The organism is Actinospineispora spinosispora DSM 44797 (assembly GCF_000429025.1).
GTDB classification, from domain to species: domain Bacteria; phylum Actinomycetota; class Actinomycetes; order Mycobacteriales; family Pseudonocardiaceae; genus Pseudonocardia; species Pseudonocardia spinosispora.
The window spans coordinates 56291-113961 of record NZ_AUBB01000017.1; the positions used below are offsets into that span (position 1 = coordinate 56291).

48 protein-coding genes (2 of these 48 running past the window's edge) are annotated in these 57671 nt (G+C 69.5%); 22 read left to right on the forward strand and 26 right to left on the reverse strand.

From position 1 onward, the window contains the following. From gltB to G406_RS0106430, 4 genes are all read right to left on the reverse strand, one after another. Positions 1-4371 carry the 5' portion of a glutamate synthase large subunit gene (gltB, locus tag G406_RS0106415; protein ID WP_028933204.1) on the reverse strand. Its footprint begins 156 nt before the window's first position, so 4371 of the gene's 4527 nt are visible here — the first part of the coding sequence; the start codon lies at positions 4369-4371; its stop codon lies off the left edge, out of view. Between the two features lie 723 nt (positions 4372-5094). Next, a complete protein-coding gene (locus G406_RS0106420; protein WP_028933205.1) occupies positions 5095-5865 on the reverse strand; it encodes a FadR/GntR family transcriptional regulator in 771 nt (256 codons plus the stop codon). A 47-nt stretch (positions 5866-5912) separates the two neighbouring features. Further along, positions 5913-6692 carry an SDR family NAD(P)-dependent oxidoreductase gene (locus tag G406_RS0106425; protein ID WP_156934705.1) on the reverse strand — a complete coding sequence of 260 codons (780 nt, stop codon included), beginning with the start codon at positions 6690-6692 and terminating at the stop codon, positions 5913-5915. A gap of 8 nt (positions 6693-6700) precedes the next feature. Beyond that, positions 6701-8152 (reverse strand): aldehyde dehydrogenase family protein, encoded by a 1452-nt coding sequence (locus tag G406_RS0106430; protein ID WP_084215813.1) that lies wholly within the window; start codon positions 8150-8152, stop codon positions 6701-6703. Between the two features lie 179 nt (positions 8153-8331). On the opposite strand from G406_RS0106430, the gene G406_RS44955 reads away from it, so the two are divergent. Next, positions 8332-9051: a GntR family transcriptional regulator gene (locus tag G406_RS44955; RefSeq protein ID WP_281172401.1), complete on the forward strand. Its 720-nt coding sequence runs from the start codon at positions 8332-8334 to the stop codon at positions 9049-9051. A gap of 8 nt (positions 9052-9059) precedes the next feature. Here G406_RS44955 and G406_RS59505 read toward each other — a convergent pair whose 3' ends face one another. The 3 genes from G406_RS59505 to G406_RS44960 form a co-directional block, all read right to left on the reverse strand. Beyond that, complete coding sequence (locus G406_RS59505) at positions 9060-10394, reverse strand: GNAT family N-acetyltransferase (protein WP_084215840.1); 1335 nt, start codon at positions 10392-10394, stop codon at positions 9060-9062. Between the two features lie 409 nt (positions 10395-10803). After that, positions 10804-11814 carry a glutathione S-transferase family protein gene (locus G406_RS0106445; protein ID WP_028933209.1) on the reverse strand — a complete coding sequence of 337 codons (1011 nt, stop codon included), beginning with the start codon at positions 11812-11814 and terminating at the stop codon, positions 10804-10806. A gap of 77 nt (positions 11815-11891) precedes the next feature. After that, on the reverse strand, positions 11892-13217 hold the full coding sequence (locus G406_RS44960) for an MFS transporter (protein ID WP_037075424.1): 1326 nt from the start codon (positions 13215-13217) through the stop codon (positions 11892-11894). 134 nt (positions 13218-13351) lie between these two features. Here G406_RS44960 and G406_RS0106455 point away from each other — a divergent pair, with 134 nt between their 5' ends. Continuing rightward, positions 13352-14029 carry a GntR family transcriptional regulator gene (locus tag G406_RS0106455; protein ID WP_028933210.1) on the forward strand — a complete coding sequence of 226 codons (678 nt, stop codon included), beginning with the start codon at positions 13352-13354 and terminating at the stop codon, positions 14027-14029. A gap of 23 nt (positions 14030-14052) precedes the next feature. Then, positions 14053-14898 (forward strand): urea carboxylase-associated family protein, encoded by an 846-nt coding sequence (locus tag G406_RS0106460; protein ID WP_028933211.1) that lies wholly within the window; start codon positions 14053-14055, stop codon positions 14896-14898. Here G406_RS0106460 and G406_RS44965 read toward each other — a convergent pair. From G406_RS44965 to G406_RS44970, 3 genes are all read right to left on the reverse strand, one after another. Next, positions 14815-16422: an MDR family MFS transporter gene (locus tag G406_RS44965; protein ID WP_051341725.1), complete on the reverse strand. Its 1608-nt coding sequence runs from the start codon at positions 16420-16422 to the stop codon at positions 14815-14817. The two genes, G406_RS0106460 and G406_RS44965, sit on opposite strands and share 84 nt — an antisense overlap. 68 nt (positions 16423-16490) lie before the next feature. Then, positions 16491-17219, reverse strand: a complete 729-nt coding sequence (locus tag G406_RS0106470; protein WP_028933212.1) for a GntR family transcriptional regulator — start codon at positions 17217-17219, stop codon at positions 16491-16493. Positions 17220-17239: 20 nt separating this feature from the next. Beyond that, complete coding sequence (locus G406_RS44970; RefSeq protein ID WP_245607027.1) at positions 17240-18706, reverse strand: MFS transporter; 1467 nt, start codon at positions 18704-18706, stop codon at positions 17240-17242. A 252-nt stretch (positions 18707-18958) separates the two neighbouring features. Between G406_RS44970 and G406_RS59655 the strand changes: the two genes are divergently transcribed. From G406_RS59655 to G406_RS0106490, 4 genes are all read left to right on the forward strand, one after another. After that, positions 18959-19177, forward strand: coding sequence for an FDXHR family putative zinc-binding protein (locus tag G406_RS59655; protein WP_084215816.1), 219 nt, complete (start codon positions 18959-18961; stop codon positions 19175-19177). Between the two features lie 235 nt (positions 19178-19412). Beyond that, positions 19413-19760: a histone-like nucleoid-structuring protein Lsr2 gene (locus tag G406_RS0106480; protein WP_028933213.1), complete on the forward strand. Its 348-nt coding sequence runs from the start codon at positions 19413-19415 to the stop codon at positions 19758-19760. A 74-nt stretch (positions 19761-19834) separates the two neighbouring features. After that, a complete protein-coding gene (mihF, locus tag G406_RS0106485) occupies positions 19835-20146 on the forward strand; it encodes an integration host factor, actinobacterial type (RefSeq protein ID WP_028933214.1) in 312 nt (103 codons plus the stop codon). A gap of 289 nt (positions 20147-20435) precedes the next feature. After that, on the forward strand, positions 20436-21557 hold the full coding sequence (locus G406_RS0106490) for an MFS transporter (RefSeq protein WP_245607028.1): 1122 nt from the start codon (positions 20436-20438) through the stop codon (positions 21555-21557). On the opposite strand, the gene G406_RS0106495 is transcribed toward G406_RS0106490, so the two are convergent. Continuing rightward, positions 21544-22011 carry an NUDIX hydrolase gene (locus G406_RS0106495; protein WP_028933216.1) on the reverse strand — a complete coding sequence of 156 codons (468 nt, stop codon included), beginning with the start codon at positions 22009-22011 and terminating at the stop codon, positions 21544-21546. The genes G406_RS0106490 and G406_RS0106495 overlap by 14 nt on opposite strands. Positions 22012-22184: 173 nt before the next feature. Between G406_RS0106495 and G406_RS0106500 the strand changes: the two genes are divergently transcribed. After that, positions 22185-22874 (forward strand): ABC transporter ATP-binding protein, encoded by a 690-nt coding sequence (locus G406_RS0106500; protein WP_028933217.1) that lies wholly within the window; start codon positions 22185-22187, stop codon positions 22872-22874. 540 nt (positions 22875-23414) lie between these two features. Here the strand turns inward: G406_RS0106500 and G406_RS0106505 are convergent. Genes G406_RS0106505 through G406_RS44975 form a run of 6 tightly spaced genes read right to left on the reverse strand, consistent with a single transcriptional unit; the run spans position 23415 to position 29805 of the window. Then, positions 23415-24521 (reverse strand): ABC transporter ATP-binding protein, encoded by a 1107-nt coding sequence (locus G406_RS0106505; RefSeq protein ID WP_028933218.1) that lies wholly within the window; start codon positions 24519-24521, stop codon positions 23415-23417. Further along, positions 24518-25651 (reverse strand): ABC transporter ATP-binding protein, encoded by a 1134-nt coding sequence (locus G406_RS0106510; RefSeq protein ID WP_028933219.1) that lies wholly within the window; start codon positions 25649-25651, stop codon positions 24518-24520. The genes G406_RS0106505 and G406_RS0106510 overlap by 4 nt, the downstream gene beginning before the upstream one ends. Beyond that, a complete protein-coding gene (locus G406_RS0106515) occupies positions 25651-26517 on the reverse strand; it encodes a carbohydrate ABC transporter permease (protein WP_028933220.1) in 867 nt (288 codons plus the stop codon). Before G406_RS0106515 ends, G406_RS0106510 begins: the two co-directional genes overlap by 1 nt. A gap of 6 nt (positions 26518-26523) precedes the next feature. Beyond that, positions 26524-27471: a carbohydrate ABC transporter permease gene (locus G406_RS0106520; RefSeq protein WP_028933221.1), complete on the reverse strand. Its 948-nt coding sequence runs from the start codon at positions 27469-27471 to the stop codon at positions 26524-26526. 8 nt (positions 27472-27479) lie between these two features. Continuing rightward, positions 27480-28946 carry an extracellular solute-binding protein gene (locus G406_RS0106525; protein WP_245607029.1) on the reverse strand — a complete coding sequence of 489 codons (1467 nt, stop codon included), beginning with the start codon at positions 28944-28946 and terminating at the stop codon, positions 27480-27482. A gap of 40 nt (positions 28947-28986) precedes the next feature. Next, the gene (locus G406_RS44975; protein ID WP_245607030.1) at positions 28987-29805 is read right to left on the reverse strand and encodes a histidine phosphatase family protein; all 819 of its coding nucleotides are present in this window, start codon (positions 29803-29805) and stop codon (positions 28987-28989) included. 340 nt (positions 29806-30145) lie between these two features. Between G406_RS44975 and G406_RS0106535 the strand changes: the two genes are divergently transcribed. The 5 genes from G406_RS0106535 (at position 30146) to G406_RS0106555 (ending at position 36116) form a co-directional block, all read left to right on the forward strand. Next, positions 30146-30988, forward strand: coding sequence for a DeoR/GlpR family DNA-binding transcription regulator (locus G406_RS0106535; RefSeq protein ID WP_084215841.1), 843 nt, complete (start codon positions 30146-30148; stop codon positions 30986-30988). A gap of 49 nt (positions 30989-31037) precedes the next feature. Beyond that, a complete protein-coding gene (locus tag G406_RS0106540) occupies positions 31038-31685 on the forward strand; it encodes a class II aldolase/adducin family protein (protein ID WP_028933224.1) in 648 nt (215 codons plus the stop codon). A 16-nt stretch (positions 31686-31701) separates the two neighbouring features. After that, positions 31702-33171: an FGGY family carbohydrate kinase gene (locus G406_RS0106545; protein ID WP_028933225.1), complete on the forward strand. Its 1470-nt coding sequence runs from the start codon at positions 31702-31704 to the stop codon at positions 33169-33171. Beyond that, positions 33168-34838, forward strand: coding sequence for a glycerol-3-phosphate dehydrogenase/oxidase (locus tag G406_RS44980; protein WP_037075427.1), 1671 nt, complete (start codon positions 33168-33170; stop codon positions 34836-34838). The genes G406_RS0106545 and G406_RS44980 overlap by 4 nt, the downstream gene beginning before the upstream one ends. A 126-nt stretch (positions 34839-34964) precedes the next feature. After that, positions 34965-36116, forward strand: coding sequence for an acyl-CoA dehydrogenase family protein (locus tag G406_RS0106555; RefSeq protein WP_028933226.1), 1152 nt, complete (start codon positions 34965-34967; stop codon positions 36114-36116). An 87-nt stretch (positions 36117-36203) separates the two neighbouring features. On the opposite strand, the gene G406_RS0106560 is transcribed toward G406_RS0106555, so the two are convergent. After that, on the reverse strand, positions 36204-37493 hold the full coding sequence (locus G406_RS0106560; protein ID WP_084215819.1) for an aspartate aminotransferase type Ic: 1290 nt from the start codon (positions 37491-37493) through the stop codon (positions 36204-36206). 265 nt (positions 37494-37758) lie between these two features. On the opposite strand from G406_RS0106560, the gene trpC reads away from it, so the two are divergent. Further along, positions 37759-38556 carry an indole-3-glycerol phosphate synthase TrpC gene (gene trpC / locus G406_RS0106565; protein ID WP_028933228.1) on the forward strand — a complete coding sequence of 266 codons (798 nt, stop codon included), beginning with the start codon at positions 37759-37761 and terminating at the stop codon, positions 38554-38556. Here the strand turns inward: trpC and G406_RS0106570 are convergent, their stop codons facing one another. From G406_RS0106570 to G406_RS0106595, 6 genes are all read right to left on the reverse strand, one after another. Then, positions 38557-39039 (reverse strand): RrF2 family transcriptional regulator, encoded by a 483-nt coding sequence (locus tag G406_RS0106570; RefSeq protein WP_028933229.1) that lies wholly within the window; start codon positions 39037-39039, stop codon positions 38557-38559. A 126-nt stretch (positions 39040-39165) separates the two neighbouring features. Continuing rightward, positions 39166-40431: a dihydrolipoamide acetyltransferase family protein gene (locus tag G406_RS0106575; protein WP_028933230.1), complete on the reverse strand. Its 1266-nt coding sequence runs from the start codon at positions 40429-40431 to the stop codon at positions 39166-39168. A gap of 36 nt (positions 40432-40467) precedes the next feature. After that, positions 40468-41460 (reverse strand): alpha-ketoacid dehydrogenase subunit beta, encoded by a 993-nt coding sequence (locus G406_RS0106580; RefSeq protein WP_028933231.1) that lies wholly within the window; start codon positions 41458-41460, stop codon positions 40468-40470. A gap of 13 nt (positions 41461-41473) precedes the next feature. Then, entirely contained in the window at positions 41474-42622 is a 1149-nt protein-coding gene (gene pdhA / locus G406_RS0106585) for a pyruvate dehydrogenase (acetyl-transferring) E1 component subunit alpha (RefSeq protein ID WP_084215820.1), read from the reverse strand. 762 nt (positions 42623-43384) lie between these two features. Beyond that, positions 43385-44569: a PucR family transcriptional regulator gene (locus tag G406_RS0106590; RefSeq protein WP_245607031.1), complete on the reverse strand. Its 1185-nt coding sequence runs from the start codon at positions 44567-44569 to the stop codon at positions 43385-43387. Positions 44570-44574: 5 nt separating this feature from the next. Next, positions 44575-44784, reverse strand: a complete 210-nt coding sequence (locus G406_RS0106595) for a DUF397 domain-containing protein (protein WP_028933234.1) — start codon at positions 44782-44784, stop codon at positions 44575-44577. 166 nt (positions 44785-44950) lie between these two features. Here G406_RS0106595 and G406_RS0106600 point away from each other — a divergent pair, with 166 nt between their 5' ends. The 5 genes from G406_RS0106600 (at position 44951) to G406_RS0106620 (ending at position 53092) form a co-directional block, all read left to right on the forward strand. Further along, positions 44951-46417 carry a hypothetical protein gene (locus G406_RS0106600; RefSeq protein WP_037075517.1) on the forward strand — a complete coding sequence of 489 codons (1467 nt, stop codon included), beginning with the start codon at positions 44951-44953 and terminating at the stop codon, positions 46415-46417. Further along, positions 46414-47208 carry a hypothetical protein gene (locus G406_RS0106605; RefSeq protein ID WP_028933236.1) on the forward strand — a complete coding sequence of 265 codons (795 nt, stop codon included), beginning with the start codon at positions 46414-46416 and terminating at the stop codon, positions 47206-47208. The genes G406_RS0106600 and G406_RS0106605 overlap by 4 nt, the downstream gene beginning before the upstream one ends. Positions 47209-47235: 27 nt before the next feature. Beyond that, positions 47236-51690 carry a coiled-coil domain-containing protein gene (locus G406_RS0106610; protein WP_028933237.1) on the forward strand — a complete coding sequence of 1485 codons (4455 nt, stop codon included), beginning with the start codon at positions 47236-47238 and terminating at the stop codon, positions 51688-51690. Positions 51691-51766: 76 nt separating this feature from the next. Next, a complete protein-coding gene (locus G406_RS0106615) occupies positions 51767-52219 on the forward strand; it encodes a MarR family winged helix-turn-helix transcriptional regulator (RefSeq protein ID WP_211241053.1) in 453 nt (150 codons plus the stop codon). Between the two features lie 15 nt (positions 52220-52234). After that, the gene (locus G406_RS0106620; RefSeq protein WP_028933239.1) at positions 52235-53092 is read left to right on the forward strand and encodes a haloalkane dehalogenase; all 858 of its coding nucleotides are present in this window, start codon (positions 52235-52237) and stop codon (positions 53090-53092) included. Between the two features lie 23 nt (positions 53093-53115). Here G406_RS0106620 and G406_RS0106625 read toward each other — a convergent pair whose 3' ends face one another. After that, positions 53116-54066 (reverse strand): NAD(P)H-dependent flavin oxidoreductase, encoded by a 951-nt coding sequence (locus G406_RS0106625; RefSeq protein ID WP_028933240.1) that lies wholly within the window; start codon positions 54064-54066, stop codon positions 53116-53118. Between the two features lie 177 nt (positions 54067-54243). Here G406_RS0106625 and G406_RS0106630 point away from each other — a divergent pair, with 177 nt between their 5' ends. Both G406_RS0106630 and G406_RS44985 read left to right on the forward strand, forming a co-directional pair. Further along, positions 54244-55491 carry a TIGR03618 family F420-dependent PPOX class oxidoreductase gene (locus G406_RS0106630; RefSeq protein WP_028933241.1) on the forward strand — a complete coding sequence of 416 codons (1248 nt, stop codon included), beginning with the start codon at positions 54244-54246 and terminating at the stop codon, positions 55489-55491. A 96-nt stretch (positions 55492-55587) separates the two neighbouring features. Then, positions 55588-56421, forward strand: a complete 834-nt coding sequence (locus tag G406_RS44985; protein ID WP_084215822.1) for a metal-dependent hydrolase — start codon at positions 55588-55590, stop codon at positions 56419-56421. A gap of 44 nt (positions 56422-56465) precedes the next feature. On the opposite strand, the gene G406_RS0106640 is transcribed toward G406_RS44985, so the two are convergent. Further along, positions 56466-57014: a DinB family protein gene (locus tag G406_RS0106640; RefSeq protein WP_028933242.1), complete on the reverse strand. Its 549-nt coding sequence runs from the start codon at positions 57012-57014 to the stop codon at positions 56466-56468. Between the two features lie 86 nt (positions 57015-57100). On the opposite strand from G406_RS0106640, the gene G406_RS0106645 reads away from it, so the two are divergent. Beyond that, on the forward strand, positions 57101-57671 hold the 5' portion of the coding sequence (locus G406_RS0106645; protein ID WP_028933243.1) for a helix-turn-helix transcriptional regulator. 398 nt of this gene lie beyond the right edge of the window; only the first 571 of its 969 coding nucleotides appear in the window; it begins with the start codon at positions 57101-57103; its stop codon lies beyond the right edge, outside the window.

Sequence of the window (57671 nt, forward strand, 5' to 3'; positions counted from 1 at the left end):
CGCCGATCCGGTCTCGGCGTAGTGCTTGGACACCGTCTCGGCGAGGAACTCGCGGTCCTCGTCGTCCAGCGGGTCGATGTCCACCATCTCGGGGTTGACCCGGCCCTCGGCCAGGTCGAGCACGTAGGCCACCCCGCCCGACATGCCGGCCGCGAAGTTGCGCCCGATCGGTCCGAGCACGACGACCCGGCCACCGGTCATGTACTCGCAGCCGTGGTCGCCGACACCTTCGGCAACGGCGACCGCTCCGGAGTTACGGACGCAGAACCGCTCGCCGACGACGCCGCGCAGGAACATCTCACCGGACGTGGCCCCGTACAGGATCACGTTGCCGGCGATGATGTTGTTCTCGGCGGTGAACTGCGCGTCCGGGTGCGGTCGGACCGTGATCCGGCCGCCGGACAGGCCCTTGCCGACATAGTCGTTGCCGTCGCCGACCAGCCGCAGCGTGATACCGCTGGGCAGGAAGGCACCGAAGGACTGGCCAGCCGTGCCGGTCAGCGTGATGTCGATCGTGTTGTCCGGCAGGCCCTCGCCACCCCAGCGCTTGGTCAGCTCGTAACCGAGCATCGTGCCGACCGTGCGGTTGACGTTGCGCACCGGCAGGTCCAGGCGCACCGGCGAGCCACTGTCCAGCGCACCCTCGGAGAGCTGGATGAGGGTGTTGTCCAGTGCCTTGTCCAGACCGTGGTCCTGCTTGGTCGTGCACTGGCGGGGCGCGTCCGGCGCCATGTCGGACGGCAGGTGCAGGATCGGCGACAGGTCGAGACCGGACGCCTTCCAGTGCTCGATCGCCGGCTGGGTGTCCAGCAGCTCGGTCTGCCCGATGGCCTCACCGAGGCTGCGGAAGCCCAACGCGGCCAGGTGCTCGCGTACTTCCTCCGCGATGTACTCGAAGAAGTTCACCACGAACTCGGCCTTGCCGGAGAACTTCTCCCGCAGTACCGGGTTCTGGGTGGCCACACCGACCGGACACGTGTCGAGGTGACACACCCGCATCATGATGCAACCCGAGACCACCAGCGGAGCGGTCGCGAAACCGAACTCCTCGGCACCGAGCAGCGCCGCGATGATGACGTCACGGCCGGTCTTGAGCTGGCCGTCGGTCTGCACCACGATCCGGTCGCGCAGCTTGTTCGCGATGAGCGTCTGCTGGGTCTCGGCGAGGCCCAGCTCCCACGGCGTGCCCGCGTGCTTGAGCGACGACAGCGGCGACGCTCCGGTGCCGCCGTCGTGCCCGGAGATCAGGACGACGTCCGAGTAGGCCTTGGCCACACCGGCCGCGACGGTCCCGACGCCGACCTCGGACACCAGCTTCACGTGGACCCGCGCCCTGGGATTGGCGTTCTTCAGGTCGTGGATGAGCTGTTTGATGTCTTCGATCGAGTAGATGTCGTGGTGCGGAGGCGGTGAGATGAGACCGACACCGGGGGTGGAGCCACGGGTCTTGGCGATCCACGGGTACACCTTGGTGCCGGGCAGCTGGCCGCCCTCACCGGGCTTGGCGCCCTGCGAGATCTTGATCTGCAGGTCGTCGGCGTTGACCAGGTACTCACTCGTCACGCCGAACCGGCCCGAGGCCACCTGCTTGATCGCGGAGCGGCGCAGGTCACCGTTCTCGTCACGGGTGAAGCGATCGGCGTCCTCACCACCCTCACCGGTGTTCGACTTGCCGCCAAGCCGGTTCATCGCGATGGCGAGCGTCTCGTGCATCTCCTGAGAGATGGAGCCGTAGGAGATCGCGCCGGTCGCGAACCGCTTGACGATCGACGACACCGGTTCGACCTCGTCGATCGGAACCGGCGGCCGCACACCCTCGCGCAGACCGAACAGGCCGCGCAGCGTCAGGAGTCGCTTCGACTGGTCGTCGATGAGCTTCGTGTACTCCTTGAACACGTCGTAGCGACCGGCGCGCGTAGAGTGCTGCAACTTGAACACGGTCGCGGGGGAGAAGAGGTGACCCTCGCCCTCACGCCGCCACTGGTAGTCGCCGCCGACCGCGAGGTCGCGGTGCGAGGCGTGCACACCGTCGATCGGGAAGGCACGACGGTGCCACTTGGAGACCTCGTCCGCCAGGGTGTCGAACCCGACGCCGCCCAGCCGGGACGTCGTCCCGGTGAAGCAGGAGTCGATGACCTCCGCGCCGAGCCCGATCGCCTCGAAGATCTGGGCGCCGGTGTAGGAGGCGACCGTCGAGACACCCATCTTGGACATCGTCTTACGGACGCCCTTGCCCAGTGCCTTGATCAGGTTGCGCGTCGCGGTCTGTGCGTCGATCCCGTTGAGCAGGCCTCGCTCGGCCATGTCCTCGACCGTGGCCATCGCCAGGTAGGGGTTGACCGCCGCGGCGCCGTAGCCGATCAGCAGCGCGATGTGGTGCACCTCGCGGGCGTCGGCCGCCTCGACGATCAGACCGACCTGGGTACGGGTCTTCTCCCGGACCAGTCGATGGTGGACGGCGCCGGTGAGCAGCAGCGACGGGATCGCCGCGTGCTCCGCGTCGACACCTCGGTTGGACAGCACGATCAGTCGCGCGCCGTCCTCGACCGCCTCGGCGACCTCGACACAGATCTCGTCCAGCCGGTGACGCAGGGCGTCACCGCCACCGTGCACCTTGTAGACGCCGCGCACAGTGACGGACTGGTAGTCCGGCTGCGAGCCGTCGTCGTCGATGTGCACGATCTTGGCGAGCTGGGTGTTGTCCAGCACGGGGAACGGCAGCACGATGCGGTGGCACGAGTCGGCCTCGCCGACCAGGAGGTTCGGCTCCGCGCCGACCTGCGCCTGAAGCGAGGTGACCAGCTCCTCCCGGATCGCGTCCAGCGGAGGGTTGGTGACCTGGGCGAACAGCTGGCTGAAGTAGTCGAACAGGGGACGTGGCCCCTGGGAGAACGGCGCCAGCGGGGCGTCGTTGCCCATCGACCCGATCGGCTCGGCACCGGTGGAGGCCATCGGCGCCAGCAGCACCTCGAGCTCCTCCTGCGTGTAGCCGTTCGCCTGTTGGCGACGGACCAGCGTGGAGTGGGTGAAGACCTCCCGCTCCCGGTCCGGCAGGTCCTCCAGCTGGGTCAGACCGGCCGCGAGCCACTCCTCGTAGGGGTGCTCGGCCGCCAGCTGGCCCTTGATCTCGTCGTCGCTGACGATCCGGCCCGCCTTCAGGTCCGCCAGGAACATGCGGCCGGGTTCGAGACGACCCTTGCGCACGATGGTCGCCGGGTCGATGTCCAGCACGCCGACCTCACTGGCCAGGACGACCAGACCGTCCTCGGTGACCCAGTACCTCGCCGGACGGAGGCCGTTGCGGTCGAGCACGGCGCCGATGAGGTCGCCGTCGGTGAACGCGACGAGCGCGGGGCCGTCCCACGGCTCCATCTGGGTGGAATGGAACTCGTAGAACGCCCGGCGAGCCGGGTCCATCTCGGTGTGGTTCTCCCACGCCTCGGGGATCATCATCAGCACCGAGTGCGGCATCGACCGTCCGCCGAGGTGGAGCAGCTCGAGCACCTCGTCGAAGGAGGCGGAGTCGCTCGCCTCCTCGGTGATGATCGGGAAGATCCGGTTGAGATCACCGGGGATCAGCTCCGTGGCGAGCTGGCTCTCCCTCGCGCGCATCCAGTTCCGGTTGCCGCGCACCGTGTTGATCTCTCCGTTGTGCGCGACGATGCGGAACGGGTGCGCCAGTGGCCACGACGGGAAGGTGTTCGTGGAGAACCGGGAGTGCACGAGACCCAGGGAGCTGGTGACCCGCTCGTCGCTGAGGTCCAGGTAGAACGTGCCGAGCTGCTCCTCGGTGAGCATGCCCTTGTAGACGATGGTGCGTCCGGACAGGCTGGGGAAGTACACCGAGAGATCACGCTCGGCGCGCCTGCGCACGCAGAAGGCCAGCCGCTCGAGATCGAGACCTGTCTCGTCGGCGTTGCCGGCCAGGAAGAGCTGACGGAATCGGGGCATGACCGACAGCGCGGTCTTGCCGACCGCGTCGGAGTTGATGGGCAGGTCCCGCCAACCCAGCACGCGGACGTTCTCCTCCGCCGCGATCGACTCGATGGTCGCCATCGCGGCGGCCTCGTCGGAGTCGTCGTCGGGCAGGAAAGCGGTACCGACCGCGTAGTGACCCGCCTCGGGCAGGTCGAAATCGACGACTTCCCGGAAGAAGCCGTCCGGCACCTGGATCAGGATTCCGGCGCCGTCACCGGCGTCGGGCTCGGCGCCACGGGCGCCTCGGTGTTCCAGGTTACGCAGCGCGGTGAGGGCTTTGCGTACGATTCCGTGATCACGATGGCCGGCGAGGTCTGCCACGAAGGCCACACCACAAGCGTCGTGTTCGTTGGCCGGGTCGTAGAGCCCCTCCGCCGGGCGTCCGCGGCGCATAGAGCTCGGTCCCGCGGGCAGGCGATTAGTCGTCACGAGCACCTCTCGTCGTCTCCGATCCATCCGGGGCGCTGTTCGTTCCCGAGGCGGCCCGGTAGGCCACCATGGCGTCGCAGTCGGCGGCGGTATGCGTCTGGCCTTGTGGGCCAGCGGTCGGCCGGCGCTCCCAGACCATGCAGCAGTCGATAGAGTAACTGCTGTTGACCCCGTGCGTAGGGTCGAAGTGAGTCCGACTGCGCCATCGGCGCCGACGGGCACCGATCCTGGCTGCCCGAAAACAGGTAATCGACCTGGTGGAAGCCCATATGACCATGCCGAATGTGATGTTCACGGCCTGAGGCGAAACGGCCGCTGTCGCGGCCCGGCGGCGGTAGGACGTCACCACCGGGGGAGCCGGCCGGGACGGCTACCTCATCCCCCGTCACGAGGTAGCGATCCCGGCCGGCATCCCATTCGACCCAACGAGGTGTACGGTCAGAGGTGACGCAGATCACTAGAATGTCACCACACTGGTCGGAGGCGTCCCGGAGCCCGCGCACACGACCGGACCGTGCGCACACGAAAGCAGTCCCGGCATAGTCGGCCCTTTCTTCCCTGTGCATGGCCGACCGCCGGCCCGCTGGGTATACAGCGCAGTCTTGGGTACCCGGTCGGTGCCGGATTTACACATGCCGCGCGGAAAAAGCCCTGATCGCCTCAGCGACGGTGGCCGTTTCACGGTGATCAGCGAGGTAGGCGGCCGCCTACCTCCAGTACGAGCGCCTCGAGCACCGTGCGCGCCTCGTCGTCGACGTGGTCGGCGTAGTGGTCGTAGAGACCCTCACGCGCGAGCCTCGATGCCCGGTGCCCGTCCCGGTCCGCGATGGCGGTGAACACCGCGCCGTGGTGGCGCAATGACCGCAACATGAGCGCGGTGTGGTCCTCGGCGTCGACGATCCTCCGGGTGATCAGCTCGAGAATCGCTTCTCGCGCTACGTCGCCGCACACCTGGATGAACTTGTTCCCCGCCGCTTCGGCGATCAGTTCGTGGAACTCGAGGTCCGCGCGGCCGAACACCTCGTACCCGATCGTCATGGACTCCCGCATCCTGGCGATGTTGCGTTCCATCGCGATCAGCTGCGCACCGGTTCGCCGCGCGGCGGCCATCAGGTTCGTCGAGGCGTCGACGACCATCCGGAACTGGATCAGTTCCGGAAGGGTCAGTGTCCGGGTCGAGGTGAGCATGGCCATCGAACGCCGCATCGGCTCGAGGGAGAACGGCAGGACCAACGGGCCGCGAGGGTCGCCGGGACGCGAGCGCACCAGCTCCTTGCTCTCCAGCACACGCAGAGCCTCGCGGACCGAGGACCGCGCGACCCCGAACTTCGCCACGAGCTCCCGCTCGCTCGGGAGCCGATCGCCCGGACTGAGCTCCCCTGCCGCGACCGCCGCCTCGACGTGGTCGACTATCCGCTGGTAGGCGCGGGGAGCCTGGTCCTTGGTCGAGCGGGTCACCGGAGGAAGTCTAGAGCCGCCGGACACCGAGGAGCCTCCGATGTGATTCAGGCCGGCGGGTCGAACCTGCCGTCGATGGCCGTCCACCCGCCGTCCACGGCCAGCACCGACCCGGTGACGAACGAGGCCGCGTCGCTGGCCAGGTAGACGACGGCGCCGGCCATCTCGGACGGGCGGGACCAGCGCCCGAACGCGCCCTTCGTCGCGTACGCCTGGTACCAGTCGGGGTCGTTCTTGATCTGGGCGGTCAACGCCGTCTCCACCACACCGGGCGCGATCGCGTTGACCCGCACGCCGGCCGGGCCGAACTCCGCCGCCGCGGTACGCAGCATCTGCACCAGGCCGGCCTTGGTGGCGGCGTAGACGGACTGGCCCGGTTCGACGACATGGCCCCGGATCGAGGAGAAGGCGATGATGCTACCCCTGCCCCGCTCCACCATCCCGCGCCCGAACGCGCGGAGCACATGGAAGCTCCCGGTCAGGTTCAGCCCGACCACCCGGTCGAACTCGTCGGGGCTGTAGTCCAGGATCCGTTTGCGCACGTTCATCGCGGCGGTCAGTACGACGATGTCGAGATCGCCGATGCCGACGGCGAGGGAGTCGACCGCCGCCGCGTCGGTGATGTCCAGCTCCACCGACGACGCCGCGTCGCCGGCGTCCCGCGCGACAGCCTCCGCCGTGGCGGGGTCGCGGTCCGCGCACACGACCGTCGCGCCGTGGGCGGCCAGTGCGAGCGCGGCCTCGCGGCCGATGCCGCCCGCGCCGATCACCAGGGCGCGCCTGCCGTCGAGCCTGAACAGGGACTGGTAGTCGCTCACGCTGGTCATGGGTCGCCTCATTCCGGCCGGATGACGGCCATCCTGGTCACGGTCAGTTCTTCGATGGCAAAACGCGGGCCTTCCCGTCCGACACCGGAGTCCTTGACCCCGCCGTAGGGCATGATGTCGGACCGGAACCCGGGGACCTCGTTGATCACGACGCCGCCGACGTCGAGCTGGTCGATCGCGCGGAACGCACTGGCCAGCGAGCGGGTGTAGACGCTGGCGTGCAGGCCGTAGCGGGAGCGGTTGACCGATTCCAGCGCGGCGCCCAGATCGGGCACCCTCCGCAGGCACACCACGGGCCCGAAGATCTCCTCGCACCAGGCGTCCGTCGACTCGGGCACGTCCACCAGCACGGTCGGCTCGATCGCCCGATCCCGACGCCCGCCGCCGCACAACCGCTTCGCGCCCGCTCGTTCCGCCGCCTCGATCCAGTCGAGCACCCGCCGGGTGGAACGGTCGTCGATCAATGCCGCGACCCTGGTCTCCGGCGATCGCGGGTCGCCGACGGTCAGCTCGCCGATGCGCCCGACCAGCCGGGACGTCACCTCGTCCGCCACGTCCTCGTGCACGAGGACGCGCTGAACGGAGATGCAGGCCTGGCCGTTTCCGTAGAAGCCGCCACGCAGAACCGCGTCGACCGCCCTGTCCAGGTCCGCGTCCGAGTCGATGACGAGCGCGGCGTTGGAACCCAGCTCGAGCAACGTCTTACGGGGCGCGGCATCGCGCGCGATCTGATGCCCGACCGACGCGGAGCCGGTGAACGACACCGCGCCGATCCGCGGATCGGTGACCAGCGCGTGCCCTACCTCGGCGTCGCCGGTCACCACCTGGGCGATCTCCGCCGGGGCGCCGTGGCGCAGCGCGGCGGTGCGCACGATGTCGACGAGCCACAGGGTGGCCAGCGGTGTCGCCGGAGCGGGCTTGCAGATGACCGGACAACCGGCCGCGATGCTCGGCGCGATCTTGTGACTGGCGAGCAGCAACGGGTAGTTGAACCCGGCGATGCCCACCACCAGGCCGATCGGCCTCCTGGTCCAGAACCCGATCATGCCTTCGCCCGAGGGCTGCAGGTCCAGCGGGACCGTCTCGCCGTGCAGGTGCGCGACCTCCTCAGCGGTCGCGGTCCAGGTGAACAGTGCCCTGGCCACCTCGACGGTGCAGTCGATCCTGGTCTTCCCGGTCTCCGCGATCAGCAGATCGACGAAGTGCTCGCGGTGCTCGGCGAGGACCCGTTCGACGGTCAGCAGGATGTCGCGCCGGACGGCGGAGGTCAGCGCCCCGACCTGGCGGACCGCGCCGACTCCGGCGTCGAGGGCAGCGATGGCGTGATCGACCGTCCCGACCGGGGCCTGGGCGACCTTCGTGCCGTCGAACGGGAAGAACACCGGTTCCGTCGACACGTCGGTACGCCACGTCGGGCCGATCGGCAGCCCAGCGGGGTGGTCCGGCAACGCGACACCCATCGACACTCCTTACTGGTCCGACCAGTGGCTCGTTCGAGGATGCATTGCCGTTGTCGTCGAGTCAATGGGTCGCTAGTCTGGCCCCAGAACGTGCAGGTAGAACGCCCGGTGACGGTTGGCATCGGGTATGTACGGCTAGGGTTCGGCACACGTATCCAGGTCGAGAGGGGTCTGGCGGGTTGAGGGCACACGACTCGTCCGGGGTCCATGAAACGTCACGTGTCGCCCTGGTCGACGAACTCGCTTCCGTGCTGCGGGAACGTATCTACACCGGTCGTTATCCGGCCGGCGCGCGGCTGCCGCAGCAACAGCTGTCCACCGAGCTGGGGGTGAGCCGGACGCCGCTGCGTGAGGCGCTGCGCGCCCTGGAACAGGACGGGCTCGTCCGTCTGGACTCCGGTCAGGGCGCGAGGGTGGTGACGGGTGACGTCCCCACGCTGCTGGCCGCCTACGAGCTGCGCGCGGTCGTCGACGGCCTCGCCGCGCGTCTGGCGGCCCGACGTCCGGCGGCTGCCCGTGCCGCACGGCTCGACCGGCTGATCGCCGAGCAGCGCGCGGCCCTCGATCCGTGGGCGCCGGGCCTGTACACCCGGGCGAACGTCGAGTTTCACGAGCAGATCGTCCACCTGACCGGCAACGAGTTCGTCATCGCACAGGCCCCGATCCTGCGCATGACCGCGCAGGTGTTCGCCCCTGTCGCCCTGATCGAACGGGCCGGCGCGTCACGTGCGGTCGGGGAACACGAGGCGATCCACGACGCGATCGTCTCGGGTGCGACAGTCGATGCCGAACGTCTGGCGAGAGCACACATCGACTCGACGATCGAGCAGCTCCGACGAAAACCGGCCCTCGGCACGGAGGTGGGAAGACCTCTGTCGAGGCCCTCCCACCGTGAGTGACCGGTCGATCAGACTCCGAACGGGGCCGGGTACCGGATCGTGCCGCTCGGGACCGGCACCGACTCGTCGAGTGGCAGTGCCATCAACGTCTCGTCGGGGACGTCGAACGTCACCGAGATACCGTGGCCGGACGCCCGGGTGAACCCGAACCTCGGGTAGTACTCGGCGTGACCGAGCACGACGATCAGCCGCTCACCCCGGGTGCGTGCCTCGTCGATCAGTGCTCGGATCACCGCACCTCCGGCCCCGAGCTTCTGGTACTCGGGGAGCACCGCGACCGGGCCCAGGGTGAGGGCGTTCTCGCCGCCGACCCAGGACCGGGTGAGCAGCGCGTAGCCCGCGACCCGGCCGTCCGGGGCCTGCGCGACCCAGGACAGACCCGGCAGCCATGCTGGGTCCTGGCGAAGTGCCTCGATGAGGTCGGCCTCTCCCGCGGTGTCGAACGCGGCCAGGTTCACCGCGCGGATGGCCTCGATGTCCCCGGGCGTTTCCGGACGGGTCGCCCAGCTGATCCTGGTGGTCGTGTCGGACATGGTGGTTTCCTCACCGTCTTCGTGGTCCGGGCGCGGCGTCAGCACGTAGCCCGTATAGCTGTAGTCGGTACCGTGCTCGCACCGCATGTCGATCTCTCGCCGGGTCACCGCGACCGCCTTCGCCATGCTGTCGGTCACGGTGGTGAGCTGGGCGATGCGCTGGTCCAACGGGGTGTAGTACTCGTCGAACCAGTCCCGGTCGGGCAACCGGTAGGTCGCGGCGACCGTGTAGCCGGCGGCGTCAGCGGCCCCGACGTTCTCCGCCGTGGTGCGTAGCGGATACGCCTCGGCCCAGAACTCGCGCGCTTCGGTGCTCGGATGCGAGTGACTCCACTCGCATTCGGTGATCACGAGCGTGCCGCCCGGTGCCAGCAGGCGTCTCCACTCCCGCAGTGCGGCGTCGAAGCCCATGATGTACGCCGATCCCTCGGCCCAGATCAGGTCGAAGGACCCGGCGTCGAACGGCAGTTCGGTCATGGACAGTGCCGCGGCGTTCACCCTGGAACTCAGCCCGGAGCGCTCTGCCGCACGGCGCAGTTCGTCCAGGATCGGCTCATGGGTGTCGACGGCGGTGACGTTCGCGGTGAGTGCCTCGGCAAGGACCAACGACGCCCTGCCGGAGCCGCAGCCGATGTCGAGCACCCTCGGGTCGGCCGGTAGCCCGCCGACCAGGGACAGCAACGTCCCTGTGGTGGCGTCCGAACCGGGAGCCTGCCGGGGCAGGCCGTCGTGCAGCGAGAAGAAGGCGTCGAGGACATCGGAAACGTCCGGTGCCGACGACGTCGAACATGATGGTGTGTCGGATGACAACAGAACCCCTTGGTTCACATGTGGGGCCCCGGCGACATCAACGAACTCGCGGGCGGCGAGTCGATCGGATCAGGTCAGCCGAGCGCCCAGGACAGGACAGGGAGGCGGGCGCCACACGCAGCGGCAGCCATCACGACAGCCATACCTCAACTCCTGGACATCTCAGTAACCACACGGTGCACCGGCACACTAGCAAACCCGATCACCAAGCTCGCCCGATTTCCCGCCCCCAACGCACGCCAGCCGCTCCGCCACATCCGTCCGGCCACACCGCGCAGCCCTGCCCCAACGGCACGAATGTGGCTTTAGGGACGTTGAACGTCCCTAAAGCCACATTCGTGTCAGTTGCAGGTGGTGGCTGAAGCGGATGCGGCGGGAGGGGATGCGGCGGGAGTCGGGGTCGGCGGGGTCAGGGCGTTAAAGGTGGGACGCGTTCGGACTGCGGGGGAGGGCCCGGTGGGGTTCCGGTGCCGAAGGGGGTGCCGGGGAGCTGCTCACGGCCGTGGGCGGTGAGCCAGCCCGACGGATCGGGGCCCAGTGGTACGACGCCGGTCGGGTTGATCATCCGGTGCACGCCGTAGTAGTGCTGCTTGATCTGCTCGAAGTCGATCGTGTCGCCGAAACCCGGGGTCTGGAACAGGTCACGGGCGTACGCCCACAGGACCGGCATCGCGCTCAGTGTGCTGCGGTTGCACTTGAAATGACCGTGGTAGACGGAGTCGAAGCGCACCAGCGTGACCCACAGCCGGATGTCCGCCTCGGTGATCGAGTCGCCGACCAGGTAGCGCCGCGTGGCCAGACGCTCGGTGAGCACATCGAGGCGAGCGAACAGCGCGCGGTAGCTCTCCTCGTACGGTTCCTGGCTCCCGGCGAATCCGCACTTGTACACGCCGTTGTTGACGTCGTGGTAGACGGCCTCGTTGATCTCGTCGATCTCGGCCCGGTGCCGCTCGGGGTACAGATCGGGCGCACCGTCGCGGTGGAACTCACGCCACTCGGTGGCGAAGTCGAGCGTCAGCTGCGCGAAACCGTTGGTGACGACCTTGCCGTCGGTCCCGTCGACGAGGGCGGGCACCGTGATGCCGGCCGAGAAGTCCGGGTCAGCGGCCCGGTAGGCCTCGCCCAGGTACTCGATGCCCAGAACCGGGTCACGGTCGCCGGGGTCGAGGTGGAACCGCCAGCTGCGATCGTCGTGCAGGGGACCGGCGATGCCCATCGACAGGACCGGTTCGAGACCGAGCAGCCTGCGCGAGATCGCGGCGCGGTTCGCCCACGGGCATGCCCGCGCGATCACCAGGCGGTACCGGTTCGGCTCGACCCGGATGCCGGACGCCCCGTCGGCCGTGACCCGCCGGTCCAGCGCCACCGGCTTGCGGACGAAGGCCCGCTTCGTGTCGCCCTGCGCCTGATCGTCCACCATGTGTCCGTCCCCTGGTTGCCGTGTGACGCGGTACCGCGTGGATCTCAGTCTGGCGCGGCCGACAGCGGGCCGCGCGGTCAGCCGGTGGCCGCGTCGGTGAGTGGTCTGCCGTGGGTCTCCGGTGCCATGATCGCCGACGCCACCGCGCCGACCGCGCTGAACACCCCGACGATGATCATCGTAGCCGCGATGCCGGCTCCGCTGATCAGCAAGGGAACGACGAACGTGCCCAGCACCGCACCGATACGGCTGATCGCTACGCCGATGCCCATCGCGGTCGCCCGGACCTCGGTCGGGAAGAGCTCGTTCGGGTAGATCCACTGCAGGATCGTCGGGCCTCCGATGACCAGCGCGTAGACGCCGAGCAGCACCGTCACGAGCACCGCGGAACTCCGGGTGAGTCCCAGCACGACGAGTACCGCGCTGGCGACGAAGAACGGCACGACGAGCATCGTGCGTCGGCGGACGCGACCGGCCAGCGCCGTCGCGACGAGGGTTCCGACGAGGAACAACACGCCGATCAGGATCGAGCCCGCGTTCGCGTCCCCGGCGTCGATACCGAGCGCTTGCAGCAGTTGCGGGGCGAACGCGTAGATCGCGTACACCGGAGTGATCGAACACATCCAGAAGATCGCGACGAACAGCATGCGCCTGCCGTACGGGGCGGTGAACACCAGGCCGAGCCGGGTCTCGGCCGGTCCGGCCTCGATGCCGTCCAAGGTGGCCGAGGGCCCGTAGACCCGGCGCAGAACCGCGAGCGCCTCATCGGATCGTCCCTTGTTGAGCAACCACCGGGGTGACTCCGGCGTGCCGACCCGGAGAACCGCGAGCGCGAGCGCCGGTACCGAGGGTGACAGCAGGATCCAACGCCACGCATCCGGACCGAGCTGCAGCAGCAGACCGCCTACCAGGTAGGACGCCGCACTGCCCGCCGACCACATGGCGGTCTGCATGCCGATCAGGATCGCCCGGGACCGTCGAGGCGCGAACTCGGCGAGCAGTGACGTGGCGATCGGGTAGTCGGCGCCGATCGCGATGCCCAGCAGCACCCGCAGCACCAGCAGCTGCTCCGGTCCGGTGACGAAGAACTGGGCGGCGGCGAACAGAGCGATCGCGCCGAGGTCGACCGAGTACATCAGGCGGCGGCCGATCCGGTCGGTCACGTACCCGAACACCAGACCGCCGAGGAACAGCCCGGCGAGGGCGGATGCCGCCAGGCCGCCCTCCCAGGCCCCACCCAGGTGCCACTGCTTCGTGATGCCGGGCAGTGCGAGGCCGATGACCCCGAGTGCGTATCCGTCGAGGAACGGGCCGCCCGAGCAGAACACCGCGAGCCGGCGGTGGAATCCGCTCATCGGCGCATCGTCGATCACGTTGCCGCTGACGTCCGGGGAGGCAGCCATCGCTGTTCCTCTCTGCAATCCTCTAGTTGTTGAACAATCAGATCCGGCTGGATGCCGAGATTAGGCGAACCGCGGCGAGAGATCCAGGGTTCGACGCTTGGATTGTTGAACAGTTCTTGGCTAGTCTGCGGACCGTGACCGCTGACCCCGCCCGCGACGAGAGTGCAACCGACCGCGCGGCCGAAGCGCTGCGCACGCGCATTCTCGAAGGCGCGCTGCTGCCTGGTACCGCGCTGCGAGAGGTGGCGATGGCCGCCGAGCTCGCGGTATCCCGCAACACCTTGCGTGAGGCACTGCGGATGCTGCGCGGAGAAGGCCTGGTGCTTCAGGAGCCGCATTCCGGCGCGGTGGTCCGCACGCTCGACTCGGCGCAGGTACGCGACATCTACCGGGCCCGACGCGTCCTCGAGATCCAGGCTGCGCAGGACAGCGCACTGATCGAGGAGAGCGCGCTCGGCCCGTTGGAGAACGCCGTCCTCGCCGGTGAGGCGGCGCACCGGGAGGGGCGCTGGCGTGCCGTCGGCACCGCGAGCGTGCGGTTCCACCAGGCCCTGGTTGCGACGCTGGACAGCCCGAAGCTGGACGAGTTCTTCCGCGCGCTCCTGACCCAGCTGCGACTGGCCTGGTCCGCCGAGCTCGACGAGGAGTCGTTCCAGAGCCCGTGGGCCGCACGGGACCGTGAGCTCTACGAACTACTCGCGAGGGGCTCCCGGACGACCGGGGTCGGTGCCCTGCTGATCTATCTGGACGACTCCGAGCGACAGGTACTGGACGTCGTGCGGCGCACCGGCGCGACACGACGCACGAGATGACGAACGACAGCGAAGGACGGACGATGGTTTCTCCACCGGCGGCGTACCAGCCGCGACCCGGCAGCGTGCTCGACGTCGACGCGGCCTTCTACGACCGGCTCGCCGAGCACGTCGAACAGCGTGAGCTGGTCGACGAGTTCGTCATCCCGATCAGGTCGGGACGCGCCTGGGAGGTGCCGGAGGGGTACCTGTGCCGGCTGCGCACCGTCGACGGCCCCCAGGTCGGTGACCTCAACATCTGGAACCGGCACAACCCGCGCGAGCGGCTGTGGGCCTCCCGGACGCGCCAGCTCCAGGCCGCGCACGTGACCAGGCACGACCGGCTGTGGTCGACGCTGCCGTACCTGCGACCGATGGTCACGATCACCGCCGACACACTCGAGTCGTACGGCGTGGACAGCGAAGGGGGGCGCGTCCACGACCTGCTCGGCACCCGCTGCGACCCGTACGTCAACCGCATCCTCAGCGACGAGGACTTCGATCTGCACTGCCATTCGAACCTGGTCCGCGCCGTTCTGCCCTGGGGGCTGACCGAGTTCGACGTGCACGACGTGCTCAACGTCTTCCAGTGCACCGGCCTCAACGACGAGGACAAGTACTTCATGAAGGCCTCACCCGCGCGGCCGGGCGACTTCTTCGAGTTCTTCGCCGAGCAGGACCTGCTGTGTGCGCTGTCCACCTGTCCCGCCGGTGATCTGTCGATCCCGCTGTGGGGCCCGGACGCGCGCGATCCGCTGGAGGTCTGCCGCCCGATCGGTGTGCAGGTGTTCAGACCGCCGGCCCGGCTACTGGACGGCTGGACGGCTCCGCAGCCCTCCCGGTACGCGGGGCGCCACGGCCTGCTGGCGCCCGACGGGCCGCGAGGCTGAGCCGGGAGTGCTCGTGGCCGCCGCCGGTGCGGCGCGCTTGGACGCGCGTCTGAGCATGAGCGCCAGGCCCGCGCACACGGCGGTGGCGGCGGCCGCCGCCATGAACATGTCGGCGTCGGCCGTGGCCTGGACATGTGCCTGGGTCTGTTGGTAGAGCCCCAACAGGGTCAGCTGGTCGGCGTGCTGGAACTGAGGCAGGGCCGACGTCGTCTGCAGCGATCCGGCGCTCGCCGACAGCTGGGCTCCCTCCCTGGTGAGCAGGATGCCCATGGCCGCGACCCCGAGTGCCGAGGACATCCGTTGCATGATGTTGTTCATCGCGCCGCCGTACCCGACGAGATGGGGCGGTAGCCAGTTGAGCCCGTTCGTCATGATCGGCATGAACGCCAGTCCGGTACCCAGTCCCCGGACGACCGTCCAGACGATGGTCTCCTCCCGGGTCATGTCCACGTTGATACCGGTCAGCAGGTAGCTCGCCAGAGCGACCAGCACCAGGCCGGAGAAGGCCAGCCACCGTGCACCGAACCGGTCGTAGAGCCGGCCGACGACCGGCACGAGCACGACACCGACGAGCGACTGCGGCAACAGCAGCATTCCGGTGTGTCCCGCGGTGTAGCCCTGGACGTTCTCCAGGAACTCCGGCAGGTAGTAGGACATGGCGAACAGCCCGATCATCAGTGCACCGATCATCAGCAGCGAGTTGACGAACGGCCATGACCTGAGCACACGCAGGTCGATCAGCGGGTGGTCGATCTCGTTCTCGATGACCGCGAACAGCGCCAGTGACAGCAGCGCGCTGACGATCAGGATCATCACCGGGTAGGAGTCCCAGTGCCATTTCTGGCCCTTGGAGGAGACCACGACGAGCGCGGCGAGCCCGTAGCCGATGGTGAGGAACCCCCACCAGTCGAACCGGTGGACGGTGGCGCCCCGCGCGAGCTTCGGCAGGACGAACAGGCCCGCGATGACCGCGAGGACACCGAGCGGCACCTTGAAGTAGAACACCCAGCGCCAGCTGAGGTCCTCGACCAGTAGTCCACCGATCGTCGGACCCAGTCCCGGCGCGACGACGACGCCGAGGCCGTAGATGCCCATGGCGGCGCCGATGCGGTTCTTGGGCACGATCCGGTAGATCATCGTGATCGTGATGACCGGCAGGATGCTGCCGGGGACCGCTTCGAGCACCCGGAACACGACGAGGCTGTCGAGGTCCCAGGCCAGGCCGCAGAGCGTCGTGCCGACCAGGAACCCGATCATGCTCATTCGGTGCAGCAGCGTGAGACCGAAGCGGTTGGCGAGCCAGTTGCTGGTGGGGACGAACACCGCGAGCCCGAGTGAGTACGCGGTGCTCACCCAGGCGACGTCGTCGGCTCCACCGCCGAGGTCCTTCTGGATGTAGGAGATCGCCACGTTGACGATGCTGCTGTCCATCGGGGGCAGGAAGCTGCCGACCATCAGCACCAGCAGTGGCGTCAGCCAGTTGGTGGTCGTGGCGTCGGCGGTCGTGGCCCCGGGCGTTGACATCCATTCAGATCTAACATACGAGCATTATGTATTTCAATAGTGTGGCTAACGAAATTCTTTCGCCGAGGTCAGCCCTGCCGGTGCAGGGTCGCGGTGAGGGTGAGGCGGTCCGCTCGGATCCGCAGGGACTCGACGTCGACGGCCCTGCCGTCCTCGAGTCTGGTGAGCCGCTCTATGGCGAACATCGCGGCACCGGTCGGGATGCGGAGCAACGCGGCACTGCCGGGATCCGCGGTGACGGCGTGGACGGACACCTCGGCGCTGCCCAGCAGTGAGCCGGTCGTCTCCTCGATCAACGCGAAGATGTCGCGCCCGGTGAGGTCGCACTCGAGCAGCGGGAGTCCGATGTCTGCCACCAGGTAGGTGGTGTCCAGCGACAGCGGAACCCCGTCCGAGCTGCGCAGCCGCTCGATGTACACGGCGTCCGCCGACGGGGGGAGCTCCAGGCGTTCGGTGACCGCCTCGGGCACCTCGGTCACCAGGTGCGCGGCACGCACCTCGTTGGTGATGGTCCCGTGGCCGGTGAGCGCCTCGGCGAGACCGGAGAGCCGGTCGAGTTCGTGGTCGTACTTCGCGGTCGCCACCACGGTCCCGACCCCTTGGCGCCGGACCACGAGCCCTTCCGAGCGAAGGAGCCCGAGCGCCTCGCGGACGGCGTTGCGCGTGGCGCCGAACCGCGCGCCCAGCTCCCGCTCTCCGGGGAGCAGACCGCTCGGGAACGCGCCGGAGGTGATCTGCTGACGCAGCATGTCGGCCATCCGCCGGGCACGCTGAGCCCTCGGGGTGGACGGCTCCATCACTCTTCTCCTCCTGTCGGTCACCGGCGGGCGACAACACCCGGGGTCCCGACCGTCACCCGGCGCGGCAGCCAGCAGACCACCATGATCCCGGCGACGACCACGATCGACGCGGCGACCCGGAGGCCCGCGCCCATGGCGCCGGTGAAGGCGTCGATCACCTCCGACCGCCGCGCCGCGCCGCCGGGGCGGGCCAGCGCGTCGGCGACGGTCGAGGGAACCTCCGACCCTCGCATCAGGGTCGACGACGCCGCGAATCGCGCATTCAGCACACTGCCCACGACGGCGACCCCGAGCGCGCTGCCCAGCTCGCGCGCCACGCTCTGCAGGCCTGAACCCGTTCCGGCGCTCGAGCCCGGCAGCGCCGACATGATGCCGTCGGACAACGGCGGTGTGGCCAGCCCACAGCCGGTGGAGACCCCCACGGCGCACAGCATGTACCAGGCGGTAGGGGTGTGGGCATCGACGAACGACGCCGCCGCCAGACCGCCGGCGAGCACGGCCAGGCCGAGAGCGACCGCCGACCTGGACCCGAACCGCGTCATGATCGGCACCGCGGCCCGAGGCGCGAGCCACAGACCCGCGGCCATCGGCAGCAACCGCAGGCCCGCGCCGAGCACCGAACACCCCCTCGCGTACTGCAGATACTGACCGTTGACGTACATCAGACCGAACATCCCGACGAACACGACCGTCATGCCGAGGGCGCTCGCCCGCAGTGTCGGAATCAGGAACAGTCGAGGGTCGAGCAGCGGCGCAACCGACCGAAGGTCGTGGACCACCCAGCCGCTCAGGAGCAGCACCGCGCCGGCCACACCGGTGTACACCTGACCACTGAGCCAGCCGTGCTGTGGCGCGGACACCAGTGCGTAGAGCAACGAGACGGACCCGCCGGTCAGCAGCACCGCGCCGCCGACCGGGACCGCGCGCTCGTGGCAGGGGACCCGGGGCGCGGCCAGCGCGATCCCGACGAGAGCCACGACGGCCAGGGGCGCTCCGGCGAGGAACAGCGTCCGCCACGACCCCCACCCGACCGCGGCCCCACCGCCGAGGTTGCCGAGCACCGCCGCAAGTCCCGTCATCGACGCCCAGACCGCGATGACCCCGGGCCGGCGCGACCCGGGCACCGAATGCAGCATCAGGGCGAGTGTCGTGGGGAGCACAGCGGCGGCGCCCACGCCGGACACGACCCGGCCCACCACCAACAGCGTGATGCCGGGTGCCAGACCACAGAGCGTGGTGCCGCACGCGAACAACGCCATGCCGGCCAGCAACACACCCTTGCGTCCCAGCCGGTCGGCCAGCGCCCCGGCCGGGACCAGCAGGCAGGCGAACACCACGACGTAGCCGTCCACCACCCACAGGACCTCGGTCGCGGAGGGGTGCAGGTCGCCGCCGGCGAGTGAGGGGATGGCCAGGTTGATCGCCGAGACCGTGCCGACGACCAGGGCCACGCACAGCCCCATGGCAGGGACGAGGGCACGCACGGCCGGCCTCCGGAACGGCTGGGGGAGCGGCACGTCGAAGCGTGCCGCCGGACGCCGGTCACCCTAGGCTCGCGAGTATCGGCCTGATGTTACGGCGATGTTACGCCACCGGCACTGACCTGCGAATACGCCGACACCAGGGGCGACGAGGCGTCCCCGGGGAAGATCCGCCACCGCGAAGCGACGGAGCTCACGAATCCGTTCCGCGCGCCGATTGTGGATTGTCGGTGGCCGTCGGTAGGTTGCGCCATTGTGGGCTTTGTTCGTGGGTGGTGCGGACGGTGCGGGACGACCTGGGTGGGGGATGATCGATGCCATTGCCCGCGCTGCTGCCACACCTGGGACGACCCGGAACTGTTCGACTCCCATCGGCCATCCGAGATATGCCTCGACGGCCATGCGATGGGCTTGGCCCGTACTCGTAACGGGATTTGGGTTCGCCCCGAAGGGGCCTTCGACACCGCGTCGTGATCGTGGCGCGGCGGAGCAAGATACCCGCCGGACTTCCTAAAGTCGCGGTGTGGTTCAGTCTTATCGTTGCTGAAGGCCAGTTCGACATAGCTCTGGAATGGCGGCTACTCTGCTGCCGGCCCGGCCGTATCGAGTAGCCTTCGAACGCGCTGGTGTTCGCAAGCGATGTGTTCCACAGGAAGTGTCCGGTACGAGCGTCTCAGCAATACCACCAATCCACCTGGGGGCTGTCTCAGTGGCACAGCAGGTCACGGTTTCGCTCATTGACGACCTGAACGGCAGCACGGCCGACGAGACTGTCGAGTTCGGGGTGGATGGGAAGATCTACGAGATCGACCTATCGAACAGTAACGCGGACAAGCTCCGCGAAGTGTTTGCCGCTTATGTCACGGTTGCTCGACGCTCGGATGAACGGCGTCGCTCGACCGGTACCGGATCGACCGAGCGACGCCCGACCGTGACGGATCGCCAACAGAGCCAGGCGGTGCGCGACTGGGCTCGGCAGCAGGGTATGAAGGTCTCGGACCGGGGCCGTCTCCCAGCTGACCTGCTGAACGCTTACCACGGAGCGGTTCCGAGCTGAGCCGGCGCGAAGCCACCGTTCGGACGAACAAACCCAGTGGGTACGGCCCACAAAGTTGAACAGGAGAAGCATTCATGGCATTGCCTACATTGACCCCGGAACAGCGCCAGGAAGCGCTCAAGAAGGCAGCGGCCGCCCGTACGGCGCGTAAGGAACTCCGGGACAAGATCGCCTCCGGCGAGGAGACCATCCCGTCGGTGCTGGGCCGCGCCAAGACGGACACGATCATCGGTAAGACGAAGGTCGTCGACCTGCTCAAGAGCCTGCCCGGCTACGGCCCGGCGAAGGTCACCGCCCTGATGGAGCAGACCGGCATCGACGCCTCCCGCCGCGCCGCCGGTCTCGGCGAGCGCCAGCGCCAGGCGCTGCTCGACGCCCTGGGCTGATCGCGCCCGGACGACACGAGGCCCCGCCGTCCCGACCGGGACGGCGGGGCCTCGTCACGTCCGGACCTCCCCGCCACCCCGGCCATTAATACCAGTCATGGCCACCCGCACTATCCCGTCGTGAAACCGCCAGACCGTCGGGCTCACAACTGCTCTCATGGTTACGTCAGAAACCTGTCGAACCCGCTACGGAGCCCTTGTGTCAATTCCGGTCAATTCCCTCGAGCGGTCGCCCCGTTCTCCCCTTGTCAGGTGGTCGGCAGTACTCTCGGTAACTGCGGGGATATTTTTGATCGTCACGACCGAGATCTTGCCGATCGGCCTGCTGACCCCTATTGCTGCAGATTTTCGGGTGTCGGAAGGAACAGCCGGCCTGATGATGACGATTCCCGGACTGATTGCGGCGGCCGCGGCTCCTCTGGTGACCGTGTCGACGGGGCGGTTCGATCGGCGGACAATGCTGTACCTATTGCTGGCGCTGCTCGCGGTCGCCGATTTCCTCGCTGTCGTCGCACCGTCCTACTGGATCATTCTGGCGAGTAGGGCGCTGGTCGGACTGACCATTGGCGGATTTTGGTCGATCGGTGCCGGGCTGGCCGCCCGGCTGGTGGCGGCGCGGCACGTGGCGACCGCGACCGCCGTGATCTTCTCCTCGGTTCCGCTGGGCTCGGTGCTGGGAGTTCCCCTGGGGACATACCTCGGCCAGCTCGCCGGCTGGCGGACGTCGTTCCTGGTCATGGGCCTGCTGACAGCGGTGGTCGCCGCCGCTCTCGCCGTGCTGCTTCCTGCGCTGCCGGCCCTGCGGGTCACCCGCCCGGCTCTGCTCCTGGGCTTGCTGCGGCACTCGGGAGCCCGGCTCGGACTCGTGCTGACCTTCCTCGTCGTACTCGCCCACTTCGCCACTTATACCTATGTGACTCCCTTTCTCGAGCAGGTGACGCGACTGAGCCCCGGCACCATCAGCGCATTTCTGCTGGTATACGGCGCAGCAGGCATGGCGGGAAACTTCCTCGCCGGTTGGGGGATCGCGCGGAGCCTTCCCCGTACATTCCTGACCTGCGGATCGTTGCTGGCGCTCGTGCTGGTGCTACTGCCGATCCTGGGCGCCTCGAATGGTCCGGCTCTCGGTTTGCTCGTGGTGTGGGGTCTGGCTTATGGAGCGGTACCGGTGTGTTCGCAGAGCTGGTTCGTCGCTTCGGCACCGGACACACCTGAGGCGGCGACCGTGCTGTTCACCTCGTCGTTTCAACTGACCATTTGCGTCGGCGCGCTGGTGGGCGGTCTGATCGTGGACGCCGCCTCGACATCGGCCGTCATGGGCATCGGCGCGGCACCGGCGATTGTGATGGTCGTGGTGCTCTGGCTAATGCGGCGCGCGGATCGGATCGGCGAGCCGGTCAGAGCGAGCTGAGCAGTCGGCTCACGAACTCGAACTGCCCTCGGGCGAGCTTGCGCTCCGCCTCGGCCGGGGTGAACCAGGCGACCCGGTCGATCTCGGGGAACGTACCGCGTCTGCCCGAGCGCGGTGGCCACTCCATCTCGAAGGTGTTGCTCCGGGCATCGGCCGGATCGAGGTCGCCCTCGACCGCGAACACGGTCAGCCACTTGCCGGTCGGCAGACGGAACTCGCCGAGCGCGAGCTCCCGGCCGGCCGGCACGGGCGCCCCGGTCTCCTCGGCGAACTCGCGGAAGGCGGCGACCCGGGGCTCCTCGTCGGCCTCGTACAGGCCCTTGGGGATCGACCAGGCACCGTCGTCCTTCTTCCGGAAGAAGGGTCCTCCGGGATGACCGAGAAGCACCTCGACGCCGGATACCGCCGGCCCGGTACGGAACAGAAGAACACCAGCGCTACGTACGACGGGCACCGGCGAAGTCTACTGACGGCACTCGGGCCTCATCCGGCCCTGGCGTGTCCCGTCGTTCTCAAAGAGAGACCGAACCCACAAATTAGGATGCCCTAATCTAGGGCAATATTCTTGCGCAGGCTGGCAGGGTGGACCCTGCGAGCCGTCGCATGCTGTCTAGTGCAAGGAGAACGATGATCGAGCTCGAGAACGTCTCGAAGATCTACCAGACCGGCGAGGTGGAGCTACGTGCGCTCAACAACGTCAGTTTGAAGATCGAGACGGGCGACCTCGTCGCGATCATGGGACCGTCCGGTTCGGGTAAGAGCACGATGATGAACGTCCTGGGATGTCTGGACATTCCGACGGACGGCGTCTTCAAGCTGGACGGAATCGACGTCGGCACGTTGAGCGACAACGAGCTCGCCGAAATCCGTAACCGCAAGATCGGTTTCGTCTTCCAGTCGTTCAACCTGATCCCGCGCACCAGCGCCGTGCGCAACGTCGAGCTGCCGATGGTCTACGCCGGCATCGGCGACCGTCGCGGCAGGGCGACCACCGCACTGGAGAAGGTCGGGCTGGGCAACCGCGCCAAGCACATGCCCTCCGAGCTGTCCGGTGGTCAGCAGCAGCGTGTCGCGATCGCCAGGGCCATCGTCACCGACCCGGTGATGATCCTGGCCGACGAGCCGACCGGAAACCTGGACAGCCACTCGACCAACGAGATCATGAAGCTGCTGGTGGAGCTGAACGAGTCCGGCCGCACGGTCGTGCTGATCACGCACGAGGACGAGGTCGCGAACTTCGCCAAGCGAGTGATCACCCTGCGCGACGGCCAGATCGTCAGCGACCGCGCACCGGAGAACCGCACGCTGCTGGTGTGAATCAGGAACCTCTCGTGCCGCTCGCAGCTCCGCTGCTGGGCGCACGGTCCGCAGCCGACCTCGTCGGCGCACCGGGGGCAAGCCATCCGCACTCGCCTGCTGATGTCGGCCTGCGCGTCACGCATCGAGCACGCCCGCCTCGACGAGCATCCGGTACACGTTGGTTTCGGTGCCTCGGCCGGGGAGCTGAATCCCCGCTGGCTCGAATTGTCTTGGCGTGGATCGCGGGGATGGGGGTGGTGTGCGTGTCCAGTCGCAGGTGGTGGCCTGCCGATGGCGCTGTTGTTGGCCGTGTGACGGGTGGGGCGGTACCGCCGACTGTGCACACCCACGTGCTGCGTCGCATATGTCCGGACGTGTGCGAGGCAGCACGTAGACGTGCAAAGTGGCCGTGATGGGGAGCGGTGGCCCAACAGCAGCGCTGCGGAGTTCCCCCGTCCCCGCGATACTGGCCGGCACTTGGCCACGCCAAGGACACTGATCAACACCCGGGGTACGGATCACCCACTACACCGAGCTCCCTGAGGTGCCTCGGCCATGTCATGACGCGCGCAGCCGGTCGCCGGTCACCGGGTCGAAGAGGTAGACGCGTTCCGGGGGCGCGGTGATCGAGACGATGTCGCCGCTGGTCAGGGAGTGACCCGCGGCAACTTGCACCACCACGCGGCCTTCGACCCCGGCGAGCCGCACCGTCGCCAGGCCGTACTCCAGCAGGTTCTCGTAGACCAGCACCGTGGCCGAGAGCGCACCGGTGGTCTGCGTGGTGAGTACGCAGTCCTGCGGGCGAAGCCCGACCTGAACCTGCCGAGCGGTGGGGAACGGACCCGCGAGGGTCAGCCCGCCCGCGTCGCCCAGCTGCACGGTGCGCCCGTCGTCCGACGTGATGCCGTCCAGCATGTTGATCGGTGGCTCGCCGACGAAGTCGGCCACGAACCTGTTCGCCGGGTCGTCGAAGATCTCGTCCGGGGTGCCGAACTGCTGGATGATGCCGCCGTCCATGACGGCGAGACGGTCGGCGAGGCTCAGTGCTTCGAGCTGGTCGTGGGTGACGATGATCGTCGTGTAGCCGAACTCGCGTTGCAGTACCTTCAGCTCGCGCCGGACCCGCTGTCGCTGTCCGGCGTCCAGATGGGACAGCGGTTCGTCGAGCAGCAGGACGGGCGGGTTACGCACGAGTGCGCGAGCCAGTGCCACCCGTTGCTTCTGCCCGCTGGACAGGTTGGCCGGGCGCAGCCCCAGCAGATCGGTCATCTCGAGTCGCTCGGCGATCCGGTCGACCCGCTGGTTCGCGTCGCGCACCCGGCGTGCCTTGAGTCCGTAGGCGAGGTTCTCCCGGACCGACAACGGCGGGTAGAGCGCGTAGCTCTCGAACCCGACACCCACCTGACGCTTGCCGGGCGGGAGATCACCCACCGATCGGTCGCCGATCATGATGCTGCCGTCGGTGACGGTCTCGAGCCCGGCGATCATGCGCAACGTGGTGGTCTTGCCGCATCCGGACGGGCCGAGCAGCGCGACCAGCTCACCCGGCTCGATGTCCAGGTCGATGCCCTTGACCGCCTCGAACGGTTCGCGCCCCCGGCTGCGGTAGGTCTTGCGCAGCTCCCGCAGCCGCAGTCGCTGCGCCACCTGAGTAGGGGCCGTCACCGTGTCCCTCCTGTCGCGGCGGTGGTCTCGGCGCTCGACGAGGTGGCCGAGCCGAGTCGAGCGGTGTCGGCGCCGGGTTCACCGGCGGCGAAGACGTGCACCAGCTTCCAGGGCACGGACAGCGTGACCTCGTCACCCTCGGCGGCCCGCTGGTCCGTGGTGATCGCGATGACCGGATCGCCGCCGACGTCGACGCTGAGCTCCACGGAACGACCGAGTCGCTCGGTCAACGTGATCCGCCCGCGCAGAACCAGACCGGCCGCCCCGGAGTCGTGGACCAGTTCCAGGTCACGGGGACGGATTCCCAGCCGCACCCGATCACCACTGCCGTCCGGCACCCCGACCGTGAGCCGGCCGCCCTCGGTCCGAGCGATCCCGCCGTTCACCCGAGCGTCGAAGAGGTTCATCTCGGGCTGGCCGAACGCCCGGGCGACGAAGGTGTCGGCCGGCTCGGTCCAGACCTGCTCCGGCGTGCCGACCTGCACCAGCCTGCCGTCGCGCAGGACCCCGACCCGATCACCCAGCGCAAGTGCCTCCTGGTAGTCGTGGGTCACGTACAGCGTCGTCGTGTGGACCATCTCGCCGAGCTGTTTGAGCTCGGCACGCATCGCCGCACGCAACTTGGCGTCCAGGTGCGACAGCGGCTCGTCGAGCAGGTACACGTCGGCGGGGCGGACGAGGACACGGCCGAGGGCCGTGCGTTGCCGCTGGCCGTTCGACAGCTCGCGGGGGAACCGTTCGAGGAGCCGTTCGATGCCCAGTGTGCCGGCGACCTGCTCGATGCGTTCGTTCTGCTGGCCGAGGGTCCAGGTGCCGGACCGCCCGGAGCGCAGCGGTGAGGCGAGGTTCTCCCGCACCGTCTTCTGCGGGTACAACGCGTAGCTCTCGAACGCCATCGCCACGTTGCGGTGGTAGGGCTCGACGCCGGTCATGTCGCGGTCGGCGATGCGGATCTCGCCGTCGGTGTCGTCGACGAGCCCGGCGACGCTCTTGAGCAGGGTCGTCTTCCCGGCACCGGACGGGCCGAGGATGACGAAGAACTCGCCGTCCGCGAGCTCGAGGTCGATCCCGTGCAGCGCGGTCGTCCTGTCGTAGCGGGCGGTCAGCCCACGCACGGCGAGGGAACCCATCAGGCCTTCACCGCCCCGAACGACAGACCGCGGACCAGATAGCGCTGGATGGCCAGTGCCAGCACGAGCGGGGGGAGCGCCGCGATGATGGCCGCCGCGGCGGTCAGGCTGTAGAACGCCTGGCCGCCACCACCCAGGAACCGGGTGACCGCGACCGTCACCGGTGTGTGCTGGCTGCCGGTCAGGATGAGCGGGAACACGTAGTTGTTCCAGGCGAAGATGAACGCGAGCAGCGCCGAGGCGGCGATTCCCGGTCGGACCAGCGGCAGCGCGACCATGACGAACGCCCGGCGCCGGGTGTAGCCGTCCAGCAGGGCGGCCTGCTCCAGCTCCGGTGGCAGGTCCTGGAAGTAGGACCGCAGGATCCAGACGATCAGCGGCATCGTGACCAGCTGCAGCACCCAGATCATGCCGACGTTGGTGTCGAACAGCCCGAGCTGGTTGTAGATGACGAACAGCGGCACGATCACCATCAGCTCCGGGGCGAACCGGAACGACAGGATCGTGAACATGACGTCGTTCGAGCCCCGGTAGCGCCACCGGCCCGCCGCGTAGGCAGCGGGGACGCCGATGATCAGCGAGACGAGGACCGCTCCGGCGCAGTTGAGCACGCTCGTGATCAGCGCATCGCTGAAGTTCACGCTGGTCAACCGGGCACCGTCATCGCTCAGGACGGTGCTGAAGTTGCTCAGGGTGGGGGTGAAGCTGAAGTAGGTCGAGATCTGTTCGGTCTCCGATTTCAGGGACAGGATGACCAGCCAGACCAGCGGGAACAGTGAGAAGACGAACCACGCCAGCAGCACGAGGTCGGCGCTCACCGTCCCGACCGAGAACCGGCGCTGTCCGGGCTGAAGCTCCCTCGCCACGGCGGATCAGAGCTCCGATCCGGCGGCGCGGCGCTGGGCCTTGCCCAGGACGCTGACCAGGTAGCGGGCGGTCACGAAGACGATGGCCCAGAGCAGGAACATGTACGTGCTGCCCAACGAGTAGTTGAAGTTGATGATCGAGTTCTGGTACGCGCTGATCTGCAGCGTCCTGGTGGCGTCACCCGGCCCGCCCGCGGTGAGCACGTACACGTGATCGAAGATCTTCAGGCAGTCCATGAACCGGAAGATCACCGCGACCAGGATGTAGGGCCACATCATCGGCAGCATGAGCCGGCGGAACATGTAGAACCCGCCAGCACCGTCGACGGCTGAGGCTTCGAACGGTTCCTTGGGCAGCGACCGGACCCCGGCGAGCACGAGGACCGCGACGAACGGCGTGAAGATCCACACGTCCACCAGGACGACCGAGAAGATCGCGTGCGTGTCGCTGAGCCAGTCGAACGTCGACCCGAGCCCCAGTACGTGGTTGAGCACGCCGAACTGCGGGTTGAACATCAGCTTCCACAGCACACCCGCGATCACCGGGGCGATCATCAGCGGCAGGATCAGCACCCGTTCGAAGATCTTCCCGATCAGGCTGGACCGGTTGAGCAGCAGGGCGATGCCGATACCGAGGACCGTCTCCACGACGGTGGCCGACACCGCATAGACGAGCGTGACCCGGACGCTGCCCCAGAAACCGGGGTCCGACAGCACGGTGGCGAAGTTGCGCAACCCGACCAGCACCGGTTGCGGGACGACGGCCGCGTAGTTGAGGAACGCGTAGTACACGCCCAGCGCGAACGGGTAGAGGATCCCGACGATGATGAGCACCGCCGGGATCGACAACAGGTAGGGGCGCAGGCCCCGGCGCCATGGCGGGACCGGACGCGCGGCATCGTGCCGTGCCCCCTTCTCCAGGTCGTCGGGGCGCGGCGGTGCAGTGGCCGTCATGGGCGCTCCTAGGTGTTGACCGCGGTGGTGCTCGCGGCGGCCAGCGCGTCCAGACGAGCCTTGGCGTCCTGACCCGAGTAGATGTCCTGCAGTGCGACGGCCCAGTCCTCGGTCGTCTTGAAGAACTGCTTCTGCGGGGTGAACTTGATGTCGGTGGAGGAGATGACCCGTTCGAACGTGTCCTGGTAGCCGGGGAAGTTGCCCAGCGTCTGTTTGAACGCCCCGTTGAAGACCGACTCGCGGGTCGGGTCGGCGAAGCCACGCTGCCCGGTCTGTACGGCTTTGGTCTGCGCTTCCTTGCCGGTCGCCCACTGGATGAACAGCCAGGCGGCGAGCTTCTTCTTCGACGCGGCGTTCATCGCCAGCGACCAGGTCCACAGGTTGGTGTTGTAGTTGCCGTCCGGGCCGGCGGGGCCGGGGTGCCAGGCCATGCTGCCCGCCTCGGCCGCGTTGCCCTTGATGTTGAGCGGGTAGGTCGCCGAGTCGGCGTCGTAGACCATCATCGCGGTGCCCGCGCCGAGGTCCTGGGTGCAGTTCGGGTAGTCGTAGGTGGTCCACGACGTGGGGCCGGCCGCTTTCGCCAGCTGGACCCATTTGCGGGTGAAGTCGACGGCCTTCGCCGAGTTCATCTGGGCGGTCAGCTTGCCGGACGGGTCCTTGCTGTAGTCCACGCAGCCTTCACGGGTGAACTGGGTCATGAAGCCCGGGTGGATGGTGGCCCAGGACCGCGATCCCCGGAACGCCACGCCGTAGCGGTTGTTCGCCCGGTCGGTCAGGTCGGTGGCCAGCTGGATGAAGTTGTCGAACGTCTCGGCGGGCTTGATGCCTCGGCGGTCGAACTCGGCCTTGTTGTAGCAGACGACGTTGGTCTCGAAGCCCCACGGGATGGCCCACTGGCCTCCGGTGCCCAGGGGACTGCCGGTCTGGAAGTCCCAGGACGTCGAGCGGCGCAGCCCCTCGTAGATGTCCTCGAAGTTGTAGTCGGGTCCGGTGGCGGCGCTGTTGTTGAGCCAGGGGCGCAGGTCCTCCATCCAGCCGGGGGGACCGTAGGTCCAGATGAAGTAGGCGCCGGTCATGAACGCGTCGTAGTTGCCGGCGCCACTGGCCAGCTCGGTGTTGAGGCGGGTGAAGTAGTCGGCCTCGGCGACCAGGTCCGCCTTCACCTTGATGCCGGTCAGCTGGGTGAACTCGGCGAGCAACGGCTGGAACGCCACCTGGTAGGGGTGTGGCGTCTGCAGCACCGAGATCTCGGTGCCGGCCGCCTTGCGCCAGTCGAACCCACCGGTGACCGCGCCGGCACCGTTCTCGTGCGCCGGTCCACCGCCGGTACCGACGCCGCACGCGGCAAGCGCACTGGCCGTCGCGGCCGCGGCTCCACCGATCCCGAGCAGGCGCAGCAGCTGGCGCCGGGACACGTCCGGTCCGATCGGCAGCATGCCTGCGGACCTCGGGTTTCTCGGCTCGGGTCGGGTCATCGGGTCCTCCGGAGATGATGAGGATGGAGCGGGGCGGGGATCAGGAAGTGACGGACTGTTCGGCGGTCGCCACCGAGTTCTCGATCGGCTCGGGCGGTGCCACGCCGATCGCCGCGTTGAGGCACAGCAGAGCCGGTGGCAGGGCCGGGTCGGGGAAGACCCGAAGCTTCGTGACGGAGGCGTTGTCCAGCTTCGGAAGCACATGGCGGTAGTGCCGCAGGGGGATACCGAGCCAACCGCACAGCGCGAGGCGCAGCGCGGTGTTGTGTCCGACTACCAGCACGGAACCGCCGGGGTAGCGCCGCGCGAGTCTGCGCAGGACTCCCTGCACCCGCTCCGCGACCGCCTTGGGGTGCTCCGAACCGGGGAACGCGTAGTGCACCGGATCGGTCACGAAGGCCGCGGCCGCCAGCGGAGACCGCACCCGCAGCTCGGCCAACGTGTAGCCCTCGGCCTCGCCGAAGTCCATCTCACGGAGGTCCGGCTCGACCTCGGCGGGCATGCCCAGGGCTTCGGCGATCGGTGCCGCGGTGTCCGCGCTGCGTCGCAGCGGTGAGCAGATCACCGCGTCGTGCGGATGACGGGCCGCCCACTCGGCGAGCCGCGCCGCCTGCTCATGGCCGGTCCGGTCGAGGTGGACGTCGCTGACGCCCGCGTACCGGTTGCCGGCGTGCCACACGCTGCGTCCGTGCCGCACGAGCGTCAGCTCCGTGTACGGGCGTCGGGCGGTTCGGTTCGCGTCGCCGGCGCAGTCGGAGCCGTTGCCGTGGGTGCCCCCTTCCGAGTCACCCACGACAACGCCGCCCGCCGCGCGCGCACCGGCGTCGCCGGTGGTGGCGGCAGGTTCGACAGGGGGCACCATTGCTCCTCACTCGCGGTCGATCCGGTCGGCCGGGTGCACCAACGCTGGTGTGACCCGCTTCACCGGTCGAGTGTCGGGGTCACGGTATGACGTGGCGACATCTCAGGTCAATATGTGAAGTTGTCTCCCGTAGGTCTTCACCGGGTTGCTGCACGTATGCAGAGGTCATAGCCAGACGACCGGGTAATACGGGTGGGACTGATGAGGTCCGACCCACGTTGGTACACAGGAAAATCACAAGCTCGTATGTGGATTTCACATTTGTTGCTTGACTAGCGCCGACCGGCACGTTGTGATGCCAGGCAAGAGCTGGTCCGTCATCGGGGAGGCACCGGCGATGAAGACGACGAGCGAGCCGGACACCGGTTCGCACGACGGGGCTCGGCTACGCCGGCTCACCCCGGAGGACCGCCAGGCACGCATCGCCGACCTGGTGCTGGACACCGGTTCGGTGTCCGCGCAGGACCTGGCGGAGACCTTCGCCGTCTCGGTCATGACCATCCACCGCGATCTCGACGAGCTCCAGCGGCAAGGGGTGCTGCGCAAGACGCGAGGGGCCGCGACGGCCCAGCCGAGCGGCACGTTCGAGTCGAACGTCGAGTACCGGGCCAAGGCCAACATCGACTCGAAGCGGCAGATCGCGGCCTACGCGTGCCGCTACGTCGAGCCCGGCATGTCGGTGTTGCTCGACGACTCGACCACGGCGCTGCAGATGCTGCCCTACCTCGCCGACCTGGCACCGCTCACCGTCGCGACGAACTACCTCGCCGCGCTCAACCAGCTCGCGCGGATGCGCGACATCCGGGTGCTGGCGCTCGGCGGACAGTACGACGTGCACCACGACTCATATCTCGGCACGACGTGCATCGACACGATCCGGTCGCTGTGTTTCGATGTGGCGTTCCTCAGCACGTCGGCGATCCGAGGCGGCTACGCCTTCCACCAGGAGGACCGCATCGTCGCGGTCAAACGGGAGATGGTCGCCGCGAGCACCCGCAGCCATCTGTTGATCGACCACACCAAGCTCACCCGCAGCGCGATGCACCGGCTGATGCCGATCGAGGAGTTCGAGTCGATCGTGGTCGACTCGGGTGCCACGGAACATCAGCTCTCCGCGCTGCGCGAGCACCGCGCACATGTGGACGTGGCCGGACCGGCCGAGGTGCGCCCCCAGTCCTGAACACCGCCGGCCTCCCGGGCCGATCGAAGAGCGAAAGGGAACTCCCGACATGCTGCTGTACGACGAACGTGCCCAGGTGGTCGAGTACTGCCTGAGGATGCAGGCCGACGAGCTGACCGTGGGCACCTCGGGCAACCTGAGCGTGCGGTCGGGCGACTACATCGCGATCACCCCGAGCGGGGTTCCGTACGACGATCTGACGCCCGAGGCGATTTGCGTCATCGATCTGGACGGCAACAAGGTCGAGGACGGGCTGGACCCGTCCTCCGAGGTACCGATGCACACCTCGGTCTATCGGGGCACCGACGCGGGCGCCGTGGTGCACACGCATCCGCTGTACTGCACGACGCTGTCCGTGCTGCTCGACGAGGTCCCGCCGGTGCACTACATGATCGCGCTGCTCGGCGGGCCGGTCCGGGTCGCGCCCTACGCGCGGTTCGGCTCGGCGGAGCTGGCGGAGAACAGCATGCGCGCGATGGAGGGCCGCTACGGCGCGCTGATGCAGAACCACGGAGCGACGACCTACGGCGACACGCTCGCCAAGGCGTACTCGCGCAGCATCTACCTGGAGTGGGTATGCCGGCTCTACCACCAGGCACGACTGCTCGGCGAGCCCAACCTGCTCCCGCTGCCGGAGATCGACGGTGTCGCGGAAGTGCTCAACAGCTACGGACAGTCCGTGCCCGGCAAGCCGTGACCCAGCGGGACGACCGATGAACACCGCGCTGGGTATCGACGTCGGTACCTCGGTGGTCAAGGCAGTGCTGTTCGACGCCGAAGGGCAGGCTCTCGCCGTCCGGGGCACCCCGCTGGAGCTGGCGCACGCCGCCGTGCCGGGCGCCGTCGAGCAGGACTTCGAGGAGATCCTGGTACGGCTCGGCACGGTCGTGGGCGGAGTGCTGGCGGACACCGGGGTCACACCGGACCTGGTCGCCCTGACCGGTCAGGGCGACGGATGCTGGCTGACCGACGCCGACCACCGCGCGGTACGTCCCGCATTGTCCTGGCTGGACGGCAGGGGAGCCGAGCTGCTCGGTGAATGGACCGGGTCCGGAGTGACCGAACAGGTCTTCCGGATCAACGGGAGCATGATGTTCCCCGGTGCGCCCGCGCCGCTGCTGGCCTGGCTCGACCGCCACGAGCCGGGCCTGCTGGACCGCTCGGCGACGGCCGGGTACTGCAAGGACGCGGTGTTCGGACGGCTCACCGGTGTGCGCGCGACGGACCCGTCGGACAGCTCCATGCCGTTCGGCGACGGGACCGGCCTCGGCTACAGCGACGAGGTACTGCGCCTGACCGGGCTGGGGCACCGCCGTGACCTGCTCGCACCCATCATCAGCCCGCTGCCGGTCGCTCCGCTGCATGCCGGGGGTGCCGCGCTGCTGGGTCTGCCCGAGGGAACGCACGTGTGCTCCGGGCCCTTCGACTTCCCCGCCTGCGGACGAGGCGGTGGCGTCACCGAGGTCGGTGACGCGCTCCTGATCGTCGGCACCACGCTGGGGTGCCTGGTGCGGGTGGACCGGTTGGCCACCGACGGAGAGCCCGCCGGCTTCCATGTGGCGACGGGCGAACCGGACCGCTGGCTGCGGGCGATGCCCGCGATGGTCGGTACGGCGACCCTGGAATGGGTGCTCAAGACGCTCGGGCTCGACATCGACGCGGTGGACGTCGCGCTGGCGAGCAGCCCACCGGGTGCGGCCGGCGTCGAGGTGCTGCCGTATCTCGCGCCGTCCGGCGAACGGGCGCCCTTCGTCGATCCGCATGCGTCGGGCCAGTTCACCGGGATCACCCTGACCACCACGCGCCACGATCTCGTGCGTGCCACGTGCGAAGGCCTCGCCTACGCCGCGCGGCACTGCTTCGAGGTGGCCGGACGCTCAGGACGTCTCGTCGCCTGCGGTGGCGGCACGCGGTCCGAGCCGTGGATGCAGGTCTTCGCCGACGTACTGGGCATTCCGCTGGAACTGGCGCGCAGCCCCGAGGTGGGGGCACGGGGTGCCGTTCTGGCGGCCGCGGCAGCACTGGGAGAGGAGATCGACGTGGCGGCCTGGACCGCTCCGCAGGGCGTCATCGATCCGGACCCCGCGCGACGGGAGCGCTACGAGGAGGGCTATCGCCGCTACCGTGCGCACCTGGACGCGGCTCGCGCCTTCTGGCCCGCTCCGGGACGGCGGGACGGATGAGCGCCTCCAGGACCTCACGGCTCGACCCGGACGGCCGACGATCCGCGTTGCTTGCAGCGTCCTCCGAGCGGTACGACCTGGCGGTCGTGGGTGGTGGGGTGACCGGCGTGGGCGTCGCGCTCGACGCCGCGGCCCGCGGCCTGTCCGTCGTGCTGTTGGACGCGGGCGATCTCGCCGGTGGGACGTCCTCCCGTTCGGGAAAGACCGCGCACGGCGGGCTGCGCTACCTGGAGCAGCTCAACTTCGGGCTCGTCGCGGGTGCGCTGCACGAGCGCGACCTGATGATCCGCACGCTCGCGCCGCACCTGGTCGCGCCGGAACCGTTCCTGGTTCCGCTCACCCGGCGCTGGGAGCGGGCCTACATCGGGGCAGGCGTCGCGCTGTACGACGCGATGGCGCTGGTCGGGCGCACCGGCGGACAGGGCGGGGTGCCGCACCACCGGCACCTGTCCCGGCGGCGTGCCCTGCGCGAGGCGCCCGGCCTCGCGCCGGACTCGCTGACCGGGGCGATCCAGTACTTCGACGGCCGGATGGACGATGCCCGCTATGCCCTCGCCGTGGCGCGCACGGCGGCGACCTACGGCGCCCGGCTGGTCCCGCACGCGAGGGTCACGGATGTGCACGTCGGCGGCGGCCGGGTGCGTGGCGTCCGGGTGCGTGACGAGCTCAGCGGCGACGAGCTCGACGTCCGTGCCTCGGCCGTGGTCAACGCCGCTGGTGTGTGGGCGGCCGACGTCCAGGCGATGGCGGGCGCGGCGACGTTCGAGGTCACACCGTCCAAAGGGGTGCACCTGCTGGTGGAGCGGGACGCCTTCGACTCGACGACCGGCATACTCGCCAGGGCCGACGACTCGGTCATCATCTTGCGTAGATGGTACGGGCGCTGGCTGCTGGGTACCACCGACACGGCCTACCACGGTGACCGGCGTTCACCGACCGTCGAGCACGACGACGTCGAGTACCTGCTGCGCAACGTCAACCGCTACCTGGCCCGGCCGCTGGGCCGCTCCGACGTGGTCGGTGCCTTCGCCGGGTTGCGTCCGCTGCTGCGCGCGGTGCGCGGAACGCCGGCCACCAGTGCGGCCACGACATCGGCGCTGTCGCGCGACCACGCGGTGATCGAGGAGCCCGCCGGACTGGTGACGATCGTCGGCGGCAAGTACACGACCTACCGGGTCATGGCCCGTGACGCGGTGGACGCGGCGGCGCGCGCGATCGGCGCGGGTCTGCCTCCGACGCCCACGGCCCGGCTCCCGCTGTTCGGAGCGGCTGGTTGGCCGGTGGTCGCCAACCAGCTGTCCAGGCTGGCCGAGCAGTACGGCGTCGATGAGGTGCACCTGCGACGCATGCTGCACCGCTACGGTGACGAGCTGCCCGAGGTGCTCGCGCCGCTCGCGGTCGATCCGACCCTGGGTACGCCTCTTCCCTCGGCGGCGGGCTACCTCGGCGTCGAGTTCCGTCACGCGGTCACCCACGAGGGCGCCCTGACCCTGTCCGACGTGCTCGTCCGGCGAACCCGGGTCTCGATCGAGCAGCCGGATGCAGGTGTCGCCGCGGCGGCATCGGTGGCCGCGCTCGTGGCGCCGATCCTGGGTTGGGACGAGCAGCGGCAGCGACGCGAAGTGGACGCCTATCGCAGCGGAGTCACCCACTCCGCCCTTCGCTGACCGTTGCTCCCGGCCACCTCACGGCCCTCACGCACACCTCGCATACCGTTCATCCTGTGCGAAGCGCGCCCAGGGCGTGCACAGTCGCTGTCAGCGTGAGAACGGCACGATCAGAAGGAGAACGGCATGCAGCGGACCCTGTACGAGGACGACCACGACGCGTTCCGGGACGCGTTCCGGAAGTTCCTCGAGGTCGAGGTGGTCCCGAACCTGGAGCAGTGGGACGCCGACGGGATCGTGCCGAGGGAGCTGTTCGCGACAGCAGGCCGCTCAGGGTTTCTCGGCATGGACATCCCCGAGGAGTTCGGCGGCGGTGGGGTACCGGACTTCCGGTTCAACGCGGTGATCTCCGAGGAGCTGATGCGCGTCGGGGCAGGCGCGGCGGGCCTCGGCATGACGCTGCACAACGACATCTGCCTGCCCTACTTCCTGTCCTACTGCACCGAGGACCAGAAGAAGCGCTGGCTACCCGGGATCGCATCCGGTGAGCTGATCACCGCCATCGCGATGACCGAACCGGGTATCGGCTCGGACCTGGCATCGATGTCGACGACCGCGATCCGGGACGGGGACGAGTACGTCGTCAATGGCGCCAAGACCTTCATCACCAACGGGGTGAACGCCGACCTGGTGATCACCGCGGTGAAGACCGACCCGAGCCAGAAGCACAAGGGCATGAGCCTGGTCGTGCTGGAGCGCGGCATGCCCGGTTTCGAGCGTGGCCGCAACCTCGACAAGCTCGGTCAGCACGCCCAGGACACCGCCGAGCTGTCGTTCACCGACGTCCGGGTACCGGTGACGAACCTGCTCGGCTCGGACGAGGGCACCGGCTTCACGCAGCTGGTGACGAACCTGCCCCAGGAGCGGCTGTCCATCGCGGTGGCCGCGGTGGCCGCCGCTCGGACCGCGCTGGAACAGACCCTGGAGTACGTCAAGGAGCGCAAGGCCTTCGGTCAGCCGATCGGCAACTTCCAGAACTCGCGGTTCGTGCTCGCCGAGATCGCCACCGAGGTCGACATCGCGCAGCACTACGTCGACGACGGGATTCGCGCGCTCAACACGGGTGACCTCACCGCGGTCGACGCGAGCAAGGCCAAGTGGTGGTGCACCGAGCTGCAGGGCCGTGTCGTCGACCGGTGCCTGCAGCTGCACGGCGGCTACGGGTACATGAACGAGTACCCGATCGCCAAGGCCTTCGCCGACGCCCGCATCACCCGCATCTACGGCGGCACCACGGAGATCATGAAGGAGGTCATCGGCCGAAGCCTCGGCCTCTAACGCCCCAACCCAAGATCACCACCGCCTGAGGGCGGTTTCCCGGGGGAATTTCAGCCCTGAGGCGGTGGTGATCTTGGTAGGTGGGAGTTACGCGGAGCGGCGCTCGGCTTCCGCCAGACGCACGCACAGGGTGAGGCCGCGTACCGCGACGTCGAGCTCGTCCAGCTCGGGGAACGTCGGCGCGATCCGGATGTTGCGATCGGCCGGGTCCTTGCCGTAGGGGAACGTCGCGCCGGCCGGGGTGAGTGCGATCCCGGCCTGTTTGGCCAGCTCGACCACCCGGGACGCGCAGCCCTCGAGCACGTCGAGGCTGATGAAGTAGCCGCCCTTCGGCGAGACCCACTCGGCGACCGCGACGCCGGACAGGTCCTCACGCAGCACCTGGTCCACCAGCTCGAACTTCGGTGCGATGAGCGCGCGGTGGGCGGCCATGTGCGAGCGCAGGCCGTCGACGTCACCGAGGAAACGCAGGTGCCGCGACTGGTTCACCTTGTCCGGGCCGATGGTCCGGAACTGCATGTGCTGGAGGTACCAGGCGACGTTCGCCTCGGACGAGCCGAAGAACGCAACGCCCGCCCCGGCGGCGGTGATCTTCGAGGTGGAGCCGAAGACGAAGGCGCGGTCCGGGTTCCCGGCCGCCGCGGTGATCGCCAGGATGTCGGCCGACGGGGTCTCGAAGTCGGTCAGGTGGTGCACGGCGTAGGCGTTGTCCCAGAACAACCGGAAGTCCGGCGCGCCGGTGGGCATGCTCGCCAGCGCTTCGACGACCTCGGCCGAGTACGTCACACCGGTCGGGTTGCTGTACGTCGGGACGCACCACATGCCCTTGACCCTCGGGTCGGCGGCCGCGGCGCGCACCGCGTCCACGTCGGGGCCGTTCTCGGTCATCGGCACGGTGATCAGGTCGATACCGAGCTCCTGGCACACGGCGAAGTGCCGGTCGTAGCCCGGAACGGCGGCGATGAACGCGGGCCGCTCCACGTCGCGCCACGGACCCGAACCGCCGGGCACGCCGTGCAGAAGGCCGTCGACGACGCACTGGTACATCAGCGCGAGGCTGGAGTTGCCCTCGGCGATCAGCTGCGGGACAGGGATGCCGAAGATCGGGGAGAACAGCTCACGCAGCCCGGCGAGGCCCTGCAGGCCGCCGTAGTTGCGGTAGTCGGTGCCGTCGGCGCCGACGCCCCCGCCCGGCCCGGGCAGCTCCAGCAGGCCGTTGGCGAGGTCGAGCTGCGCGGTCGAGGGTTTGCCCCTGGTCAGGTTCAGCGACAGGCCCTTGCCGACCAGCTCGGTGTGCTCGGCCGCGAGCCGATCACGCTCCTGAGCCAGCTCACCGGCCGCCAAGTTGCTCAGTCTCTGCTGTTCCGTGCCAGACATGGAAAACCTTCTTGGACTCAGACGACATCCGAACGCGACAACCCTAGATGACCGCTGTTCGGTCGCCTGGAGCGACAACCCTCATGGCGCGGCCGTCGGGCGGCGGTGATCGGTATTCTGCGCACCGAACCGGCATTCGATCATGTCCTCGAGCTGTTCCCTGAGAGTCGACGACCTGCTCGGCGACCCGGCCCGACCGGTCGTCGAGGACACCCGAGCGGGTAGGGCGGGCGGCCGATACTGGTTGGTAACCGAGAGGAAGTTCATGACAACAGTGCTCGACGGCATCCTCGACGGCGTCCGTGAGGACCTCGCCGGACGCCAGGCCACCACGTCACTCGCCGAGCTCAAGGCCCGGGCGGGCGACCGCTCGCCCGCGCTCGACCCGTTACCCGCGTTCCGGGCGCCCGGGGTGGCGATCATCAGCGAGGTGAAGCGACGCAGCCCGAGCAAGGGGGCGCTCGCCGACATCGCCGATCCGGCGTGGCTGGCCGGACAGTACGTCGAGGGTGGTGCCGCCGCGATCAGCGTGCTGACCGAGCAGCGCCGTTTCGGCGGCTCGCTCGCCGACCTGACCTCGGTCCGCGAGGCGGTGGACGCCCCGATCCTGCGCAAGGACTTCATCGTGACCCCGTACCAGCTGTGGGAGTCACGCGCCTACGGCGCCGATCTCGCACTGCTGATGGTGGTCTCGCTCCCCGGTCACCTGCTCGCCGATCTGCTCGGGCTGACCCGGGAGCTCGGGCTGACCGCGTTGGTCGAGGTGCACACGGCGGAGGAGCTGGAGCGTGCCAGGGAGGTCGGTGCCGAGCTGATCGGCATCAACGCCAGAAACTTGCGGACCCTCAAGGTCGACCGGTCGGTCTTCGGTGAGCTGGTTCCGTTGATGCCGCCGGGCGCCGTCCGGGTCGCGGAGTCCGGGGTGTCCGGACCCGAGGACGTCGGCGACTACCACGCGCTGGGCGCCGATGTGGTCCTCGTCGGCGAGGCGTTGGTCCGTTCCGGGGACCCCAGCGGCGCGGTCGCGAAGTTCATCGCGGCGGCCCGGGAACCGCTCGGCTGATCAGGTGCCGGTGTGGGCGGCACGGACGGCGACGCCCACACCCGGCGCGTGTCGCTCCGCCTCGGCGCGGACGTCCGCGAGGGTCTGCGCGGCCAGTGCCTTGCGCCAGGCCAGCTCGGCCCGCTGCATCGAGGACTGCACGGCGCACGTGTCCTCGAAGAAACGTTCCGGCGCGCCCTCGCCCATGCCGCGCTGCCGGATCTCGGTGCAGCGGAACGCGTCCTCCGGACCCTCGATCGCGGCGACGACGTCCATGAGCGTGATCCGGTTCTCCGGTTTCGCCAGCCGGAACCCGCCTCGCGCGCCCGGCAGCGACTCCAGGAGGCCGGCTTTGACCAACGACTGGAGCTGCTTGTTCAGGTAGGCCGGCGGCAGATCGTAGGCCTGCGCGAACTTCGCGGTCGACACCGGCTGGTCACCGTCGAGCCAGGCCAGCGACAGCAATACGTGCATGGCCCACTCGACACCCTGCCCCATCCGCACAACCTGGACCCTAGACACCCAGATTCAATCCTGTCAAACAATCCCACCAGCCCCGATGGCACGAATGTGGCTTTAGGGACGTTGAACGTCCCTAAAGCCACATTCGTGCCGGTCGTTCGTGGGCGGTCAGGCGAGGACTCGGAGGGGGTCGCGCAGGAGGGCTGAGAGGTCGCGCAGGAACGCGGCGCCGGTGGCGCCGTCCACTGCACGGTGGTCACAGGAGAGGGTGAGGCGCACGATCGACCGGACCACGAACTCGCCATCGACCGAGCGGACCTCCTCGGTCGCCGCGCCCACCGCGAGGATCGCGGCCTCGGGCGGGTTGATGACCGCCGCGAAGTGCTCGACGCCGTACATGCCCAGGTTGGACACGGTGAACGTGGCGCCGCTCATCTGGTCGGAGCGCAGCTTGCCGGCCCTGGCCAGCTCGGCGTTGCCCCGGCTCTCGGCGGCGATCTCGGAGACGCTCTTGCGGTCCGCGTCGCGGATCACCGGCACGAGCAGGCCGGAGGGGACCGCGACCGCGACGCCCACGTGCACCGACCGGTAGTGCCGCAGCGAGGAGCCCGCGAAGGAGACGTTGACCGCGGGGTTGGCCCGCAACGCGACGGCCACCGCCTTGACGATCAGGTCGTTGACGCTGATCTTCGGGCCGCCGGACGCCTCCAGCGTCGTGTTGAGACGGGTGCGGAACTCCAGCAGATCGGTGAGGTCCACGGCGCTGGTCAGGTAGAAGTGCGGTGCCTGCTGCTTGCTCTCGGTGAGCCGTGCCGCCGCGACCGCCTGCATCCGGCTCAGCGGGACCTCGACGAAGTCCTCGCTGTGGTTGGCATGGGGCACGACCGGCGGAACGACCTCCTCCGGGACCTGCTCCGGCTCGGGCCTGCGCGCCGTTGCCGCATCGATGTCGACCCGGGTGATTCGCCCGTTAGGCCCGCTGCCGTGAATCCCGGCCAGGTCGAGACCACGTTCACGGGCGAGCTTGCGCGCCAACGGTGACGCCCTGGGCTTGTCGGGCGACCCGCCGGTCGCCGGTTCGGTGCCGGCCGTCGGTGCGGGCGGCTCCTCAGTGGGCGCGGCCGGTTGCGGCACCGCCGGCCGCGCCTCGGTCTCGCCGCCCACGGCTGCCGGGGCGGGCTCGGCGGGCGGGGGAGCCGAGCCGTCGCCGATGAACCCGATCGGCGTTCCGATCGCGACGGTCACGCCTTCGTCGACCAGGATGCGTTCCAGCACCCCGTCGTCGTAGGCCTCCAGCTCCATGATCGCCTTGTCGGTCTCGATCTCGGCGATCACGTCACCCGAGGTCACCGTCTCGCCGATCTTCTTGCGCCACGCGGAGATGACGCCGTCCGCCATCGTGTCGGACAGCCGGGGCATGGTGATTTCGGGCATCGGGTGTTCCTCGGGTCGGGGGAGGGCAGTGGGATGTCAGCGACGACGGCCGACGGCCGCGAGCGTCTGGTGGACGGCCGTCAGTAGTGAGTCGGCGGAGGGCAGGGCGGCCTGCTCGAGCGTGCGTGCGTAGGGCAGCGGCACCTCGGCGGCCGCGACCCGGCGCACCGGGGCGTCGAGGTAGTCGAATGCGCCGTCGGAGATGCTGGCGGCCACTTCGGCGCCGATGCCGTAGGTCAGCCAGTCGTCCTCGGCCACGACCGCGCAGCCGGTCTTGCGTACCGATCGCACGAGCGTCTCGCGGTCCAGCGGACGGAGGCTGCGCAGGTCGACGACCTCGGCGGAGATTCCGGACCCGGCGAGCTGGTCCGCGACCTGTGTCGCCACCGCGGCCATCCGGGAGTAGCCGATGATCGTGATGTCGGTGCCGGGCCGGGTGACCGCGGCCTTGCCGATCTCGGCGGGTCGCAGGTCGTCGGGAACCTCGCCCTTCGTGTTGTAGAGGGCCAGGTTCTCCAGGAACAGCACCGGGTCGTCGTCCCGGACCGCGGCCAGCATCAACGCCCGCGCGTCGGCGGGTGTGCTCGGCGCGACGACCTTGAGACCCGGCACGAACGCGTAGTACAGCTCGACGTTCTGCGAGTGCGTCGCGCCGAGCTGCTGGCCGCCGCCACCGGGTGTCCTGATCACCATCGGCACACTGCTCTGCCCGCCGAACATGCCGTAGATCTTGGCCGCGTGGTTGACGATCTGGTCGAGGGCGAGCAGCGAGAAGTTGATCGTCATGATCTCCACGATCGGCCGCAGACCGAGCATCGCGGCGCCGATCGCGGCGCCCACGAAACCCTCCTCGGCGATCGGGGTGTCCCTGACCCGCTTGGCACCGAACTCGGCGAGCAGCCCGGCGGTGATCTTGTAGGACCCTTCGAAGACGCCGATCTCCTCCCCGATCAGGAAGACGTCGTCGTCACGCAGCAGCTCTTCGCGCAGGGTGGTGCGCAGGGCTTCGCGGTAGCTCAGAACAGGCACGGTCGGAACGTCCTTAGAAGACGGGATCGGCGGGCAGGCGGTGGGTCTGGCCGGCCACCGGAGTCGCGTAGGTGTAGTCGAACAGCGTGGAGACCTCGGGGTGCGGGCTGGTATCGGCGAACTCGACGGCCGCGTCGACCTCGACGTGCGCCTCGGACTCCAACGCCGCCAGCTCGCTGTCGTCGGCGATGTGAGCCTCGATCAGCGCGGCTCGGAAGGACACCAGCGGGTCGGCGGTGCGCAGCACTTCGAGCTGCTGCTCGGTGCGGTACTTCGCCGGGTCGACGACCGAGTGGCCCTTCAGACGCTGGCTCATGGTCTCCAGCAGCGCCGGTCTGCTCGTGGTCCGGGCGCGTTCGACCAGCCGGCGGGTGGCGTCGCGTACGGCGAGCACATCGTCGCCGTCGACCCGTTCGCCGTGCATGCGGTACGCGGCGGCGCGCTTGTGAAGCTCGGGTTCCGCTGACGAGTTCTCGACCGTGGTGCCCATGCCCAGCTCGTTGTTGATCACGACGTAGACGATCGGCAGGTTCCACAGCGCGGCCATGTTGAGCGATTCGTGGAAGGCCCCGATGTTCGTCGTGCCGTCCCCCATCTGGCAGAGGACGACGTCGTCACCGCCCCGGTAGTCGATGGCGAGCGCGGCACCGGTGGCCAGCGGGACCTGCCCGCCGACGATCCCGTAACCGCCGAGCAGCCGGGACTCGACGTCGAACATGTGCATCGACCCGCCCCAGCCCTTGGAGGTGCCGGTGCTGCGCCCGTACAGCTCGGCCATGACGCGGCCGGGCGCGATCCCCTTGGCTATCGCGTAGCCGTGCTCGCGGTAGTTGGTGAACAGGTAGTCGGTGGGGCGCAGCGCGGCCATCAGACCGACCACGGTTGCCTCTTCGCCGAGGTTGAGGTGGCAGTAGCCGCCGATCTTGGCCTGGGTGTAGCCCTGGGCGGCGCGCTCCTCGAACCGGCGGATGAGACACATCTGCCGCCAGTAACCGCGCAGTACCCCCGGGTCCTCCTCGGTCAACGGATTCACGACCGGGGCGGTCCGGGCAACGGTCGCCGAGGCGGATCGCGGGCGCACGGCTGTCTTCGGCTTCCGGGTCTGCGGACTCCGGTGCGGAGCGGCTGTCGAGCCGGCGCCGCGAGCGGTCCTTGTCGCCATGGATGGTCCTCCGGTCGGATCTCGTACGCGGGGCTGAACCGACGGCGGCACGGGGTGGCAGCCGGGCGTCGTGGGCGTCGTCACCCGCCCGGCCTCAGTCTCCTGCGCGGCGACACGTCACAGCGATGATCGAATGCACAGCTCCACTGCCCCGTGATTGGGCAGACTGCCCAATCACGAAGAGGGCCACCCCGCGCCGGAAGCGAAGCGAAGGCGTAGCCGCCCAGCAGCGAGCAGGGCAGCAGGACCCGCGGCATCACCCAGCGTCAGCGACGCCGCGCACCTTCCGCCCACACCGCGCCATGTGCACACCGCGCGGTGTGCACAAAAGGTGCGCGGTATGAGCCGTGATCACGAAAACCCGGACCGGGGGCCAACACCCACCACAAGTCGGCAAGGACCCGCGGCACCAACCCAGCGTCAGTCACACCGCGCACCTACCGTCCACACCGCGCTATGTCCACACCGCGCGGTGTGGACGGAAGGTGCGCGGTGTGGGGAGTGATCACGAAAACGCGCCCCGAAGCGCCGACACCCTCCACGAGCCGGCTCCGCGAGTCTCCCCGAAGGGGGTTCAGTGCGAAGCACTGCACAGAACGCAAGGGGCGAAACAGAACGCAACCAGACAGCCGCGCGTCAGCGACGGCAGCGAAGCCGGAGCGAAGCGACCGGCGAAGCCGCCGTAAGTTTCCGGTCGCGGGCCCCTCGAGGCGAAGCCGACGAGGGGTCCCGACCGGAAACTTGGACGCGCGAAGGGCCAGCCTAAAAGTCCAGCTCCAGCGCGGACAGCGCGAGGGACAGCTCGACGAAGGCCTGACGTCCGCCGAGGTCACGGTCGAGGAGCGTGGATATCCGTTGCAGCCGGTTGAGCACGGTGTTGCGATGGCAGTACAGGCGCGCCGCGGCGAGCCCGGCCGACCGGTCCGCCTCCAGCCAGGCGGTCAGCGTCGTCAGCAACATGTCGCGTTCCTTCGCCGGCAGCTCCAGCAGCGGGCCCAGCCGCGCCGCGACGAGACGGCGGGCCAGCTCGGGCGAACGCGCGAGCATCGACTCCGGATAGCGTTCGTCGACCGTCACCAGCGCGACGGCGCCGCGGCGGACCGTGCTCAGGGTGGTGACCGCGAGCCGGTGTGCCACCCCGACGTCGGGCAGACCGTTCTGCGCGACGGCGGCGGCGACGCGGCCGCGGACCAACGGCCGCAGCCGGTCGATGACCGATCGTTCGGTCCGGCCCTCGAGCGGTACGAGTCCGATCTGGCTGTCCGCTCTGGTGTGCCACACGGAGCGGACCCGCAGTGCACCGAGCGCGGTCTGCGAGCCGCGCAGTGCGGGTGCTCCGTCCGGGCTGATGTCCGCGACCAGGACCAGGTAAGCGCCGCCGACCGGCAGTTCCAGCTGGTCTCCTGCACGCCGGGCGAACGCCGCTTCGCGCGCGCGGTCCGCGAGCAGCTCCTCGATCAGGGCGTGCCGCCAGCGCTCGTCGCGGCGCAGCTGCTCCAGCTGCGCGCCCCGGTAGGCCGACGACAGCGCGGAGGAGAGGTGGTCGACCACGGTCCACATGGAAGTGGCGGCCGTTCCCACCACGGCGGGATCGGCCTGGACGGTCGCGGCGCTCTCCAGCAGCGCCTCCCACACGATGCGGCCGCCGAGCCGGAACGTGCGCAGCATCGCCTCCAGCGGTACGCCCTGCTCGGCGCGCTGGCGGCCGATCTCCTCGGCCATGTCGTCGACGTCGTGCAGCTCGGTCATCGGGACCTCGCCCGCGAGCAGCCCGAGAACCCGCGAGAGGTAGCGGTGACAGCCGTCGCGCAGTTCCTGTCGGGGCACCGGCCGGTAGTCGGTCCACTCGGGGTTGTCCGTGAAGATCGCCGACATGAGCCGTTCGGTCAGGACGGGGACCTCGCCGAGCCAGGCGCCCGCGAGGTCGCGGGAGGTGATGTCGGGCAAGGAGATCAGGGGTTGTCGAACTCGCCGGCGTGGACCCCGGCGACGAAGCACTCCCACTCGTACGGAGTGAACACGTGGGGCACGCAGTCCGGGTCCTCTGAGTCGCGGATGGCGATGTTGCCGTTGTCCAGGAAGGCGAGCTCGATGCAGGAGCCACCTTCCTCGGCCGCCTTGCTGAAGCTGCTCCTGCGCCACTCGACGCCGGTGAAATCCACAGGGCTACTCCGCTCTGACCCGCTGGTCTCGATCGGCTGCCGAGTGTAGTCGCGGCCGCGGTGGTGCCGGCGAGACTCGGCCGAGGGCGCCTCGGCGACCGGCGGATTACGTCCCGGGGTACAGCGCGTGACAGGGCCCCCGGCGGACCCTCGTAGAGTGCTCGGCGTGTTCGCTGTGGATGATCGGGCCGCCGACGACGGGGTCGCCCGTCGGTTGAAGGCGCTGGCCTGCACCGCACCGTTGCACGACCTCGACGTGCGCAAGCCGTTGCTGGACTGGTGCGACGCCGGTTGCTACCAGATGGCCGAGATCGGGTTGCAGGCGATCGACCAGGTCACTCTGGCCATGGACTTCGACCACGGTGCCGACCAGGAGCAGGTGGTGCGCCGGATCGTGCCGTTCATCGCGGCCCAGGCCCCCGCCCGGGGTTCCGCCGAGCATGAGCGGGTCGGTCACTGGGTGCTGGACAACCTGTTGAACGTGGGCAGTGTCGATCGGGGATTCCAGACCGACTACGGCACGGTGACCGTCGACGGTCGCTACGTGCGCCGACGCTTCGACTTCAAGCTGCTTGCCGAGCTGGCCGGCCCGGACGGCCAGGTGTTCCTGCGCGCGACCGACGAGGCGATCAACGTGCTGGTCGGCGCGCTGGACACGGACGTCGAGTCGGCCCAGATCGCCGCCGAGGTGAAACTGGAGAACCTGATCCGTCGGGGCCGTCTCGGTGATGCCCGTCTCGCCGCCGAGCAGGCGCGCTATCGCACCGTCCAGTACGCGGAGGCGCTGCGCGGCAAGCTCGACGCCACCCGGCGTGACGTCCGCTCGGTGGACTGGCTCGCCTCGGTCCCCGAGCTGATCGAGGAGGCACTGGCCCACATCGAGTCCCGCTACCGCGCGGAGACCGCGATCCTGAACAACATCGCCGACGCCCGCGACGAGTCGACCGAGCCCGACCAGCGACGGCGCGCGGCCGAGCTGGTCGTCATCGTGAACGAGTGCATTCGCCGGCACACCCAGCTGCAGGCGCGGCTGTTGGACGCGGGCGCGACGTTCCGTGCCGAACAGGACCGCCAGCAGTTCGCCGGCCGGCCGCAACGGGCGTCGGTCGACGTGTTCGGGCAGTTGCTGCGCCCGTGTCTGGAGCTGGGCGTCGCCACCGCCGTCGCGCCGAGCACCGCGTTCTTCGGCGCCGCGGCGGGTGTGCGGCTGCCCAGCGTGCTGAGCCTGGGCGGGCTGGTGGAGACGCTGCTGGTGCCGCCGGTCGAACACGACCCGTTCGGTGCGCGCATCCCGGAACCCGACCTGATGGACACCCCTCCCGACCGGTTCAGCGAGGACCAGTGGCAGCTGGTGGACGACCTGCTGGATCTGCCTGACGTGGGACGTAGGCTCTCCGGTCTGCTGGAGGAGGCACGCGCGTTGGACCCGCAGCTGCCCCAGCTGGTCGCGCTGCGGGTGCTGCACGCGGTCGGCAGCACGATCTCCGGTCCGCGTGGTCAGGACGACGACGGGGTGTGCCTGGCCGTCGACGACGGCACGGTGCTGGAGGACCCCGAGTTCGGTGGCTGCGACCTCCTGGTCACGACCGCGCTCCTGGACACCGCCGCGGACCGACCGGGGGAGGTCGCATGAGCGAGCGGGCACCACTTCGACCGGGCGACGCCGAGGCGGCGGCGCAGCTGGTGGCGCTGGGGATGCGGCCCAAACAGCTGCCGAGCCGCGACGCGGTGTACGCGAACCTGGTCAAGCGCTACGGCGAGGACGACGCCTTCAAGGACCTGGTGAACCGCATCGCCTCCGGTCTCGGGCTGGTCGTGCTCGCGGTGACACCGCAGTCCGGTGCCGTCCTCGCGGCCACCGAGGACTCGGTGTTCGAGATCAAGATGGACGAGTACGCCCGCCGCACCGCGCTGCAGAACAGGCAGTCGGAGAAGGTGCTGCACGGCATGGCACACCTGGCCATCGCGGCGCTCGCGTTCCCCCGTCCCGACGATCTGGGCAACGATGCCTACGTCGGCAGGGTGTCGGTCGAGCAGGCCGACGCCGCCGTGCGCGAGGCGTGCCGGGTCCTGGAGGAACGCGCGCAAGGTGAGAGCGACCCGCTGTCCGAGGCACCCGAGCTGGAACGGGTGTGGCGGGTGTATCTGCGGCGGCCGGCGACCGCCACGACGAAAGACGGGCGGGTCGCCTCGGACACGACGCGGGGCATCGTGGCGCGGGCGCTGCGTTTCCTGACCGAACAGGGCTTCCTGGTCGCCGTCGGTGGTGACTCCGGCACCTACCGGACCACGCCGCGCTACCAGATCCAGGTGCGTGAACTGGCCGCGCAGCGCGCCTTCGACGAGCTGATGGAGCTGGGCGTCCTGCCGGCGCCGTCGGCCGGGGGCAGCCTGCACGTCGCCGCGTCCGACGTGCTGGCCTGAGCCGGCCGCAGGCAGGGGGAGACACACATGTACGAGCTGTCGCGCGTCCGGTTGTTCTCGGTCGGTCCGCCCGGTGCCCGCTACCAGGACGTCTGTCTGGACTTCCGGGGTATCGGGCCGTCGGTGAAGGTCGCTCCGCAACAGGACCTGTTCGCCGACGACGACCTCGATCGCGTGCCGCGCAGGCCGTCACCGGCGTCGGTGCTGTTCCTGGAGAACGGGGGCGGCAAGTCGGTCCTGCTCAAGCTCGTGTTCTCGGTACTGCTTCCGGGTCGACGCCAGGTCGTCGGCACGACCAACACCCGGGTGCTGGAGAAGTTCGTCCTCGCCGACGACGTGGCGCACGTGGTGCTGGAGTGGATGCACACGGTCACCGGCGAGCGCGTCGTGACCGGCAAGGTGTCCGAGTGGCGCGGGCACGTCGTGTCCAGCGACCCGGCAAAGCTGATCGACTGCTGGTACTCGTTCCGTCCCACCGACGGCTTCTCACTCGACGACCTGCCGGTCGCGGTGAACAACCGACGGGTCACCCTGGCCGGGTTCCGGGAGCGGCTCGACCAGGCTCACCAGTCCGACCCGGGACTGGCGTTGATCTGGCGCACGGTGCACCGCGAGTGGTCCCAGCACCTCGTCGAGCTGGGCCTCGACCCCGAGCTGTTCCGCTACCAGCGCGCGATGAACGCGGGCGAGGGTGAGGCCGCCGAGGCGTTCTCCTTCCCCAGCGACGAGGCGTTCGTCGACTTCCTGCTGCGCGCGGTCGTCGACCAGGAGGAACCTCAGGGCCTGGCGGAGGTCGTCGCCGGCTATGCGGCGAAGATCGCCCAGCGCGCCGAGCTGGAGCTGGAACGCGAGTTCGTCGAGGGAACACTCGAACGGTTGGGCCCACTGGTCGACGCGGAGCACCGGGCGCAGGCGTCCCGGTCGGCCGAGACGTCCGCCAGGAACCGGGCTCGGCTGCTCGCCGCGTCGATCGCGGCCCGGCATCGGGCGGAGGTCGGGCGGGTCGAGATCGCGGGAGCGGCGCTGCGCGACGCGACCGAGGCCGCACAGCGGGCCGGCTCGGAACAACGCCGCCTGAACGAGGTGTCGACCGAGTTACGTCGTCAGGTCGCGGATCTCACGTGTCGCGCGGCTGAAGCGACCAGGGACACCCTCCAGGAACGCAAGGACGAGGCTTCCGAGCTCGTCGAGGCCTGGCATGCCGTCGAGGCCGTCCTGCGGGATCAGCTCGCCTCGGCGGAAGCCGCGCGCCTGCGTCGGGTGGTCACCACCGAACAGGAGCGTGCGCGGCCCGCACTCGACGCCCGCCAGGCCGCGGCGACCGCACTGGCCTCAGCGCTGCGCGCGGTGGTCGACGAGGCTCTTGAGGCCGCCCGTTCCGCCGCCGAGCAGGCGAGGTCGGCCGCCGAGCTCGCCGAGACCGCTCGCGCACAGGAGCTGCGCTGGACCACCGAGGCCGCCGAGCATCGCAGCGCCGTCGACCAGGCGCACGCCGAACTGGGCAGAATCCGAGACCTGGTCACCGCCGCGGTCTCGGACGGCGCGCTGCGAGCCGAGGACGACGTCGAGGAGACGGCCGAGGTGGCCGCCCGGGAGGAGCGCGAGGCGGCGGCTTCGGTCGAGGAGACGCTGAAGGAGCTGGCCGCACTGCGCGGTGAGCGCCGCGAGGCCGACGCTCGTCTCACCGAGGCTCGGGCCGAGGCGGCCGACGCCGTGGCCGAGGCGCGAACGGCGCGCGACCGCGACGAGGACGCTCGGGCCCAGCACGCGAACCTCGCGTCCGAACCACGGCTGGGTGAGCTGCTCGGGGTCGAGTCGATCACGGTCGACCAGGACGCGGAGGCGCTGCTCGAACGGCTCGCCGCATCGCTCGCCGCACTCGACGACGAGCGCACCCGGCTGCGGGATGCACAGCTTCGCGACGTGCGGGCGCTGCGCGCCCTCGGTTCCGGGGGCCTGCTCCCGGAGCCGACCGAGGTGGAGCAGTCCCTCGCGGTCCTGGAGCGGGCGGGGATCAGCGCACGGTCCGGGTGGCGTCATCTGGCGAGCCTCACCGAGGACCAGCGGAGCGCCACGATCGCGCGAGTGCCGCACCTGGTGGCCGGTGTCCTCCTCAGCGACGCCGCGGACGGGGTCAGAGCTCGGGACGCTCTGGCCGAGGCGCGGCTGTTGCCCTGTGCCCTGGTGGCTGTCGGTTCTCTCGAATCGATCCGCCCCGACGGCGCTGACCCGGCCGTGGGCTCCGGTATCGATTTCGTGGTCCCTCCCAACCCCGCGATGTTCGACGATGCCGCGGCCGAGCGGGTACGCACCGAACTCACCGAGGAGACCCGTCGCAGGCGCGACCGGCTGGCAACCCTCGACGGGGCCTGGGACACCGATCGCACTCTGACCGAACGACTGCGCCGCTGGCGCGAGGCGTATCCGCCCGCTGCGCTCACCGAACTGGCCGAGGCCGGCATCCGGGCCGCCGAAGCAGCGCGGGCCCGGACCTCGGTGGTCGAGCGGGCGCTCGCCGCCGTCGCCGACCTCGACACACGAGCCGACCAGCTCGACGCCGCCCTGCCCCGTCTGCGCGCATCGGAGGCAGCCGCCCGTGCGCGGTCGACTCGGCTCGCGAGCCTGCGCACCGAGGTCCTGCGGCGTCCTGAACTCTCGGAGGCGGTCATCCAGGGCACCGCGGCGGCCGCGGCGGCGGACGCGCAGGCGGCCGAGGCCCGGAAAGCGGCCGCCCAGGCTCACCGGGACAGCCAGGAGTACGTACGAGCACAGGATCGTGGCGCCTCGGTGGCGGCCACAGCGCGCGACGACCTCGCCGAGCTCCCGACCGACGCGGTCGAGTCCTCGACGACGCGGGACGCCCCGGCCCAGCCGCTCAGCGTGCTGCGGACCGAGTACCGCAGGGCGGAGGCCGCCTACGCCGCCGCCGAGGTCGACGCGGACCTCCGGGCGGGTCTGGCCGCGGCGGAACGTGAGGCCGAGTCCGCCCGCGCCGCGGTCGACCCGCTTCCCGATCGGGTCCGGCGGGCCGCGCACGAGCTGCTGCGCAGCCCGGACGGGTCCGACGCCTCCTCTCGGCGGGCGGCGGCCGACCAGGCCACGCGTACGTTGCGCGAGGTGGAGGCGCGGCTGCAGTCCGCGCACACCGAGCTGGCGTTGGCCCGACGGACCAGGGACGAGTACCGGCCGCAGCGCATCTCGCTGGCACCGTACGGCGAGCCGACCGACATCGAGCACGGCGCCGGCCTGGTCGAGCGGGTGGAGCAGGACCGTCGGGCCGCCGAGGCGGCGGCGTCCACCGAGGAGAACCGGCGGGTCGCGGCGGCCTCCCAGCAGCGAGCCGTCCAGGTATCGGCGGATGGTTTCGGCAGGTTGGTCGACGGGCTGGACGATCTGGTGCCGGATACCGGACACGAGGACACCGAGGCGTTCTCCGGCGATGTCAATGCGGCCTCGGCCAGCTGGATCGCCGCACGGGGTGGCCTGCAGAACGCGATCAGTGCCCGGGACGGCGTCGACAACGAGGTCCGCAAATCGGCCGACGCCGTCGCCCATCACGCCCAGGAGGCCCGGTTCGGGACCGTGTCCAGCCCGGTGCGCCGGCACATCCTCGGTGTGTCCAGGGCCGAGATGCCGCCGTTGGCCGCCGACTGGCTCAGGGCGCTTCGCCCCCGGCTGCGCTCGCTCGAGGACGATCTGGCGAACATCGGCAGGCATCGGACCGGCATCGTGACCCGGCTGCAAGGCATGGTCGGCGAGTCGCTGCGCACGCTGCGGCTGGCACAGCGCCTTTCGCAGCTGCCGGACGGGCTGTCCGACTGGTCCGGCCAGCAGTTCCTGCGCTTCCGGTTCGAGGAGATCGACGACGACACGGTGCTCGCCGAGCGCCTCGGCGAGGTCGTCGACCGCACGGCCGAGGGCTACCTCAGCGGCGGCAAGGAGCAGCGCGACGGGATGTCGCTGCTGCTGCGCGGTGTGCGCGCCGCGATGCCGAGGGGCGTCCGGGTCGAGATGCTGAAGCCGGACGCGGTGCTGCGGACCGAGCGGCTCCGGGTCTCGGAGATTCGCGACGTGTTCTCCGGCGGGCAGCAGCTCACCGCCGCGATCGTCCTCTACTGCACGATGGCGGCGCTGCGGGCCAACCAACGCGGCGAGGGCCGCAGGCCGCATGCCGGTGTCCTGTTCCTGGACAACCCGATCGGCCGGGCGTCGGCCGGCTATCTGCTGGAGCTGCAGTTCGGTGTCGCACACGCGCTCGGCGTGCAGCTCGTCTACACGACCGGGTTGTTCGACGCGGGTGCGCTGAGCACCTTCCCGCTGTTGGTGCGGCTGCGCAACGACGCCGACCTGCGCGCGGGGCGCAAGTACCTCTCGGTGGACGAGCAGATCGCCCGACGCCTGGACGAGCTGCCACCCGAGGACGGCACCGGTCGGCTCGCGTCGGTCCGGCTCTTCCGCAGGCCGGAGCCGGTGTCGACCTAGGAGGCCAGCCGCCGCCGGGTCGAGGCGCGGAAATGGAATAGTAGCCATGGCTACAGTCGCCATGTACATTATTCGCATGCGCGAAGGACCCACTCCCGGCCATCTGGTCTGGCGGCTGTCGATGAAGTGGAGGGTCGCGGTCGATCGCGCGCTCGCTCCGCTCGGCCTGACGCACGCCCAGTACGTCGTGCTCGCGTCGGTGCTCGACCGGCAGAGTGCCGGTCCGAGCCCCAGCCAGCGCGAGCTGGCCGATCACACCGGGCTCGAAGCGCTCTACATCTCCAAACTCGTGCGCGCGCTCGAAGCCGACGGCCTGCTGCACCGGGCACGGGACCCCCACGACTCGCGTGCCGTCCGCCTCACACTGTCCGACCGGGGCCGGGAGACCGTTCGACCGGCCATCGTCACGGTGCGCCGGCTCATGGACCAGCTGCTGACCCCGCTGGGCGGGCTGGACGACCACCGGGTCGCCGCGCTCGTCCGCGACCTGACAGCACTGCTCGACACTCCGCTCGACCCCGAGCACTAGCCGAAAGGCCTACGCATGCCGGACATCGGTGTTCTCGACTCGTTCGTCCACCATGAGGAGTCCGGGACAGGCGCCCCGGTGGTGTTCCTGCACGGCAACCCCGGGTCCTCCCACCTGTGGCGCAAGGTGTTCCCCGGCCTCAGCGCCGCCAGGCTGCTTGCTCCCGATCTGATCGGCATGGGCCGTTCCGGGAAACCCGACATCCCGTACCTGTTCACCGATCACGCCCGGTACCTGGATGCCTGGTTCGACGCCGCGGCACTCGACCGCGTGGTGCTGGTCGGACACGACTGGGGCGGAGCGCTCGCGTTCGACTGGGCCGCGCGCCATCCCGACCGAGTGCGGGGCGTCGTCTTCTTCGAGTCCATCATCAAGCCGATGACCAGGGACGAGCTCCCGGCGCCCGCCCGCGAACGCGTCGAGCGATTCCGGACCCCGGGCCTCGGCGAGCAGCTCGTCCTCGACGAGAACCTGTTCGTCCGGCAGGCTTTCACCGGTGGGGTCCTGACCCCGCTGAGCGAGGAGGACCTGCTGCCTTACCTGGCGCCGTACCCGACCAGGGAGAGCCGTCGCCCGATCCTGGCGTGGGCCCGGCAGATGCCCTTCGACGGCGAACCGGCCGACCTCGTCCGTCGCATCGAGGCCTACGACAGATGGCTGACCGACAGCGCGAGGGTCCCGAAGCTGCTCCTGACGTTCGAGGGTTCGCCGACCCTGCTCGTGCGGCGAGAGCTCGCCGCCTGGTGCGCGGCGAACATCGCCTGCCTGGAGACGGAGGCCTGCGGACAGTCGGGCCATCACGCACCGGAGGACAGGCCGGAGGAGATCGCCGGCGCGATCTCCCGGTGGCTGGATCGCCACGGCCTGCGCTAGGCCGCGCGGTTGCACCGGGCGCGCTAGGTCGCGCAGGTGAAGGCCCTCTCGGTCTCCTCGGCGATCAGCCGCACGAGCTCGGTGGCCGAAGCGACCTCGGTGATCAGATCGATCGCCTCGCTCGCCCACACCGAGACGACAGCGAGATCACCTCTGGCGGCGGCCTCGCGATAGGCCCGCCTGGTGTCGACGTCCCGCTCGAGTTCCTGTTCGCGTCCACGCCACGTGTCGAGGAACGAGTTGGTCACCACGCGTGCCGTGTAGCGGGCAGGCCAACCCGAGTCTCGAGCGACGTCGAGCACCCGGCTGCGTTCGGTGTCGGCGCCGAGGCCGCCGACGATGGCCTTCACGATCTCGGCGTCGACCAATGCTTCGTGGCTGGCCTGGAACCGGGTCCCCAGCAGCGCGCCCACCGCACCGAGAACCAGTGCGGCGGCCACGCCGCGGCCGTCCGCGATACCGCCCGCCGCGAGCACGGGCACAGGTGCCACCAGATCGACGACAGCGGGCACGAGGGTCAACGTGGACCGTCGGCCGCCGTGCCCACCCGACTCGGCGCCCTGCGCGACGAGCAGGTCCGCGCCCAGGTCCACGGCGCGACGCGCCTCGTCGAGGTCGGTGACCTGGATGATCAGCGGGATGCCGGCGGCGTGAACGCGGGCGGCGAACGGACCCGGGTCACCGAACGACAGCATGACAGCCGCCGGGCCCTGGTCGAGTACCCATTCGACGGTCGACACCTCCACCGCCCACGCCAGGAACCCGACACCCCAGGGGCGAGACGTTCGCGCGGTCACGATCGCCAGTTCGCGTTCCAGCCACGCACGCTCGCCTCGGCCTCCGCCGACCAGGCCCAGTCCGCCCCCGTTGGACACAGCAGCCGCCAGTTCGCCACCCGCCGACCCGCCCATCGGGGCCGAGGCGATCGGGTGATCGATCGACAGCAGGTCGGTGAACGCTGTTCGGAGTGCCACCAGCCGAGCCTACTTCCGAGGGCCTCGCCCGTTGGCCGCCAGCTGAAGTCACGTGCCCGGCCGGTTGCACCACCGGGGCCGCGTCGCACGACGCTGAATCGCTTGTCCGGACCGGTCCGCGCACCTTAGTCTGTCGTTGATACGACATAGTCGTTGCGACGAGAGAATGAGGTCGACGTGAGAAGCCTGGTCATCACGGGTGGGACCGACGGCATGGGGAGGGCGCTGGCCCTGACCTATCTGGGCAGGGGCGACGAGGTGGTGATCGTCGGCCGCGACGGCGAGAAGGGAGCGGCCGTCCTCGAGGCCGCCGCCGCCATGGGTGCAGCGGACCGCGCCCACTTCGTGCGCGCCGACCTCAGCCTGGTCAGTGAGAACAGAAGAGTGATCGACGAGGTGCGTCGCGTGTTGTCGACGGTGGACGCGCTGATCCTGTGTGCCCGCCATTACCGGTCGACCAGGGCCGTGACCGCCGAGGGTTTCGAGGACAACTTCGCCCTGTTCTACCTCAGCCGGTTCGTGCTCGGCTACGGCTTGGTCGACCTGCTCGACGCGGCCGAGCGGCCGGTCATCCTGAACGTCAGCGGCCCGGGCAGCGGAACGAGTGACGTCGCGTGGGACGACCTGCAGTGCGAGCGTGACTATCGGGGCATGGACGCACTCATGCGTGGCGGGCCTCTCAACGACCTGCTCGGTCTCGGCTTCGTCCAGAACGAGGCGTCGGCGAAGGTCCGCTACGTGCTGTTGCATCCCGGTACGGTCAGCACGAGCTTCTCCGGCGAGTACGACGAACAGACGCAGCTGGTCATCGACCACCTGAAGGACACCGCCAGACCGATCGAGGAAGCACTGGCCCCGATGCTGGAGGTACTGGACCACCCACCGGCGGCCGGATTGAGCGCTGTGGTTCTTGGCGAGGCTCTGGACGTGCGGGGTCCGGCGTTCGACGCCGACGCGGCACGTCGTCTGTACGGCGAGACGACGGTGTTGTTGTCCCGGCTGGCGTCGGCGGCACCGGGTGTGTCGATGAGCAGGCTTCGACGCCTTCTGGACCGGCCGGTGTTCGCCACGGTGGCGACCGTGCACCCCGACGGCGGACCGCACCAGTCGGTGGTGTGGGTGACCAGGGACGGCGACGATGTGCTGTTCGTCGTCGCCGTCGGCAGCCGTAAGGAACGCAACCTGCGGCGCAGTCCGGACGTCAGTGTCCTGGTGAGCCCTCCGGAGGAGCCCTACACGTACGCGGCGATCCGAGGGACCGCCACGCTGTCCGACGAAGGGGCGACAGAGCTGCGCGACGCGCTGGCGATCAAGTACACCGGGAAGGCCTACGCCGACCACAATCCCGAGGCGGTCGGGCGCACCCGGGACACCGCGATCACCACTGTCCGCGTGTCGCCGACCCGTGTCGTCGGACGCCTCTGAGCAAAACCGCCCACGGCGGCGCGTGAGCCGAACCGGCGTGCGTCCCGCGCCCTAAAATTCGGTCCATGGGTTGCCGCTGTTGATCACTGAACGGACGTGTCGAGCCGGGAGCCCCCGGCGATGATGGGCGTCAGCCACGCCGTCAGCGGGGCGGCGGCCGGACTGCTGATCACCACGGTCGCGGCGCCGAGCGTCGGGGTCGCCTCGCCGCGTGACGCATTCGTCTTCGCGGCCGTCGCGGCCGGGTATGCGCTCCTGCCCGACCTCGACCACCCCTCCTCGACCGCGACCCGCCGGTTCTCCTGGGCCTCGGTCCTCGCCTGCTACCTGATCCGTCCGCTGTCCGCCGTGGTGTTCCGCATGACGGCGACCTCACGGGACAGCGGACGGGGAACCCACCGGGGCCTGACCCATACCGCGGTGTTCGCCGCCGGTCTCGGTGTCGGTGCCAACGCGGCCGTGGCACGGTGGGGCACCCCGGCCTTGTGGCTGCTGCTGTTCATCGGTGTCGCGCTGGCGATCAAGGGTCTGGACGCGCTGGTCCCCGGACCGCCGAGTCTCGTCATCGCGGCGGGGGCGACCTGGGCGATCACCGGTACCGTGCCGTGGCACCAGACCGCGCCGGGCGCCGACCTGCACACCCCGTGGCTCGGGACCGCGATCGCGGTAGGCATGCTCGTCCACAGTTGCGGTGATGCGCTGACCTCCTCTGGGGCTCCGCTGCTCGCCCCTGTCCCGATCAGGCGCCGGACCTGGTACCCGGTCCGGTTGCCCAGACCGCTGAGGTTCAGGACCGGCGGGCCGGTGGAAGGGTTCATCCTCGTGTCCCTGACCGTCGCGGTCGTCGGCCTGGCGCTGCACACGGTGCCCGAGCTGTGGGCGCTGACCGTGCGCGCCTCGGCCCGCGTCGTGGAGCTGGCCGCCCGCTGACGCACGGCGTCGCGGACACCGAAGTGTCCGCGACGCGGGCCGCATCAGCCCATCGTCTTCGCCCCGTCGATCGCCTCACGGATGATGTCCGCGTGGCCGGCGTGCTGGGCGGTCTCGGCGATGATGTGCAGCAGCGAGCGCCGGGCTGACCAGTGAGCGCCGGGCTCGAACCAGGGGGCCTCGGGCAGCGGCTGGCTCGCGTCGAGGTCGGGGAGCGCCGCGACGATCTCCTCGGTGCGGCGGGCGACCTCGTCGTACTCCGCCAGCACACCCTCCAGGGTCTCACCGGGCTGCATGTTGAACTTGTCATTGTACGCGGCGTAGTCGGCTTCGTCCCAGTCCGCCCAGTCCTTTCCGCCGCTGGCCATGGCCGACGGACCCTCGAGGATGAAGTTGACCCAGTGGCCCTCACCTTCAGCGACGTGCTTGATGAGGCCGCCGATGCACAGCGAGCTGACCGTGGGGCTCAGGCCCGCCTGCTCGTCGGTGAGGTCGCGGGCCGTGTTGCGCAGGAAGAACCGGTGCGTGGCGAGGGTCTGCAGCAGGTCGGCACGCTCGCCGGTGAGGGTGGTCTTCGCGTCGGTGGTGGTCATCGGGGATTCCTTCCGTCGTGGGTGAGACCAACGTTAGAGGCCATAAGTGCCAGTTTCTGTCCTGAATTCGAGGAAGAATGAGATTCATGGCGAACACGAGCTCACGGACCCTACGGTTGCTGTCGCTCCTGCAGACCCACCGTTACTGGCCGGGGGAGGAGCTCGCGCAGCGGCTGGAGGTGTCGATCCGCACCCTGCGCCGCGACATCGACCGGCTGCGCGAGCTGGGCTACCCCGTCGAGGCCAGCCGGGGAGTCGACGGCGGCTACCAGCTCGCGCCGGGCGCGGCGCTGCCACCTCTCGTACTCGACGACGAGGAGGCCGTCGCGCTCGCGGTGGCACTGCAGACCTCCGCGCACGGCGCGGTGACCGGTATCGCGGAGTCCTCGGTCCGTGCACTGGCCAAGGTCGTCCAGGTCATGCCGGCCCGTCTTCGGGCCAGGGTCGAGGCGGTGCGTGCGGTGACGCTCTCCCCGGTCTGGAGCGGATCGGGCCCGGAGGTCGACTCGGAGGCACTGGTGACCGTGGCCCAGGCCTGCCGCGACACCGAGCGGCTGGAGTTCGGCTACACGGCGGCCTCGGGTCAGCGGACCGAACGCCAGGTCGAGCCGTTGAGGCTGGTCCGCCTCGGGCGGCGCTGGTATCTCGTCGCCTACG

Excerpts from the sequence above, each read along its gene's own strand:
- G406_RS0106470 (WP_028933212.1), bottom strand. The coding sequence starts at position 17,219 with ATGGAGCCGTCCACCCCGAGGGCTCAGCGTGCCCGGCGGATGGCCGAC.
- G406_RS44980 (WP_037075427.1), top strand. The coding sequence starts at position 33,168 with ATGAGCGCCTCCAGGACCTCACGGCTCGACCCGGACGGCCGACGATCC.
- G406_RS0106555 (WP_028933226.1), top strand. The coding sequence starts at position 34,965 with ATGCAGCGGACCCTGTACGAGGACGACCACGACGCGTTCCGGGACGCG.
- G406_RS0106525 (WP_245607029.1), bottom strand. The coding sequence starts at position 28,946 with ATGACCCGACCCGAGCCGAGAAACCCGAGGTCCGCAGGCATGCTGCCG.
- G406_RS0106500 (WP_028933217.1), top strand. The coding sequence starts at position 22,185 with ATGATCGAGCTCGAGAACGTCTCGAAGATCTACCAGACCGGCGAGGTG.
- G406_RS0106610 (WP_028933237.1), top strand. The coding sequence starts at position 47,236 with ATGTACGAGCTGTCGCGCGTCCGGTTGTTCTCGGTCGGTCCGCCCGGT.
- G406_RS0106535 (WP_084215841.1), top strand. The coding sequence starts at position 30,146 with ATGAAGACGACGAGCGAGCCGGACACCGGTTCGCACGACGGGGCTCGG.
- G406_RS0106445 (WP_028933209.1), bottom strand. The coding sequence starts at position 11,814 with ATGGTGGACGATCAGGCGCAGGGCGACACGAAGCGGGCCTTCGTCCGC.
- mihF (WP_028933214.1), top strand. The coding sequence starts at position 19,835 with ATGGCATTGCCTACATTGACCCCGGAACAGCGCCAGGAAGCGCTCAAG.
- pdhA (WP_084215820.1), bottom strand. The coding sequence starts at position 42,622 with ATGGCGACAAGGACCGCTCGCGGCGCCGGCTCGACAGCCGCTCCGCAC.
- G406_RS0106640 (WP_028933242.1), bottom strand. The coding sequence starts at position 57,014 with ATGACCACCACCGACGCGAAGACCACCCTCACCGGCGAGCGTGCCGAC.
- G406_RS0106560 (WP_084215819.1), bottom strand. The coding sequence starts at position 37,493 with ATGTCTGGCACGGAACAGCAGAGACTGAGCAACTTGGCGGCCGGTGAG.
- G406_RS0106520 (WP_028933221.1), bottom strand. The coding sequence starts at position 27,471 with ATGACGGCCACTGCACCGCCGCGCCCCGACGACCTGGAGAAGGGGGCA.
- G406_RS44960 (WP_037075424.1), bottom strand. The coding sequence starts at position 13,217 with ATGGCTGCCTCCCCGGACGTCAGCGGCAACGTGATCGACGATGCGCCG.
- G406_RS0106540 (WP_028933224.1), top strand. The coding sequence starts at position 31,038 with ATGCTGCTGTACGACGAACGTGCCCAGGTGGTCGAGTACTGCCTGAGG.
- G406_RS44965 (WP_051341725.1), bottom strand. The coding sequence starts at position 16,422 with ATGTCAACGCCCGGGGCCACGACCGCCGACGCCACGACCACCAACTGG.
- G406_RS0106430 (WP_084215813.1), bottom strand. The coding sequence starts at position 8,152 with ATGGGTGTCGCGTTGCCGGACCACCCCGCTGGGCTGCCGATCGGCCCG.
- G406_RS0106545 (WP_028933225.1), top strand. The coding sequence starts at position 31,702 with ATGAACACCGCGCTGGGTATCGACGTCGGTACCTCGGTGGTCAAGGCA.
- G406_RS0106425 (WP_156934705.1), bottom strand. The coding sequence starts at position 6,692 with ATGACCAGCGTGAGCGACTACCAGTCCCTGTTCAGGCTCGACGGCAGG.
- trpC (WP_028933228.1), top strand. The coding sequence starts at position 37,759 with ATGACAACAGTGCTCGACGGCATCCTCGACGGCGTCCGTGAGGACCTC.
- G406_RS0106510 (WP_028933219.1), bottom strand. The coding sequence starts at position 25,651 with ATGGGTTCCCTCGCCGTGCGTGGGCTGACCGCCCGCTACGACAGGACG.
- G406_RS0106575 (WP_028933230.1), bottom strand. The coding sequence starts at position 40,431 with ATGCCCGAAATCACCATGCCCCGGCTGTCCGACACGATGGCGGACGGC.
- G406_RS0106615 (WP_211241053.1), top strand. The coding sequence starts at position 51,767 with ATGCGCGAAGGACCCACTCCCGGCCATCTGGTCTGGCGGCTGTCGATG.
- G406_RS0106605 (WP_028933236.1), top strand. The coding sequence starts at position 46,414 with ATGAGCGAGCGGGCACCACTTCGACCGGGCGACGCCGAGGCGGCGGCG.
- G406_RS0106620 (WP_028933239.1), top strand. The coding sequence starts at position 52,235 with ATGCCGGACATCGGTGTTCTCGACTCGTTCGTCCACCATGAGGAGTCC.
- G406_RS0106460 (WP_028933211.1), top strand. The coding sequence starts at position 14,053 with ATGGTTTCTCCACCGGCGGCGTACCAGCCGCGACCCGGCAGCGTGCTC.